Annotated in this window: 49 protein-coding genes (1 of these 49 running past the window's edge); 25 read left to right on the forward strand and 24 right to left on the reverse strand. The window is 65.5% G+C overall.

What is annotated here, in order from left to right; translation table 11 throughout:
• From AC4ELS_RS11805 to AC4ELS_RS11815, 3 genes are all read right to left on the reverse strand, one after another.
• Positions 1-1,366: condensation domain-containing protein (locus tag AC4ELS_RS11805; RefSeq protein ID WP_499047501.1), on the reverse strand; the 1,366-nt coding region annotated here is incomplete at its 3' end.
• 48 nt (positions 1,367-1,414) lie between these two features.
• Positions 1,415-1,630, reverse strand: a complete 216-nt coding sequence (locus AC4ELS_RS11810) for an MbtH family protein (RefSeq protein WP_004571464.1) — start codon at positions 1,628-1,630, stop codon at positions 1,415-1,417.
• Between the two features lie 1,167 nt (positions 1,631-2,797).
• Positions 2,798-4,900, reverse strand: a complete 2,103-nt coding sequence (locus tag AC4ELS_RS11815) for a RecQ family ATP-dependent DNA helicase (protein ID WP_448445639.1) — start codon at positions 4,898-4,900, stop codon at positions 2,798-2,800.
• A 379-nt stretch (positions 4,901-5,279) separates the two neighbouring features.
• Here AC4ELS_RS11815 and AC4ELS_RS11820 point away from each other — a divergent pair, with 379 nt between their 5' ends.
• A complete protein-coding gene (locus tag AC4ELS_RS11820; RefSeq protein WP_448445637.1) occupies positions 5,280-5,549 on the forward strand; it encodes an alpha/beta hydrolase family protein in 270 nt (89 codons plus the stop codon).
• Here the strand turns inward: AC4ELS_RS11820 and dmpG are convergent.
• Genes dmpG through AC4ELS_RS11835 form a run of 3 tightly spaced genes read right to left on the reverse strand, consistent with a single transcriptional unit; the run spans position 5,546 to position 8,324 of the window.
• On the reverse strand, positions 5,546-6,598 hold the full coding sequence (dmpG, locus tag AC4ELS_RS11825) for a 4-hydroxy-2-oxovalerate aldolase (protein ID WP_064958040.1): 1,053 nt from the start codon (positions 6,596-6,598) through the stop codon (positions 5,546-5,548). The two genes, AC4ELS_RS11820 and dmpG, sit on opposite strands and share 4 nt — an antisense overlap.
• Positions 6,595-7,515, reverse strand: coding sequence for an acetaldehyde dehydrogenase (acetylating) (locus tag AC4ELS_RS11830; protein ID WP_064883681.1), 921 nt, complete (start codon positions 7,513-7,515; stop codon positions 6,595-6,597). Before AC4ELS_RS11830 ends, dmpG begins: the two co-directional genes overlap by 4 nt.
• 23 nt (positions 7,516-7,538) lie before the next feature.
• Entirely contained in the window at positions 7,539-8,324 is a 786-nt protein-coding gene (locus AC4ELS_RS11835; protein WP_064883683.1) for a 2-keto-4-pentenoate hydratase, read from the reverse strand.
• A gap of 73 nt (positions 8,325-8,397) precedes the next feature.
• Between AC4ELS_RS11835 and kstD the strand changes: the two genes are divergently transcribed.
• The 3 genes from kstD (at position 8,398) to AC4ELS_RS11850 (ending at position 12,164) form a co-directional block, all read left to right on the forward strand.
• Positions 8,398-10,101 carry a 3-oxosteroid 1-dehydrogenase gene (gene kstD, locus AC4ELS_RS11840; protein ID WP_064884023.1) on the forward strand — a complete coding sequence of 568 codons (1,704 nt, stop codon included), beginning with the start codon at positions 8,398-8,400 and terminating at the stop codon, positions 10,099-10,101.
• A gap of 1 nt (position 10,102) precedes the next feature.
• Positions 10,103-10,963 carry an enoyl-CoA hydratase ChsH3 gene (gene chsH3, locus AC4ELS_RS11845; RefSeq protein WP_064883684.1) on the forward strand — a complete coding sequence of 287 codons (861 nt, stop codon included), beginning with the start codon at positions 10,103-10,105 and terminating at the stop codon, positions 10,961-10,963.
• 355 nt (positions 10,964-11,318) lie between these two features.
• Positions 11,319-12,164: a hypothetical protein gene (locus tag AC4ELS_RS11850; protein ID WP_448445633.1), complete on the forward strand. Its 846-nt coding sequence runs from the start codon at positions 11,319-11,321 to the stop codon at positions 12,162-12,164.
• Between the two features lie 207 nt (positions 12,165-12,371).
• On the opposite strand, the gene AC4ELS_RS11855 is transcribed toward AC4ELS_RS11850, so the two are convergent.
• The 8 genes from AC4ELS_RS11855 to AC4ELS_RS11890 all read right to left on the reverse strand — a co-directional run bounded on the left by AC4ELS_RS11855 (position 12,372) and on the right by AC4ELS_RS11890 (position 20,382).
• Positions 12,372-13,166, reverse strand: coding sequence for a hypothetical protein (locus tag AC4ELS_RS11855; RefSeq protein ID WP_448445631.1), 795 nt, complete (start codon positions 13,164-13,166; stop codon positions 12,372-12,374).
• A gap of 26 nt (positions 13,167-13,192) precedes the next feature.
• Entirely contained in the window at positions 13,193-14,302 is a 1,110-nt protein-coding gene (locus AC4ELS_RS11860; RefSeq protein ID WP_448445629.1) for a hypothetical protein, read from the reverse strand.
• Between the two features lie 75 nt (positions 14,303-14,377).
• The gene (gene ltp2 / locus AC4ELS_RS11865; protein ID WP_174554232.1) at positions 14,378-15,532 is read right to left on the reverse strand and encodes a 17-hydroxy-3-oxo-4-pregnene-20-carboxyl-CoA lyase; all 1,155 of its coding nucleotides are present in this window, start codon (positions 15,530-15,532) and stop codon (positions 14,378-14,380) included.
• Positions 15,533-15,534: 2 nt separating this feature from the next.
• Positions 15,535-15,945 (reverse strand): MaoC family dehydratase, encoded by a 411-nt coding sequence (locus AC4ELS_RS11870; protein ID WP_254358683.1) that lies wholly within the window; start codon positions 15,943-15,945, stop codon positions 15,535-15,537.
• The gene (locus AC4ELS_RS11875; protein WP_498888355.1) at positions 15,942-16,913 is read right to left on the reverse strand and encodes a bifunctional MaoC family dehydratase N-terminal/OB-fold nucleic acid binding domain-containing protein; all 972 of its coding nucleotides are present in this window, start codon (positions 16,911-16,913) and stop codon (positions 15,942-15,944) included. The genes AC4ELS_RS11870 and AC4ELS_RS11875 overlap by 4 nt, the downstream gene beginning before the upstream one ends.
• Positions 16,914-16,927: 14 nt before the next feature.
• Positions 16,928-18,091: an acyl-CoA dehydrogenase FadE29 gene (gene fadE29 / locus AC4ELS_RS11880; protein ID WP_064883698.1), complete on the reverse strand. Its 1,164-nt coding sequence runs from the start codon at positions 18,089-18,091 to the stop codon at positions 16,928-16,930.
• On the reverse strand, positions 18,091-19,095 hold the full coding sequence (locus tag AC4ELS_RS11885; RefSeq protein ID WP_064883700.1) for an acyl-CoA dehydrogenase family protein: 1,005 nt from the start codon (positions 19,093-19,095) through the stop codon (positions 18,091-18,093). Before AC4ELS_RS11885 ends, fadE29 begins: the two co-directional genes overlap by 1 nt.
• A 36-nt stretch (positions 19,096-19,131) precedes the next feature.
• Positions 19,132-20,382 carry a cytochrome P450 gene (locus tag AC4ELS_RS11890; protein ID WP_064958047.1) on the reverse strand — a complete coding sequence of 417 codons (1,251 nt, stop codon included), beginning with the start codon at positions 20,380-20,382 and terminating at the stop codon, positions 19,132-19,134.
• A 167-nt stretch (positions 20,383-20,549) separates the two neighbouring features.
• On the opposite strand from AC4ELS_RS11890, the gene AC4ELS_RS11895 reads away from it, so the two are divergent.
• The 6 genes from AC4ELS_RS11895 to AC4ELS_RS11920 all read left to right on the forward strand — a co-directional run bounded on the left by AC4ELS_RS11895 (position 20,550) and on the right by AC4ELS_RS11920 (position 27,384).
• Positions 20,550-21,701 (forward strand): steroid 3-ketoacyl-CoA thiolase, encoded by a 1,152-nt coding sequence (locus AC4ELS_RS11895; protein WP_064883704.1) that lies wholly within the window; start codon positions 20,550-20,552, stop codon positions 21,699-21,701.
• A 10-nt stretch (positions 21,702-21,711) separates the two neighbouring features.
• Positions 21,712-22,086: a DUF8021 domain-containing protein gene (locus tag AC4ELS_RS11900; RefSeq protein ID WP_448445623.1), complete on the forward strand. Its 375-nt coding sequence runs from the start codon at positions 21,712-21,714 to the stop codon at positions 22,084-22,086.
• Positions 22,087-22,096: 10 nt separating this feature from the next.
• Positions 22,097-22,576, forward strand: coding sequence for a nitroreductase family deazaflavin-dependent oxidoreductase (locus AC4ELS_RS11905; protein ID WP_064883707.1), 480 nt, complete (start codon positions 22,097-22,099; stop codon positions 22,574-22,576).
• Between the two features lie 198 nt (positions 22,577-22,774).
• Positions 22,775-24,241: a histidine phosphatase family protein gene (locus AC4ELS_RS11910; RefSeq protein ID WP_498888351.1), complete on the forward strand. Its 1,467-nt coding sequence runs from the start codon at positions 22,775-22,777 to the stop codon at positions 24,239-24,241.
• A gap of 235 nt (positions 24,242-24,476) precedes the next feature.
• Complete coding sequence (locus AC4ELS_RS11915) at positions 24,477-25,913, forward strand: histidine phosphatase family protein (RefSeq protein ID WP_499047503.1); 1,437 nt, start codon at positions 24,477-24,479, stop codon at positions 25,911-25,913.
• On the forward strand, positions 25,849-27,384 hold the full coding sequence (locus tag AC4ELS_RS11920; RefSeq protein WP_499047505.1) for a histidine phosphatase family protein: 1,536 nt from the start codon (positions 25,849-25,851) through the stop codon (positions 27,382-27,384). Before AC4ELS_RS11915 ends, AC4ELS_RS11920 begins: the two co-directional genes overlap by 65 nt.
• A gap of 71 nt (positions 27,385-27,455) precedes the next feature.
• On the opposite strand, the gene AC4ELS_RS11925 is transcribed toward AC4ELS_RS11920, so the two are convergent.
• Both AC4ELS_RS11925 and AC4ELS_RS11930 read right to left on the reverse strand, forming a co-directional pair.
• Positions 27,456-28,361, reverse strand: a complete 906-nt coding sequence (locus AC4ELS_RS11925) for an SDR family oxidoreductase (RefSeq protein ID WP_499047517.1) — start codon at positions 28,359-28,361, stop codon at positions 27,456-27,458.
• Between the two features lie 21 nt (positions 28,362-28,382).
• Positions 28,383-29,165: an SDR family oxidoreductase gene (locus AC4ELS_RS11930; protein ID WP_064883715.1), complete on the reverse strand. Its 783-nt coding sequence runs from the start codon at positions 29,163-29,165 to the stop codon at positions 28,383-28,385.
• Between the two features lie 59 nt (positions 29,166-29,224).
• Here AC4ELS_RS11930 and echA20 point away from each other — a divergent pair, with 59 nt between their 5' ends.
• The 9 genes from echA20 (at position 29,225) to narI (ending at position 40,579) form a co-directional block, all read left to right on the forward strand.
• Positions 29,225-29,980, forward strand: coding sequence for a (7aS)-7a-methyl-1,5-dioxo-2,3,5,6,7,7a-hexahydro-1H-indene-carboxyl-CoA hydrolase (echA20, locus tag AC4ELS_RS11935; RefSeq protein WP_463795250.1), 756 nt, complete (start codon positions 29,225-29,227; stop codon positions 29,978-29,980).
• The gene (ipdA, locus tag AC4ELS_RS11940) at positions 29,977-30,864 is read left to right on the forward strand and encodes a cholesterol ring-cleaving hydrolase subunit IpdA (RefSeq protein WP_499047507.1); all 888 of its coding nucleotides are present in this window, start codon (positions 29,977-29,979) and stop codon (positions 30,862-30,864) included. The genes echA20 and ipdA overlap by 4 nt, the downstream gene beginning before the upstream one ends.
• Complete coding sequence (gene ipdB / locus AC4ELS_RS11945) at positions 30,861-31,610, forward strand: cholesterol ring-cleaving hydrolase subunit IpdB (protein ID WP_463795247.1); 750 nt, start codon at positions 30,861-30,863, stop codon at positions 31,608-31,610. Before ipdA ends, ipdB begins: the two co-directional genes overlap by 4 nt.
• A gap of 3 nt (positions 31,611-31,613) precedes the next feature.
• On the forward strand, positions 31,614-32,684 hold the full coding sequence (gene ipdC / locus AC4ELS_RS11950) for a (3aS,4S,5R,7aS)-5-hydroxy-7a-methyl-1-oxo-octahydro-1H-indene-4-carboxyl-CoA dehydrogenase (protein WP_064958057.1): 1,071 nt from the start codon (positions 31,614-31,616) through the stop codon (positions 32,682-32,684).
• A gap of 118 nt (positions 32,685-32,802) precedes the next feature.
• Positions 32,803-33,474 carry a class I SAM-dependent methyltransferase gene (locus AC4ELS_RS11955; protein WP_498888181.1) on the forward strand — a complete coding sequence of 224 codons (672 nt, stop codon included), beginning with the start codon at positions 32,803-32,805 and terminating at the stop codon, positions 33,472-33,474.
• A gap of 328 nt (positions 33,475-33,802) precedes the next feature.
• Complete coding sequence (locus tag AC4ELS_RS11960; protein ID WP_499047510.1) at positions 33,803-37,477, forward strand: nitrate reductase subunit alpha; 3,675 nt, start codon at positions 33,803-33,805, stop codon at positions 37,475-37,477.
• A gap of 1 nt (position 37,478) precedes the next feature.
• Complete coding sequence (narH, locus tag AC4ELS_RS11965; RefSeq protein WP_064883727.1) at positions 37,479-39,083, forward strand: nitrate reductase subunit beta; 1,605 nt, start codon at positions 37,479-37,481, stop codon at positions 39,081-39,083.
• The gene (narJ, locus tag AC4ELS_RS11970; RefSeq protein WP_064958060.1) at positions 39,080-39,775 is read left to right on the forward strand and encodes a nitrate reductase molybdenum cofactor assembly chaperone; all 696 of its coding nucleotides are present in this window, start codon (positions 39,080-39,082) and stop codon (positions 39,773-39,775) included. Before narH ends, narJ begins: the two co-directional genes overlap by 4 nt.
• Positions 39,776-39,835: 60 nt before the next feature.
• Positions 39,836-40,579, forward strand: a complete 744-nt coding sequence (narI, locus tag AC4ELS_RS11975; protein ID WP_064883731.1) for a respiratory nitrate reductase subunit gamma — start codon at positions 39,836-39,838, stop codon at positions 40,577-40,579.
• A gap of 3 nt (positions 40,580-40,582) precedes the next feature.
• Here narI and AC4ELS_RS11980 read toward each other — a convergent pair whose 3' ends face one another.
• The 5 genes from AC4ELS_RS11980 to AC4ELS_RS12000 form a co-directional block, all read right to left on the reverse strand.
• Positions 40,583-41,218 (reverse strand): DUF1345 domain-containing protein, encoded by a 636-nt coding sequence (locus tag AC4ELS_RS11980; protein WP_055117862.1) that lies wholly within the window; start codon positions 41,216-41,218, stop codon positions 40,583-40,585.
• A complete protein-coding gene (locus AC4ELS_RS11985; RefSeq protein WP_498888186.1) occupies positions 41,218-43,515 on the reverse strand; it encodes an FdhF/YdeP family oxidoreductase in 2,298 nt (765 codons plus the stop codon). The genes AC4ELS_RS11980 and AC4ELS_RS11985 overlap by 1 nt, the downstream gene beginning before the upstream one ends.
• A 70-nt stretch (positions 43,516-43,585) precedes the next feature.
• Positions 43,586-44,560: a cation diffusion facilitator family transporter gene (locus AC4ELS_RS11990; RefSeq protein ID WP_498888188.1), complete on the reverse strand. Its 975-nt coding sequence runs from the start codon at positions 44,558-44,560 to the stop codon at positions 43,586-43,588.
• Between the two features lie 84 nt (positions 44,561-44,644).
• Positions 44,645-45,793 carry a steroid 3-ketoacyl-CoA thiolase FadA6 gene (fadA6, locus tag AC4ELS_RS11995; protein WP_498888190.1) on the reverse strand — a complete coding sequence of 383 codons (1,149 nt, stop codon included), beginning with the start codon at positions 45,791-45,793 and terminating at the stop codon, positions 44,645-44,647.
• A complete protein-coding gene (locus AC4ELS_RS12000; RefSeq protein WP_498888192.1) occupies positions 45,793-46,413 on the reverse strand; it encodes a TetR/AcrR family transcriptional regulator in 621 nt (206 codons plus the stop codon). The genes fadA6 and AC4ELS_RS12000 overlap by 1 nt, the downstream gene beginning before the upstream one ends.
• 98 nt (positions 46,414-46,511) lie before the next feature.
• Here AC4ELS_RS12000 and AC4ELS_RS12005 point away from each other — a divergent pair, with 98 nt between their 5' ends.
• A complete protein-coding gene (locus tag AC4ELS_RS12005) occupies positions 46,512-47,369 on the forward strand; it encodes a helix-turn-helix transcriptional regulator (RefSeq protein ID WP_499047512.1) in 858 nt (285 codons plus the stop codon).
• 325 nt (positions 47,370-47,694) lie between these two features.
• The gene (locus AC4ELS_RS12010) at positions 47,695-49,101 is read left to right on the forward strand and encodes a hypothetical protein (protein WP_499047513.1); all 1,407 of its coding nucleotides are present in this window, start codon (positions 47,695-47,697) and stop codon (positions 49,099-49,101) included.
• A gap of 95 nt (positions 49,102-49,196) precedes the next feature.
• Here AC4ELS_RS12010 and AC4ELS_RS12015 read toward each other — a convergent pair whose 3' ends face one another.
• Genes AC4ELS_RS12015 through AC4ELS_RS12025 form a run of 3 tightly spaced genes read right to left on the reverse strand, consistent with a single transcriptional unit; the run spans position 49,197 to position 52,442 of the window.
• Positions 49,197-50,723, reverse strand: coding sequence for a DUF4153 domain-containing protein (locus tag AC4ELS_RS12015; protein ID WP_498887343.1), 1,527 nt, complete (start codon positions 50,721-50,723; stop codon positions 49,197-49,199).
• Positions 50,720-51,739: a HAMP domain-containing sensor histidine kinase gene (locus tag AC4ELS_RS12020; protein ID WP_448445669.1), complete on the reverse strand. Its 1,020-nt coding sequence runs from the start codon at positions 51,737-51,739 to the stop codon at positions 50,720-50,722. The genes AC4ELS_RS12015 and AC4ELS_RS12020 overlap by 4 nt, the downstream gene beginning before the upstream one ends.
• A gap of 37 nt (positions 51,740-51,776) precedes the next feature.
• On the reverse strand, positions 51,777-52,442 hold the full coding sequence (locus AC4ELS_RS12025) for a response regulator transcription factor (RefSeq protein WP_448445590.1): 666 nt from the start codon (positions 52,440-52,442) through the stop codon (positions 51,777-51,779).
• A 123-nt stretch (positions 52,443-52,565) separates the two neighbouring features.
• Between AC4ELS_RS12025 and AC4ELS_RS12030 the strand changes: the two genes are divergently transcribed.
• The 4 genes in view from AC4ELS_RS12030 to AC4ELS_RS12045 are tightly spaced (each overlapping or abutting the next) and all read left to right on the forward strand, a layout consistent with a single transcriptional unit that may run on beyond the window.
• The gene (locus AC4ELS_RS12030; RefSeq protein WP_498887345.1) at positions 52,566-53,867 is read left to right on the forward strand and encodes an SWIM zinc finger family protein; all 1,302 of its coding nucleotides are present in this window, start codon (positions 52,566-52,568) and stop codon (positions 53,865-53,867) included.
• Positions 53,864-55,324, forward strand: coding sequence for a DUF5691 domain-containing protein (locus tag AC4ELS_RS12035; RefSeq protein WP_498887347.1), 1,461 nt, complete (start codon positions 53,864-53,866; stop codon positions 55,322-55,324). Before AC4ELS_RS12030 ends, AC4ELS_RS12035 begins: the two co-directional genes overlap by 4 nt.
• A complete protein-coding gene (locus AC4ELS_RS12040; RefSeq protein ID WP_498887349.1) occupies positions 55,321-56,412 on the forward strand; it encodes an ATP-binding protein in 1,092 nt (363 codons plus the stop codon). Before AC4ELS_RS12035 ends, AC4ELS_RS12040 begins: the two co-directional genes overlap by 4 nt.
• A protein-coding gene (locus AC4ELS_RS12045) for a DUF5682 family protein (protein ID WP_499047514.1) crosses the window boundary here: on the forward strand, positions 56,325-57,671 show its 5' portion. The gene runs 918 nt beyond the window's last position; the window shows 1,347 of its 2,265 coding nt (coding positions 1-1,347); it begins with the start codon at positions 56,325-56,327; its stop codon lies off the right edge, out of view. Before AC4ELS_RS12040 ends, AC4ELS_RS12045 begins: the two co-directional genes overlap by 88 nt.

Raw genomic sequence — 57,671 nt, forward strand, 5'->3', positions numbered from 1 at the left:
CCACCGGCCGCATCAACACCGCCCGATGACCAACCTCATCCAACCGAGCACAATCAGCAGCATCAAGCACACCCACAGCCGACAACCGCTGAGCCGAGTCGGAAACGAACGCAACCAGAATCCGCTGCAAACGCTCCGCCAGGTCCGTGACGGCGAAACTGGAGAACGGTTGACCCTCGCCCATCGTGCTGAGAATCAGTTCGTCTCCGGCACTGGAGAAGACGAGGCCGAAGCCACCGACAACACCGGCATTGGTCAGCGACGCCGAAGCCTCCGCACCGCCGAAGTCCAATGTGAACGTAGACGGAAGGAAGTTGACACTCACCCGATTCGCCATCTGGCCCGCCGAACGCGGGTTGAGCTTGCGCTCGAGCGCGTGTACCGGAAAGCGCTGATGCTGCAGGGCTTCCTGTATGTGGGCGTCGACATCGCCGATGAATTGGGAGATCGATGTTGCGGGCGAGGCCTTCACCACGAGCGGCACCACACCGGCCACCATGCCGGGCAGCGTCCGTGACTCAGGGCTTACGCGCCGGCTGACCGGGAAGTCGAGAACGACGTCCGAGCCCTCGGCACACCACCCACGCACGAGCAGGGCACAAGCCGCGGTGATGACCGTCGATCGTGCGACATTCTTCGACCGGGCCAGTACGTCGACTTGGCGTAGCAGATTCGAGTCGAACGGCACTGTGGCAGAGGGCCAATGCGCCTCCTCGGTGGCGAGGGACTCGGTCTCCCAGAAGTTCGGCCCAGCTTCCGGCGGAAGGTTCTCGGTCCAGTAGGCCCGGTCTTCGAGATACTCGCTGGAAGCCTCGTACTTCGACTCGTTGTCGATCAGATCCGCGAGCGACCCGAAGATGGGCGGAGGTATGGGGGCGCCGGAGAAAACTGCGGAGTACACCGACGCAAGCCGAGATCCGACAAGCGCAATCCCGGTCCCGTCGAGCACGATGTGGTGACAGCAGGCGATCAGGAAGTGCTCATCGTCGCGTGTCTGATATAGCGCAAATCTGAACAGCGGTTCGGTGAAAGACATTGGCGCGCGCTGAATTGCGGCCGCCATGTCACGGGCTTCTGCTACGGGGTCAGACGTGCTGCGCAGGTCATAGAAGGCCAGCTGCACGTACGGGTGATCGACCGCCTTCTGGTAAACCTGCCCGTCCACTTCGAAGAAGCGGGCGCGGAGCGGCTCAGCCTCTCGCACGACTCGGTTGATCGCCCACTCGAGGGCGTCGCGGTCGAGCGCGCCCGCGATTTTCACGAATAGACCGAGTAACCACTCGGTGCCGGATTCGGCTACATCGTGCGCAAGCCAAATATCGAGCTGTGCGCGCGTTACTGGCAGCGACTGTTCATCAAGCTGCATCGGACTCTCCCACCGCAAGTTTCGGGCCCCCGCGCCGGTGTCTATTTGTCAGAGTCCCGCCAACCTGTCGCGCAGACTCTTAGGGCGTATGTCAGGCCAGTGCTGTTCGATGTAGTCCAAACAAGAAGCTCGATCCGCCTCGCCGTACACGACCTTCCAGCCGGCAGGGACGTCAGCGAATGTTGGCCATAGACTGTGTTGCTCCTCGTCGTTGACCAAGACGCGAAAGCTGCCATTGTCGTCGTCGAACGGATTGATGCTCACTTGGTCCTCCCCATCGTCGAGTAGACCAGTGAAAATCGATCGACAACCCGGCGCAGGCACCCAGCCCCGCCGGTTGCTTCACGATGCCTGTTTCCTGTGGCCCACTCCAGCTATGACGTTCTCGTTGCAGGGCGCCAGCATATCCACTTATCTTGACGAGAGTGCAGAAATTAGAAATCAAAGGATTTCCGGTTGCTGCAGTTCCGCCATTCATGTACCAACTTGTCACGAGTTCTGGGATTCGGCAAATGTTTCTCAGGACCTGTCCAGACTCGCCGCCCACCGACCAGACGCGCGATGGCCTGCGGGTTGGGCAGCGTCGGCCCATGAGTCAGCGACCTCGGCCACCCACGGACCGCGATTACGGCGAAAAACCTGGGCCTGGCCTTCCACCACGGCCCGCTCCGCTGCGACGGTCCGGGCGCGCAAACGGCGGTGGGACGCTCCGCTCCGCGATTGCCGGTGGCCCTGGAAGCCGAGGATCAACCTGCTCGACGCGGTGCCTCCACGCCCCGCCGATGTGTTCCCCCTGGACCAACACGACATCGTTAACAGGGCTAAATGCCCAGCAGATACACAGTTTCCAGCAGCATCGCCCGACGGCATTGCCGAGCCGGCCGCACGCCGCCTGCGCAGGCACAACGCGCTCGTGACGTAGCGCTTCACGCGATACCTGGCGAGCCCGTCAGGGCTAACACTCGGACGTCGCCAATCGGACAGGACGACACGCCCGGCTGCGGCGACTCGCCCGGACGTCTCACCTATGAACACGACAACGACACGTCTGTAGTTCAATTCAGCGAAGCGAACAATCAGGGCCGAGAAACCCGCTGACCCGCCGAAGCGCGGAAGACGGCACCGTAGCCCGGGCCCCTCCGCCGGTCAGCAAATTCTGTCGATAGCGTAAGAGGCGTTCGATATAGGTTAATGGCGCCCAACGGCGAAGCAGTTTGAGTTAGCCACGCCTTCCTACCGCGATCTTGAATATGCAAAATCAAGATCGTTTGTATTAAATTTGCGATCGCAAATAGGGAACCACTCCACACAGGCACGGCGAAGCACTTAATACACCGGTTTTTGGCTAGTTTGGCAAACAACCGGCCGCCGAATAACGTTTGCAATTGGTCAGACGTTCCTATGAACTCTCTGAAGAACGTCGGAAAGGCCTCAGCTGACGGATGCCAAAACGAACGGCAAGACACCGGGCGCTCCGGCGTCGCGCAGCAGCCGCGCGGCCATGGTCAGCGTCCAGCCGGTGTCCGTCATATCGTCGATCAGAAGCACCGGGCCCTCCCAGTGTCCGCCTGTTTCCCCGTCGGCGACACCCAATTGCGGCTGTTCCCAGGCACCGTCCAGGGCCGCCACCCGATAAGCCGAATTCGCGGCAGTGACAGGGCGGTGCTGTGGTGCATAGGACAGGACGCCGAGGTTTGTCAGCCGCCCGATCTGCGCCAGCCGCTGCACCGTCGAAGAGATCAACAGCGGGTGTGTGTGAGAGTCCAGCCCGATGACTGCGGTCGGCCGTTGATCCCAATCCCATGCCTTGAGGATCTCGATCGCCGCGCCGATCACGTCGTCGGGTACGTCGCCGTCGGGTTCGGCGAGCAGCCGCCGGAGCCGCGCTCCCCAGCCGAGATCGGTGAGTCGGCCGATCGCCCGGCCCGGGGCGGCGCCCTCGGTGATTCGGCCGGACAGCGGCACACCCAGCGCGGCCAATCCGGACGGCCACTGCTTGCGCGGGGCAACCAGGACTCCGGGCCGGGACAACCGCTGGGCGGTATCGGCGAGGATGTCCCGCGCCACCGCGGCCTCGTATCGCCGGCCGGTGCAATTGTCACACCGCCCGCACTGGTCGCCGGGAATCAGCTCGGGATCGTCGAGCTGACCACGCAGGAAGACCATCCGGCAGCTGTCCGTGGCCTGATAGTCGAGCATCGCCTGTTGCTCACGGCGGCGTGCCTCGTCGAGTGCCCGGTAGCGGGGTTCGTCATAACTCCACGGCTCTCCGGTACCGACCCAGCCGCCCTTCACCCGGCGGACCGCACCGTCCACGTCGAGCACTTTGAGCACCATCTCGAGCCGCGACCGGTTTAGATCGACCAGTGGTTCCAGTGCCTGGGTCGACTGTGCGCGGTCGGTCTCCAGGGCACCGATGACGTGGCGCACCATCGATTCCGAGGGGAACGCCACCGACGCGAAGTACCTCCAGACGTCCTGATCTTCGGTGCCGGGAAGCAGGATCACCTCGGCGCTGTCGGTCGCCCGTCCGGCGCGGCCTACCTGCTGGTAGTAGGCGATCGGAGACGACGGCGCCCCCAGGTGCACGACGAAACCCAGGTCTGGCTTGTCGAAGCCCATCCCCAGCGCCGACGTCGCCACCAGCGCCTTGACCCGATTGCCGAGTAGGTCGGCTTCCAGTTGTTCGCGTTCGGTTGTGTCGGTGGACCCGGTATAGGCGGCCACCTTGTGGCCGCGCTCGGCCAAAAGCGCCGCCACGTCGTGTGCCTGGGCCACCGTCAGGGTGTAGATGATGCCGGAGCCGGGCAGAGAATCCAGTTGCGCCGCAATCCAGGCAGCACGCTGTGCGGGGGTGCCCGCCTGCACCACCGACAGGCGTAACGACTCGCGGTCCAGCCCGCCACGCAGCACCAAGGTATCCGATCCGCCCACCCCCAACTGGGCCGCGACGTCACTGACCACCCGGTCATTGGCAGTCGCAGTAGTCGCGAGAACCGGTACCTGGGAACCCAATTCGGCGATCAGGGTGCGGATCCGGCGGTAGTCCGGCCGGAAGTCGTGCCCCCAGTCGGAGACGCAGTGCGCCTCGTCGACCACCACCAGACCCGCATCGGCGGCCAGGGCCGGCAGGACGTTGTCACGGAAATCGGGATTGTTGAGCCGCTCGGGGCTGACCAGCAGCACGTCGAGTTCCCCATCGGCGACCTGCTGATGGATCGCATCCCACTCGGTGACATTGCCGGAGTTGATCGTGGCGGCCCGCACTCCGGCCCGCTCGGCAGCGGCCACCTGGTTGCGCATCAAGGCCAGCAGCGGAGAGACGATGACCGTCGGCCCGCGACCGGAGGCACGCAGCAGCTTGGCCGCGATGAAGTAGACCGCGGATTTGCCCCACCCCGTGCGTTGTACGACCAATGCCCGGCGCCGCTCGACCACCAGGGCCTCGATGGCAGCCCACTGGTCATCGCGTAGCACCGCGGCGGGTCCGGCCAGTTGTTCGAGGATCGACTGGGCCTGCTCGCGGGTTGCCATGGCTCAATCATGCCGGGAGCGGCTGACACCACTCACCGCGCCAAGGAACCGATCACCAAAACCCCTGCGACGCTACGCGTTCCGCTTAAACATGAACATTTGTCAAGTCTTTCTCAAACCACTTCGAAGACGATGTTGATCCGGTAGACGTGAACGAATGCATCCGGGGGGATATGTAGGGCACGTCGGCGCGTTGGCGGTGGCCCTCGGCGTGGGATCAGCGGTGGCATTGGGGTTGGGATGCGGGGTGGCCACGGCTGACCCCACGCACTCGTCCACGTCGTCGGCCTCGTCGAAGACGTCGGCCGAGACGCCTGATCGCGTGAAACCAAAACGGCAGCGCGCAGCGAAACCGCGCAATCCTGTCCCGGATACCGAGGTGACTTCGAGAACCGCGATGCCGCCGACCACGATCTACGTGGGTTCGCGCGAGCAGGCCGCGCCCGGCGCACTGCTTTACGCAAAGAGGATGGTCGACGCCGATCCGAATGCCGACGTCACCGTGGTGATCGGGATGGGCCACATCCACGACTGGGCCCAAGGCGGTCCCATCCCGATCAACTCACAGTCGGCGAACTACCGCGACGACGTATATCGCCAACTCGGCATCGTCGCTGACGACGACGCCGAGTCGGCGATCGAACTCTAGGCCTTGGCTTTCTCGGCTTCCTGCTCGCGCTTGATCTCCAGCGCGATGTCGATCAGCTGGTCTTCCTGACCACCGATCAGCTTGCGCTGGCCGACGCGCAGCAACAGCTCGTGGGCGGGCACCCCGTAGCGTTCGCCCTGGCGCACCGCGTGCTTCAAGAAGCTGGAGTACACCCCCGCGTAACCCATCACCAGCGCGTTGCGGTCCAGCAGGCACTCGGCCGGCATCGCCGGGGCGACAACCTCTTCGGCGGCATCGGCGATGTCGAAGAAGTCGATGCCGGTCTTGACGCCGATCTTGTCGAATACGCCGACCAGCGCCTCGACCGGTGCGTTACCCGCACCCGCGCCGAACCGACGGCACGAGCCGTCGATCTGCTTGGCACCGGCGCGCACGGCCTCGACCGAGTTGGCCACGCCCAGGCCGAGGTTCTCGTGGCCATGGAAACCGACCTGCGCGTCGTTACCGAGTTCGGCCACCAGAGCCGACACCCGGTCGGCGACACCTTCGAGCACCAGGGCGCCCGCGGAGTCGACGACGTAGACGCACTGGCAGCCGGCGTCGGCCATGATGCGGGCCTGCTTGGCCAGCTTCTCCGGCGCAATGGTGTGGCTCATCATCAGGAACCCGACGGTCTCCAGGCCCAGCTCACGAGCGAGCCCGAAGTGCTGGATCGAGACGTCGGCCTCGGTGCAGTGGGTCGCGATCCGGCAGATCGAGCCGCCGTTGCCCTGGGCTTCCTTGATGTCTTCCTTGGTGCCCACACCGGGCAGCATCAGGAAGGCGATCTTGGCTTCCTTGGCCGTCTCGGCGGCCAGCTTGATCAGCTCTTGCTCCGGCGTCTTGGAGAACCCGTAGTTGAAGCTCGATCCGCCCAGACCGTCCCCGTGGGTCACCTCGATGACCGGAACGCCCGCGGCGTCGAGGGCCGCAACGATCGCGCCGACCTCGTCCTTGGTGAACTGGTGCCGCTTGTGATGGGACCCGTCACGCAGTGACGTGTCGGTCATCCGGACGTCCCAGGCGGAATTGAAGAAAATGTCGCTCATGCTTGGCCTCCTCCGGCCGGGGCGGCCAGGCGCTCTTTGGCGATTTCCTCGCCGACCTTGGTCGCCGCCGCGGTCATGATGTCCAGATTTCCAGCGTAGGGCGGCAGGTAGTCACCGGCACCCTCCACTTCCACGAACACCGTGACCAGGTGGTTTCCACCGTTGACCACCGACGGTTCGTCGAACTGCGGTTCGTTGAGCAGTCGGTAGCCCGGTACATAGGTCTGCACCTCGGCGACGACGTCCTTGATCGACTGCGTGATCGCGGCGTGGTCGGCGTCCTCGGGGATCGCGCAGAAGATGGTGTCGCGCATGATCATCGGCGGCTCGGCCGGGTTCAGGATGATGATCGCCTTGCCGTTGCGGGCCCCACCGATATCGCGCACACCGGCGCTGGTGGTCTTGGTGAACTCGTCGATGTTGGCGCGGGTGCCCGGACCGGCCGAGGCCGACGACACCGACGCCACGATCTCGGCATACGGCACATCCACCACACGGCTCACCGCGTAGACCATCGGGATCGTCGCCTGGCCACCGCAGGTGACCATGTTGACGTTCGGTGCGTCCAGGTGCGCGCGCAGGTTCGCCGGCGGGATCACACCCGGGCCGACGGCCGCGGGGGTCAGGTCGATCGCGCGGATGCCGGCCTCTTCGTAGCGCGGCGCGGCGTCCCGGTGCACGTAGGCGCTGGTGGCCTCGAATACCAGGTCCGGCTTGTCGGCTTGGGCCAGCAGCCAGTCCACACCCTCGTGGCTGGTTTCCAGGCCCAGCTTGCGCGCCCGGGCCAGACCCTCGGATTCCGGGTCGATGCCGATCATCCAACGTGGCTCCAGCCACTCCGAACGCAGCAATTTGTACAGCAGGTCGGTACTGATATTGCCCGACCCGACGATGGCAACTGATGCCTTCTCAGCCATAGCGGCTCCCTATCCTCGAAACATCATTCGAAAGAAAGATGCACTGAACCTAACCCGGCGAAGTCAGCGACGAAATCGCTGCCCGGAGGTGCATCTATCGCACGCGTACAAGAGCCGGGCAACACGATGTCTCCCGCCTTCAGACGCACCCCGAAGCTCTCCACCTTGCGGGCCAACCAGGCCACCGCAGTGACCGGATTACCCAGCACCGCATCGCTACGTCCCTCGGCCACGACCTCGCCGTGATTGGTCAGGACCGCGTCGATATTTCGGATGTCGATGTCCTTGGGCGACACCCGCGCCTCACCGAGCACCCATCCGGCGCTGCTGGCGTTGTCCGCGATCGTGTCGCACAACTTGATCTGCCAGTTGGTGATGCGGGTGTCGATCAACTCGATCGCCGGCGCGAACGCAGCCGTCGCGGCCAGCACGTCCTCCTCGGTGCACCCCGCACCGGGCAGGTCTTCGGAAAGGATGAACCCGACCTCGACCTCGACCCGCGGGTACAGGAACTTCGACGAGGGCACCGGGACGTTCTCGAACACCTCCATCTCGTCGAGGAGATGGCCGTAGTCCGGCTCGTCGACACCCATCATGTCCTGCATCGCCTTGCTGGACAGTCCGACCTTGTGACCCACGATCCGGGCGCCCTCGGCAACCCGCTGCCGGATGTTGATCAGCTGGATCTCGTAGGCATCCACCACGTCGATTTCGCCGAACCGATCGGTCAGCGGCGTCATCGGGACCCGGCTGCGCTCGGCCTGGGCCAGATCGGCCGCCAGCTGGGCGCGTACCTCGTCGCTAAGCATTCTGGTGAATTCCCCTCACTTCTTTGACCGGGGCGGTTGTTGGATTGCCGGTCAATTCTATAACGTGTTCTACATGACTGGACAGGAGTACGACGTTGTCGTGGTCGGCAGCGGCGCTGCCGGCATGGTCGCCGCCCTCACCGCTGCCCATCAGGGCCTCTCGACAGTAGTCGTAGAGAAGGCGCCGCACTATGGAGGTTCCACTGCGCGGTCAGGTGGTGGGGTCTGGATCCCGAACAACGAGATTCTCAAACGCGACGGCGTGAAAGACACCCCCGAGGCCGCCCGCACCTACCTGCACAAAATCATCGGTGACGTGGTGCCCGCAGAGAAGATCGACACCTACCTCGACCGCTCGCCGGAGATGCTCTCGTTCGTCCTCAAGCACTCCCCGCTGAAGCTGTGCTGGGTGCCCGGATACTCCGACTACTACCCCGAGACGCCCGGCGGCAAGCCCACCGGCCGCTCGGTGGAACCCAAGCCGTTCAACGCCAAGAAGCTCGGCGTTGACGAGAAGGGCCTGGAGCCGCCGTACGGCAAGGTGCCGATGAACATGGTGGTGATGCAGCAGGACTATGTCCGGCTCAACCAGCTCAAGCGTCATCCCCGCGGCGTGCTGCGCAGCCTCAAGGTGGGCGTCCGCTCCGTGTGGGCCAACGCCACCGGCAAGAACCTGGTCGGCATGGGCCGTGCGCTCATCGCACCGCTGCGCATCGGCCTGCAGCAGGCCGGCGTGCCGGTCCAGCTGAACACCGCGCTGACCGATCTCTACGTCGAGGACGGCGTCGTCCGCGGCGTGTACGTCGTCGATCCCCGCGACACTTCCGCTGAGCCGCAACTGATCCGCGCGCGCCGCGCAGTGATCCTGGGCTCCGGCGGATTCGAGCACAACGAGCAGATGCGGGTGAAGTACCAGCGCGCCCCCATCACCACCGAGTGGACCGTGGGCGCGGTGGCCAACACCGGCGACGGCATCCTGGCTGCCGAAAAGCAGGGCGCTGCACTCGAATTCATGGAGGACTCGTGGTGGGGCCCGACGGTCCCACTGGTCGACTCCCCGTGGTTCGCCCTGTCCGAGCGCAACTCTCCCGGCTCGATCATCGTCAACATGGCCGGCAAGCGGTTCATGAACGAGTCGATGCCCTACGTCGAGGCCTGCCACCACATGTACGGCGGCGAATACGGCCAGGGCGCGGGCCCCGGCGAGAACATCCCGGCCTGGCTGATCTTCGACCAGCAGTACCGCGACCGCTTCATCTTCGCGGGTCTGCAGCCTGGACAACGCATTCCGAAGAAGTGGCTGGAGTCCGGCGTCATCGTCAAGGCCGACACCCTGGAGGAGTTGGCCGCCAAGACCGGTCTGCCCGCCGATGCGTTTGCCGCGACCATCGACCGGTTCAACGGCTTCGCCCGCTCCGGGGTGGACGAGGACTTCCACCGCGGCGAGAGCGCCTACGACCGCTACTACGGCGATCCCACCAACAAGCCCAATCCCAACCTCGGCGAGATCAAGCACGGCCCGTACTACGCGGCCAAGATGGTGCCGGGCGACCTGGGCACCAAGGGCGGTGTCCGCACCGACCTGGTCGGCCGGGTGCTACGCGACGACGACTCCGTGATCGAGGGCCTGTACGCCGCAGGTAACGTCAGCTCACCGGTGATGGGTCACACCTACCCCGGCCCCGGCGGCACCATTGGTCCCGCCATGACGTTCGGATACCTCGCGGCACTCGATATCGCCGCGGCGGTTCCCGCCACATCGACCACAAAGGGCTGACATGCCGATCGATCTCGACAAGGCGCTGGGCGCCGAGCTGGAACCCATCGAGTTCTCCTGGACCAGCAGCGACATCCAGCTGTACCACCTGGGCCTCGGCGCCGGTGCCGACCCGATGGACGCGCGCGAGCTGCGTTACCTCGTCGACGACACCCCGCAGGTGCTGCCGACGTTCGGCAACGTCGCGGCCAGCTTTCACATGACCGAGGCGCCCAAGGTGCAGTTCCCCGGCATCGACATCGAGCTGTCGAAGGTGCTGCACGCCAGCGAGGCTGTCAGCGTGCCCGGCCCGATCCCGACCAGCGGCACCGCGAAGTCGGTGCAGCGCTTCACCGAGATCTGGGACAAGGGCAAGGCTGCCGTCATCGTCAGCGAATCTACGGTGACCGATGAGTCCGGCAAGGTCCTGTGGACCACCAAGCGGTCGATCTTCGCCCGCGGTGAGGGCGGCTTCGGCGGCGAGCGCGGACCGGCCACCTCGGCCGAGCTGCCTGATCGCGCACCGGATATCGAGATCTCGCTGCCGACGCTGCCGCAGCAGGCGCTGCTGTATCGACTGTGCGGTGACCGTAATCCGCTGCACTCGGACCCGGCATTCGCTGCGGCGGCGGGATTCGAGCGACCGATCCTCCACGGACTGTGCACCTACGGCATCGGCTGCAAGGCCATCGTTGACAACCTGCTCGACGGCGACGTCTCTCAGGTGGCTTCCTACGGCGCCCGGTTCGCCGGCGTGGTGATCCCCGGCGAGACCCTGCAGGCCAACATCTGGAAGGAAGACGGCAAGTTCATCGGCGTGCTCACGGCACCGTCGCGGGACAACGCCGTCGTGCTGTCAGGTGTGGAGCTCGTTCCGGCGTAGTCCTTCGCCCGCCTTTCTTTCCCCGCTTTGTCACGCTTCGCCCCCGCTTTTCCCCGCTTTGTCACGCTGGAGTGGCTGTCGAACTCGACGGCCACTCCAGCGTTGCATTGGGCGACTAAATGCCGTCGGCAGCCATCCCTTTGTCACGCTGGAGTGGCTGTGGGCGCTGACAGCCACTCTGGCGTGACAATGCGAACGTCGCAGAGGGCCCGCCTTCGACCTGCCTTGGCCACTACCACAGCTGCAGGGCGCCGTCATCTGTCACCACAGAGCGGCTGTGGACAACGAGTGTCACTCCAGCGCTTGTGGATAACCGACGTGACGGATATGCCATTGCGCTGCACACTTTCTCGCCATGGGGGAACCATTCGTCGGCAGTAAGGCCGTTGCCAACGGCGAACTGCGCAAGAGCGCGCTACGCACCCAATACACCAGGGTGTTCCGGGATGTCTACGTGAGCCCAGGCACTGAACTGACACCACTCATTCGGGCGCAGGCCGCTTGGCTATGGTCCCGGCAGCGCGGCATCGTGGCCGGAATCTCGGCAGCAGCCGTGCACGGCGCAAAATGGGTCGATCCGAAGTCGCCACTCGAACTGATTCACTCCAACCGCAATCCGCTTGCGGGACTGCGGATTCGAACCGAAGCGATCGAAGAGGACGAGATAGTCCGGTTCGAGGGCGTCCCGGTGACCTCATTGGTGCGCACCGCACTCGACATCGGCTGCTGGTATCCGCGGGACGACGCGGTAGCGACGCTCGATGCGCTTGCCCACGCGACCGACCTCAAAGCCGCCGACGTCGACCTGTTGATACAGCGATACGCGCGGCGCCGGGACATTCAGCGCGCCCGCACCGCCTTGGACTTGATGGATGGCGGCGCACAGTCCCCAAAGGAAACTTGGCTGCGGCTGATCCTCGTCGACGGCGGCTTGCCTCGACCACAGACCCAGATCCCGGTTCTCGACGGCCCCGGCGACCCATTCGCGTATCTCGATATGGGTTGGGAGGACATCAAAGTCGCGGCCGAGTACGACGGTGAGGAACACCGATCCAGCAGCTGGCGGTACGGCTGGGATCTCCGAAGGGCCGAGCGGATACAACGGCAAGGATGGATCAACGTCCGCATCTCCGCCGGCGAACGTGAAGAAAATATCCTGCGTCGGGTTATCGCCGCTCGGGCACAACGAATGTCACGCTAGCGCAACCGTGGAAGCCCGCAGTCACGCTGGAGTGACAAAGTGGGCGCCGCGACAAGTCCGGTCTAGTCCATTGTCACGCCAGAGTGGCTGTCGATGTCGAGAGCCACTCCAGCGTGACAATTGGCGCGCGAGAGAGCGGGACAAACGAGCACGCTCAAACGCAGAACGCCCGCCGGGATCACCGACGGGCGTTCACACGCAACACAATTACATCCGCTTCCAGAGATCGTCTCCGCCGGAATGACGCGGGGCCTCGGGTGCTACCGGAACCGGGCCCGGAGCCGGCTGGCTCGGCGCGGCGGCAGGCGGAGCAGACGCGGCAGGCGGTGCGGAATGCGTGACCGGAGGCGCCGAGTGCGGAGCCGCCGACGCCGCCCCGCCTGACGGGGCGCTCATCTGCGTCTCCCGCGCATCCAGGCCGGCTTCGCGTCGGTCCTGAGCGACATCGCGGTCGTTCTGCGCCGTCTCGCGATCGTCCTGCTGCTTGTCCCGCTCGTCGAGCTTGGCCTCGCGTTCGTCCTGCTGCTGTTGCGGGTTCGGGCCACCAGGACCACCCGGGCCGCCGGGCTGGCCGGCACCTGGTGCACCGCCGTTCTCCCCGCCGCCCTTGGCGCCCTCCATGGCCTTCATCATCGGCTCCATCAACTGGCCGAACTGTCCACCCATCTGGCCCATGGCCTGCGAGGGTGCACTGGCCATCTGGCCCATCTGGCCCAGCTGCCCCATCATCTGGCTGAGCTGGCCGACGCCCTGCCCACCGGACTCGTCGGCCTTCTCGTAGGCGCCCTGGGCGTCCGAGAGCTTGGCGTTGAACATGTTTTCCTTGGCCGACAACGCCGTCACATTGGTGGTCAGCGAGGCCGCCAGGGTCGGCAGGATGCCGGAGATGGTCGCGCTCATCGCGTCTTCGCCGGCCTGAATCGGCGGCATGTCGGGCAGGTTCAACGACGCGGCGTCCCAGCCGAGCGTCCCGCTCATCTTCACCGGGCCAAGCTCACCCACGGTTGTCCCCTTCTCGTCGAGACAGATCACCAATCGTCATAGTCATCGTCACCATCCCCCGTGTCGTGTTCCAAAGGAGCCGGGACCGCCAGCCCGGTCGCGGTGCCCCCGCCGCCACCGCCACGCTGGCCGCCGCCCATCATGCCCATGCCACCACCCATGCCGCCGGCCGAGTTGGCCGCCGCCACCGGGGCGACACCGCCGATCACAGCGGCGCTGGCACCAGGGTCTACCGAGACTGGCGAAGTACTGCCACCGCCCACCATCTTGGCAAGCAAGGGAGTCTGAGGGCTGCCGCCACCCGAGCCCCCGGGCAGACCCGCGGCCTTGACCATGCCCGCACCACTGCTGGGTCCGGAGCCACCGGCCGCCGGATGGTTCGAGAACGACGAGAACGGGCTGACCCCGCCGCCCGTGCCCTTGCCGCCCGAACCCAACTGCGAGACCAGTTGCTGCAGCGGCTGCGCCATCTGCTGCAGCGGTTGAGAAAGCTGCTGCGGAATCTGGCCGGCCATCTGCGGGATCTGGCCCAGCATCTGCGGCAGCTGGCTGATCAGCTGCATCATCGAATCGGCACCCTTTTGGGCCGCCTGCTGCGCCTGCGCCGTCGGCGGGGTGCCGACCTGCGGCAGGTTGGCAATCGTGCTGAGGCTGTCCGCCATCTCAACAGAGGCAGCCGAGACCGTCGCGGTGTTCTGGGCCAAACCCGCCTTGATGCGGCTCTCGATCAGTGCCTGCACGTTGGGACCGGCAAGCGGCCCCAGATTCTGGATCTGCTCGACCTCATGCTGCACTTCCTGCGAGACCGCGTTCACGATCGTCTTGGTCTCCGCCACGGTCGCTGCCATTTTCATCAACGCCGTGGAGATGGCCTGTGCCTGTAGACCGTTGGCCTCGTGACCGCCGATCATCGTGGTCGCCTCACCCGAGGCAGCCAGCGATGCGGTGCCTTCCCAGCCACCCTGAAGCTTCGACAGCTGGCTAGTCTGTTGCGGGACGACGGTGCCGCTGATCTTGGCGGCGATCTTCTGATACGACGCCGCCGCCGCGGTCAGCTGTTCCTCGTCGACATTCGGCCAACCCGGCCCGAGCAACGTCTGCGACCCGTACGGGCTACTGTCGCGCTCCACCGCCATACCGCGGCCCCCTTCTACGCGTGATGCATAACCGGAGCAAACATTACCGTGCCCGGAGGGGGTGGCGATGCACCTTTATCCGAGGATCAGCCCGGAGGTCGGCACGCCGGTGCCCGCGGTGACCAGCACATGCTCGACGCCGTCGACCTGGTTCACCGAGGTACCCCGCAATTGCCGCACGCCCTCGGCGATGCCGTTCATGCCGTGGATGTAGGCCTCACCGAGCTGACCACCGTGGGTGTTGATCGGCAGCCGGCCGCCGAGTTCGATGGCGCCGCCGGCAATGAAGTCCTTGGCCTCGCCCTTACCGCAGAAGCCGAGCTCCTCGAGCTGGATCAAGGTGTACGGGGTGAAGTGGTCGTAGAGGATCGCCGTCTGGATGTCGTCGGGTGACAGGCCGCTCTGCTCCCACAGCTGACGGCCGACCAGACCCATCTCGGGCAGCCCCAGCTCGTCGCGGTAGTACGAGTACATCGTGAACTGGTCGGTGCCTGCCCCTTGGGCGGCGGCCTCGATGATCGCCGGCCGGTGCTTGAGATCCTTGGCTCGCTCGGGCGTGGTGACGACGATGGCCACCCCGCCGTCGCTTTCCTGGCAGCAGTCGAGCAGCCGCAGCGGTTCGGCGATCCACCGCGAGTTCTGATGGTCCTCGATGGTGATCGGCTTGCCGTAGAAGAACGCCTTCGGGTTGGTCGCGGCATGCTTGCGGTCCGCCACCGACACCGCGCCGAAATCCGCACTCGTGGCGCCGTATTCATGCATGTATCGCTGGGCGATCATCGCGACTGACGCGGCCGGGGTGCTCAGGCCGTGCGGGTACGACCAGCTGTACTCCACGCCACGCGAGTCGGCGTTCACGGTCAGACCGGTCATCACCTGGCCGAACCGGAACTCCGAGCGCTCGTTGAAGGCCCGGTAGGCCACAACGACTTCCGCGACACCGCTCGCGACGGCCAGAGCCGCCTGCTGGACGGTCGCCGCTGCGGCGCCGCCGCCATAGCCGATCTGGCTGAAGAACTTCAGGTCCCCGATCCCGGTGGAGCGGGCCACGGCGGTCTCCAGGTTGGAGTCCATCGTGAACGTCACCAGGCCGTCTACGTCCGACGGCTTGAGGCCGGCGTCATCGAGGGCGTCGAGCACAGCCTCGGCGGCCAGACGCAGCTCGCTGCGGCCGGAGTTCTTGGAGAAGTCGGTGGCGCCGATACCGGCGATGGCGGCTTTACCAGACAGGCTCACTTGGCGCCTCCGAGCGTAAGGGTGGACGTGGCGATGACATGGTTGCCAAGGCTGTTGCTGCCCACCACTTTCAGGCTCACCAGGTCGCCCTCGATCTCGGTGACCTCACCGGTGAAGGTGATCGTGTCGTAGGCGTACCACGGCACTCCGAGACGGAGCTTGATCGATTTGATGACGGCGTTCGGCCCGGCCCAGTCGGTCACGTACCGGCCGACCAGTCCGGTGTCGGTCAGGATGTTGACGAAGATGTCCTTGGAACCCTTGGCTTGCGCCTTGTCCCGGTCGTGGTGCACATCCTGGTAGTCGCGTGTCGCGATGGCGGTGGAGACGATGAACGTCGGGTCGCCGTAGATCTTGAGTTCGGGGAGTGCTGTGCCCACTCGGACGTCGGAAACAGTCAGGCTCATGCTTGGGGCTCCCATGCGTACAACGTCCAGGCCGGGCTGATCTCACTGTCCGGGAAGTCGATATAGGTTGCGGTGACGGGCATTCCGATCTTCACCTGATCGGCGTCAATCCCGCGCAGCTCACCCAGCATGCGCACACCCTCTTCGAGTTCGACGAGAGCGATCACGAACGGCAAGCTGCGTCCGGGCACCTTCGGGGCATGGTGCACGACGTAGCTGAACACCGTTCCCTTGCCGGACGCCACGACGTAGTCGGCCGGAGCATCTTTGTCGGCCCACACGGCGGGCACCGGCGGGTGCTGCAGCGCACCATCCGGCCGCTTCTGGATCCGCAGTTCGTGGGCGTTGATGCCGTCCCAGAAAAACTTGGTGTCCCGCGAGGAGGACGGACGCATCAATTTGTCGGGGTCGAGATCTTCTGGGATCTCATAGGTTTCGGCGGCTTCATCGGCGGCCTGCTTGCCGGCCGGCAGAAACTTCATGATCCGCCAGTCCATGTCGGCGACTTCCTCGTCCCCGACGTGCCAACGGATCTTCTGGTTGATGAAGTAACCCTCACCCAGCGCGGTCTGCTTCGGGCCGACGATGCCGACGATCTCGGCGCTCATCACCACCTGTTCACCGGGCTCGAGGTAACGGTGATACGTCTGATCGCAGTTGGTCGCCACGACGCCGACATACCCGGCGTCGTCGAACAGCTTCATCGCACGGCCCAGCGGATCGTCGTCGGAGCGGGTGCGACCCAGGCCCATCATGGTCCAGACCTGGATCATCGCTGGCGGCGCGACGATGCCGGGATGCCCGGCAGCTCGTGCTGCCTCTGCGTCGACGTAGATCGGGTTCTTGTCGCCGATCGCGTCAGTCCAGTGGTGAATCATCGGCTGATTCACCAGATCCCGGGCCACCGTCGGTTTGCTTTGCCCAGCCGCGATGATCTCGTCGATGCCGGCCTGCAGATTCGCGCTCATCTCAACCCTTCGCTCTACCGGGTCACCCGCGGCACCCGCAGGCCCGACGCCGCGATCATCTCGCGCATGACCTCGTTGACGCCACCGCCAAAGGTGATCACCAGGTTGCGCTTGGTCATCTTGTCCAGCCAGACCAGCAGCTCAGCCGTTTCCGGATCAGCGGGATTGCCGTAACCACCGACGATCTCTTCCGCCAGCCGGCCGACTTCCTGCAGCCGTTCGGTGGAGAACACCTTGGTGGCGGCAGCATCGGCCACGGCGATGGTCTCGCCCGAGGCCGCCACCTGCCAGTTGAGCAGCTCATTGATCCGCCAGATCGACTTGATCTGTCCCAGAAGCCGTTTCACGGCGTCCAGCTCGATCGGCGTGACGCCGTCCGAACCCGGCTTCGATGCCCAGGTGTGCACCTGGTCGTAGATGCCGGCGATCCGGCCGGCCGGCCCGAGGCCGACCCGCTCGTGGTTGAGCTGGGTGGTGATGAGCTTCCAGCCGCCGTTCTCCTCGCCGACGAGCATGTCGGCGGGCACCCGCACATCGTTGTAGTACGTCGCATTGGTGTGGTGCGCGCCGTCCGACAGGATGATCGGGGTCCAGGAGTAGCCGGGATCCTTGGTGTCGACGATCAGGATCGAGATGCCCTTGTGCTTGGCCGCAGTCGGATCGGTGCGGCACGCCAGCCAGATGTAGTCGGCGTCATGCGCGCCGGTGGTCCACATCTTCTGGCCGTTGACGATGTACTCGTCACCATGGCGCACCGCGGTGGTGCGCAGCGACGCCAGGTCGGTACCGGCATCGGGCTCGGAGTAACCGATGGCGAAATGCACTTCACCGGCCAGGATTCCGGGCAGGAACTTCTTCTTCTGCTCCTCGGTGCCGAGGGCCTGCAGGGTGGGGCCTACCGTCTGCAGCGTGACCATCGGCAGCGGGATGTCGGCCCGGTTGGCCTCGTTGATGAAGATCTGCTGCTCGACCGGGCCGAAGCCCAGGCCGCCGTACTCCTTGGGCCAACCGACGCCGAGCTTGCCGTCGCTGCCCATGCGCTTGATCACGGCACGGTAGGCCTCGTTGTGCCGGTCGGACTCCATCGCCTCGGCCTCTTCGGGCGTGATGAGAGTCGAGAAGTATTCCCGCAGTTCGGCTTGCAGCGCACGCTGCTCCGGGGTCAGATCGATGAACATTACGCTCCCACCAAATCGAGGCGATGCGCTTGCCCGCCCAACAGTCGGGTCAGATCCTTGATCGAGGAGTAGTAGCGGTCCATGGGGTAGGTGATGTCCATACCCATACCGCCGTGCAGGTGATGGCACAGCCGCATGGCCGGCGCGGCCTGAGAGGTGAACCAGTAGCCCAGGATGGCCAGGTCCTCGTCGGCGTCAAGGCCTTCGGACAACCGCCACAGGACCGAGGTGGACAACAGAGAGATCGTCCGCGAGGCGATGTAGACCTCGGACAGCTGTGCGGCCACGGTCTGGAACGTCGACAGCGGACGACCGAACTGCTCACGCGTTGCCACGTAGTCGGCGGTCAGGCGCAACGCGCCGGCCACCAGCCCGGCAGCGAACGCGCCGGTGGCGGCGAGCGCCAGCTGGTTGACCCGGTGCGCGCTCGCGCCGTCGAGCACGTCGTCGGCGTCGATCGCGACGTCAGCGAAGGTGACCACGTATTCGTCGGAAGCGTTGGCGGTCGGGGTCTTGGTGACCGTCACACCGTCAGCCGTGGGCGAGACCACCACCACCGCGTTGTCTGCGGTGACCAGCAGCCACTTCGCCGTCTCGGCATAGGGCACACCGACTTTGGTGCCGTTGAGCTTGCCGTCCGCGAAGTTCACCGCGGGCCGCTCCGGCAGCGACTGCCCCGGCTCGTTCAGCGCCGCAGAAAGCACAGCACCCGCGGCAACCTCGGCCAGATACCGATCCTGCTGGGCGTCCGAGGCCAGGTCGAGCAGCGGCACGAGACCCAGGCCGATGGTGGCCAGCGCCGGGCCGGTGGTGCCGTGGCGACCGATCTCGGTCAAGGCGGTGGACAGCTCGGGCAGACCCAGACCGTCACCGCCGAGTCGTTCCGGCACTCCCAGCGCCGCGACTCCACCGGAAGCCAGTGCATCCCAAGAGTTGTCGCGTTCCAGAACGGACGTCACCACGTCGGCGACGGCCTGCTGTTCCGGGTTCGGTGTGAAATCCACCCGAATCCTCCTTGATCCGTTAGGCGGTCAGTGTGCTCAATGCGCGACCGGGCACGCGCCCGTGAAGTCCACCGGCCAGTGCTTGATGCCGTTGAGCCAACCCGACTTCAGCCGCTCGGGATCCCCGACCGGCTTGAGGTCGGGCATGTGGTCGGCCACCGCGTTGAAGATCAGGTTGATTGTCAGGCGGGCCAGGTTGGCGCCGATGCAATAGTGCGCCCCGGTGCCACCGAAGCCAACGTGCGGGTTCGGGTCGCGAAGGATGTTGAAGGTGAACGGGTCGTCGAACACGGTCTCGTCGAAGTTGGCCGAGCGGTACGACATGACCACGCGCTCGCCGGCCTTGATCTTGACGCCGGAAATCTCGGTGTCCTCGCTGGCGGTGCGCTGGAAGGCCGACACCGGGGTCGCCCACCGGATGATCTCGTCGACGGCGGTCTTGGGACGTTCCTTCTTGAACAGCTCCCACTGATCGGGGTTCTGCGAGAACGCGATCATGCCGTGGGTGATCGAGTTACGGCTGGTCTCGTTGCCTGCGACGGCCAGCATGATGACGAAGAAGCCGAACTCGTCGTCGCTGAGCTTCTCACCGTCGATGTCGGCCTGGATCAGCTTGGTGACGATGTCATCGGTGGGGTTCTTGCCCCGCTCCTCGGCCATCTTCATGGCGTAGGTGATGACCTCGAACGAGGACATGGCCGGGTCGACGTCGGCGTACTCGGGGTCGTCGCCGGCGGTCATCTCGTTGGACCAGCGGAACAGCTTGTCGCGATCGTCCTGGGGCACACCGAGCAGTTCGGCGATGGCCTGCAGCGGCAGCTCGCAGGACACCTGCTCGACGAAGTCGCCGGAGTTGGAGGCCGCCGCGTTCTTGGCGATCTGCTGCGCGCGGTTGTTCAGCTCGTCCTCGAGCCGCGAGAGCGCGCGAGGGGTGAAGCCACGGGAGATGATCTTGCGCAGGCGCGTGTGGTGCGGGGCGTCCATGTTCAGCAGGACGGCGCGCTGCAGGTCGACCGCTTCGCGGGTCATCTCCTGGGGCCAGACCGGGATCGCGCCGTTCATCGCGCTGGAGAACACGTCACTGCGCAGCGAGACGTCCTTGACGTCTTCGTGCCGGGTCACCAACCAGTAGCCCTTGTCGCCGAAGCCTCCGGTGCCGCCGGGCACATCGACCCAGCGAACCGGCTCGGCCTTACGAAGCTCGGCGAGTTCGGCGACCGGCAGGCCCTTGAGGTTGAGCTCGGAATCGAGGAAGTCGAAATCCTTGGGGATGTTGGGGCAGCCCATGTGTCTTACTCCTAGTGTCTGTAGCAAGCCGTGCGCGTAGCCAGCAATGCTTGAAACAACGTGGTCTAGTACCAATTGAGACCATTGAAACATGCCTTGACCGCAGATCAAAGGTAGTGATGCATCCGCGCTTGTCAGAGTAATGAAACGTGTTCTAGCCTGGCTCCATGGGTAACCCTGTCATCGTCGAAGCCACCCGCAGCCCCATCGGCAAGCGCAACGGCTGGTTGTCCGGCCTGCACGCCACCGAGCTGCTGGGAGCCGTCCAGAAAGCCCTCATCGAGAAGGCCGGCATTGATGCCGGCAGCGTCGAGCAGCTCATCGGCGGCTGCGTCACGCAGTACGGCGAGCAGGGCAACAACGTCACCCGACAGTCCTGGCTGGTCGCCGGGCTTCCCGAGCACGTCGGTGCCACCACCGTCGACTGCCAGTGTGGCAGCGCGCAGCAGGCCAATCACCTGATCGCGGGCCTGATCGCCACCGGCGCCATCGACATCGGTATCGCCTGCGGCATCGAGGCGATGAGCCGGGTCGGTCTCGGCGCCAACGGCGGCGGTGCCCGCGCCGCGTCGTGGGACATCGACCTGCCCAACCAGTTCGAGGCCGCCGAACGGATCGCCAAGCGCCGCGGCATCACCCGCGCCGATGTGGATGCGCTCGGCCTGGCGTCTCAGCTCAAGGCCAAGCAGGCCTGGGCCGAGGGGCGTTTCGACCGGGAGATCTCCCCGATCGAGGCACCGGTCATCGACGAGAACAAGCAGCCGACGGCCGAACTCAACACGGTCAGCCGCGACCAGGGCCTGCGCGACACCACCGCCGAGGGCCTGGCCGGGCTGAAGCCCGTGATGGAGGGCGGCATCCACACCGCGGGTACCTCGTCGCAGATCTCCGACGGTGCCGCCGCGGTGCTGTGGATGGACGAGGACAAGGCGAAGGCCCTGGGCCTGAAGCCGCGCGCCCGCATCATCAGCCAAGCCAACGTCGGCGCCGAGACCTACTACCACCTCGACGGCCCGGTGCAGTCCACCGCCAAGGTGCTCGAGAAGGCCGGGATGAAGATCGGCGACATCGACCTGGTCGAGATCAACGAGGCGTTTGCGTCCGTGGTCCTGTCCTGGGCGCAGGTGCACGGCGCCGACATGGACAGGGTCAACGTCAACGGCGGCGCCATCGCACTCGGCCACCCGGTCGGCTCGACCGGCGCCCGCCTCATCACCACGGCGCTGCACGAGTTGGAGCGCTCCGACAAGAGCACCGCGCTGATCACCATGTGTGCCGGCGGTGCGCTGTCCACGGGCACGATCATCGAAAGAATCTGAGGCCTTCCCCGTGCCATTCTCAGACGCCGAGCGCATCGCGGCCGCACAGGCCTACATCGATGCGCTGGTGAGCCACCAGGCGGATGCGGTCCCGTTCACACCGGACTGCATCCGCATCGAGATGGGTCTTAAGACGGGCCGTTCCGGAGATCACTTGCGCCGCAGCCTGAACAACGGTCCGCAGTTCAAGTTGATCGAGAAGACCACGGCGCCCGAATACAGCGTCGACGGCGACAACATCCGCGCCAAGTTCGACGTGCTGACCAAGCCGCGACTGTTCGGATGGCGGGTCTGCTCACACGTCGACGAGACGTTCCTGATCCCGGCATCCGACGGGCAGATCCATCACATCCGCGCGTCCCTGACCCCGTTCCTCAGCCGCTAAGGTCCACCGCATGGCCAACACCCCTCGCCCGCTGAGCCCCAAACAGGTCGAACGTCTCAACGCGAAATCGACCGGCACCGCCATCAAGTGGATGTCGCGCGCCCAGACCTGGATCTTCAAGAAGACGGGCGGGCGGTTCGGCGACAAGTTCCTGCGTGGCGCCGAAGTCGGCATCCTGACCACGATCGGGCGCAAGTCGGGCGAGGAACGTGACAGCCCGCTGCTGTTCCTGCAGGAGGGCAAGCGCATCGTGCTGGTCGCCTCGCAGGGCGGCCGGGCCACCAACCCGATGTGGTACCTGAACCTGGTGGCCAACCCGAAGGTGAAGTTCCAGACCAAGCACGAGACCCTGGAACTCACCGCGCGCGACGCCACCGATGCCGAGCGCGACGCGTACTGGCCCAAGCTCGACGCCATGTACGCCGACTTCGTGAACTACCGCTCCTACACGGACCGCAAGATCCCGATCGTGATCTGCGACCCGGCCTGACCACCGACAACGTGCAGCGCCCCCGGACTTTGTCCGGGGGCGTTTTTTGTTCGCCAGGTGTCCGGGAGCTGGACAATTACGCAACTCTGCGTAGCTGAATTGACGGGTAAACAGTTCTTTGATTATGTTCTGTGAGCGCGCACACAGTGAACGTCAAGTGAGCGGCAGGCCACATTTTCGTGAACCGATGGAGACCCTATGCAACGACCCACTCGACGCCGGGCTGCCGGTGCCGCCGCAACCACCCTGACTGCATGTGCTCTGTTCGCGGCGGCAACCCTGCCCGCCGCGGCGATGACCGTGACGTTCATCCGGCATGCCGAGTCCCAGGGCAACGCCTCCGGGTACATCGACACCAGCACGCCGGGCCCGCACCTGACCAACGGTCAGGTGAACCAGAACGGCGGCCCGAACGGTGAGCAGCAGGCCATCGACTGGGCCAATGCCCAGTGCCCCACCGCCGAGTGCACCAAGTACGACGGGCTCTACGCCTCGACCATGATCCGTACCCAGGAGACGGCAGCACCGTTCGCCGCCAAGCGCGGGTTGCCGGTCACGGTTCTGGGTGCCTACGACCCGGACCACCCGCAGCAGAACTCCGGCGTGCAGGAAATCAGTGCCGGCATCTTCGAGGGCCTGCCCGAAAGTGAAGGCATCGGCCGTATCGGCTACATCCTCGCGCCGTTGGCCTGGACCATGGGCCTGCAGTTCATCCCGATCCCCGGCGGCGAGAACGGCCTTGAGTTCAACGAGCGGGTGACGAATGCACTCACCCAGGTCGAGGAGGACACCGACGACACCAATGGTGACGGCGAGATCGACGCCGCGGTGTTCTCACACGGCGCCACCATCATGATGTGGACGATGATGAACGTCGACAACCCGAATCTTCTTCTGATCGTGCAGCATCCGCTGAACAACACCGACACGGTGGTGGTGGAGAAGAACGACGACGGCAGCTGGACGCTGAAGGAATGGGCCGGCCAGCAAGTCGGACCCGCGGATTACCCGACGCAGATGTTCGTCAATGTGCGCGACCTGATCGTGGCACCGCAGAAGGCGGTCTACAACATGCGCATCCCAGTTCTCTCGCTGGATGCGCAGGGCATCGTGACCACCGGTGCGCAGGGCCTCCAGGACGTCGCAGAGGCCGGGGTCAAGTTCGTCAAGGACTCGGTGACCGACACCGTCAACGCGATCACCGGCATCCCGGGCTCGCTGGGCCAGTCGACGACGCAGGTGTCGAAGCTCAGCACCCCGAAGGCTGTCAAGGCTGTCACCGAGAGCAGCACTCCGGCCGTGAGCGAACTCACCGAGAACACGACGACCCCCGTCGAGAATGTCAGCGAGAGCACCACATCGACGGTCGACAAGGTCATCGATACCGACAAGACCGCTGATTCGGTCAAGGCCAAGATCACCACGGCTCGTACGGCCAACGGCGCCACCAAGCTGACCGATGGCAACAAGGCGGAGCCGGGCAAGCCCGCCGCCGCGGTTCGAGAGCGGATCAACCGGGCCGCCGACGACGTGCGCAGCGGCATCGAAACCTCGGCCCAGCAGGCTCGTGAGACGGTCAAGAAGCTCACCGGGGCCGACAAGACCACCAAGGCAGACAAGTCCGACAACAGCACAGCCAAGCCGAAAGCTAAGGACGCCGCCTGAATTAGGCGGTAGCTCAACGTAATACGAACGGCCGGTCCCCCTCCTCGACCGAGGAGGGGGTTCAGTCGTATTCGCGGCAGGGCGTCAGCGCACGCAAGAATCTGTCAAATATCTTCCCACGCAATGGGATAACAGCTCGTCTTCACAGCAGACGGTCAGACAATCTATCTGGCCGGCCAGCGAACCGTCACCGGCAGGTCACGTGAAATCCACACAGCCGCAACGGAGGAACCACATGAACCGCCGCAGAGGTGACGCGCCGGCGTCACGGTATCGAAGTCTACTTGGGGGTGTCGGCCTGGCATTCCTCGCGTTCTTCCTGGCGATGCCCGTCGCCAACGCCGCCGAGGTCATGCGTGTGACGTTCGTGCGCCACGGCGAGTCGGCGGGCAACGCGTCGGGGTTGATCGACACGTCGACGCCCGGTCCCGTGCTAACCCCGAAGGGACAGCAGCAGGCACAGGACGTCGCCAAACTGCTGGGGGACAACAACTACGACGCCATCTACGCATCAACCATGGTGCGGACCCAGCTGACCGCGGCACCGATGTCGCAGTATCTGGGGCTGCCGATTCAGGTGCTCCCCGGTCTGCAGGAGATCGACGCCGGCGTCTTTGAAGGGACGCCGGAGGCCGACGCCCAGGGCGGGTACGGCCTGTATCCGATCGGATGGACGTTCCCCGGAGTCATTCCCCAGATCCCGGAGTCGATATTCAACAAGGGCACGTTCATGCCCGGCACCGACGAAAATGGGTACACGTTCGACGCCAGGGTCAAGGGTGCGCTTCAGACCATGTATGACAACGGTGATCGCAACGCCGTCGTCTTCTCGCACGGCGGGACCATCATGTTCTGGACGATGATGAACGTCAAGAACCTCACCGTGATGGAGAAGCTCCAGCTGCTGCAGACAGCTCAGTTGGACAACACAGACTATGTGGTCATCGAGGGCAACAACGAGGACGGCTGGACCCTGGTGAACTGGAACGGCAAGCAGTTCAGCCCGGAACCGACCTTCGACCACGAGGTGGGCCTTCAGCTTCGGACCTTGTCCCGTCAGCTCACCGCCGCCGCCGACCAGGTCAAGGAGGCCTTCAAGACCGGCGACTTCGTGACCATCGCGACTGCGATCAACCGCGGCGTCGCCGACGCGTCCTTCTCGGTCACCAAGTTCAGCCGGGCGATCAACGCGGAGATCATCAAGCGGACCACCAAGGCGATCCCGACGAACACCGAGAATCTGCAGGACAAGGTGTCCACCGGGGTCGAGAACATCAAGACCTCACTGAACGCGACCGCGGACAGCATCGAGCAGAAGGTTCAGTCCGCTCCGGAGAGCGTCTCGGACTCCACGAAACCCGCTGATTCTGCACCCATCTCGCGGGCGAAGTCGAAGCTGAAGACTGCTGTCGACGGCCTCGTCAAGCCGCGGGCGACCGACCTGTCCGACGGCAACAAGGCGCTGCCCGGCGTCACGAAGCCGGTCAACCGTACCGGCGAGCAGGTTCAGACCGCCGTCAAGGACGCGCAGGACAGGGTGTCGTCGTCGATCAAGAAGTTCGGCGACGCCGTCAAGAAGGCCACCGACCAGCCCGGCAAGACCGCCGGTGCCGACGCCGGTGCCGACGCCGGTGCCGACAACGACACCTCCGGCGAGAAGGACGCCGCCTAACCGGCCGGCATTTTCAATAGGCGCCCCAGATCAATTGATCTGGGGCGCCTCTTTATTCACATCAACAACCGCAACAGCCGGTCTCGAACACCGGGACATCTGCACAATTCCAAACAATTCGGTCATACGTTCATCTCGCTCCACCTGTACACAACGATTGGAGGAACACAGCAAGATGAGTCATTTTCCGAGATCGAGTATACGAGCGACAATTGCCTGCATAGGAATGATGTTCCTGGCATTTCTCCTGGCCATTCCCGCCGCCCACGCGGCGGAGGTCATGCGAATCACGTTCATCCGCCACGGAGAGTCGACAGCGAATGCCGCGAACGTTGCCGACTCGTCGGTACCGGGCCCCGTTCTCACCGAGAAGGGTCAGCAACAAGCCCGTGACATCGTCAAAGTACTGGGCGACAACAACTACGATGCAATCTACGCCTCGACGATGGTCCGGACCCAACTGACCGCCGCACCGATGGCGGAGTATCTGGGCCTTCCGATCCAGGTCCTCCCCGGCCTACAGGAGATCGAGGCGGGGATCTACGAGGGCACCCCCGAATCCGATGCCGTCAAGGGCTATCTTCAAGCGCCGTTGAAATGGTTGCAGGGCGACCTGGATGCCCGGATCCCGGGCTCGATCAATGGCCGGGAATTCGATGCCCGCATGGATGGCGCAATTCAGACGATGTACGACAACGGGGATCGAAATGTCGCCGCATTCTCGCACGGCGGCGCGATCATGTTCTGGGTTTTCCTGAATGCAGAAAATGCGGACCCGATGTGGCTGATGACCAATCCGCTGCGAAATACCGGTTACGTGGTGGTCGAGGGCAATCCCGAGGACGGCTGGCGCGTCGTCAACTGGAACGGCACCGAAATCGGCCCGGAAACCCCGTTCCGGGTCGAGGCCTTCCGACAGCTGCGCACGCTGTCGAGGCAACTGCAGCAGGCCGCGGACGGTGTCGTGCAGTCTTTCGAAACCCGTGATCCGGCCGCTATCGCCACCGCGATCAACCGTGGACTGGCCGATTCCAGCTTCTCCGTGACCAAGTTCAATCGCGCGATCACCGCGGAGATCGTCAAACGCATCGACAAGGCAATCCCGAAGAACGAGAACGAATTACCCGAGAAGGTGTCGTCGGGAATCGAGAGCGTCAAGGCGGCCACAGAGGACACCGTGGACAGCGCCGAGGCCGCATCGAGGACCATAACCCAACAGGTCGCCTCGCCCGCGAAACCTGTCGTGACCGAGATGAAGTCCAAGCTCAAGGCACGTTCTGGTGCAACGGATCTCAGCGACGGCAACAAGGCTGGGCCCGGTGTCGCGAAGGCACTCAAGCGCTCCCACGACAAGTTGAAGGCTGTCGCCGAGGACACTCGCGAGCAGGTCTCTTCGTCGGCCCGCAAGATCGGTGAGGCCGTCAAGAAGGCCACGACCGCAGCCAAAGCCGGAGAGAAGGACGCCGCCTAACCCGCGAGCAGACGCAAAGCTGCCCCAAATCAAGCGATTTGGGGCAGCTTTGTGTCTGTTCGGCGAGAGAACTATGCGCCGTAGACGGGAACCGCGGGGCGGGCCTTGGCCAGCAGGTCGTTGACGACGGGGCCCAGCTCGGCCGGATCCCACTTCGCGCCCTTGTCGATCTGCGGTCCGTGAGCCCAGCCCTCGGCGACGCGGACCTTGCCGCCCTCGATCTCGAACACCTTGCCGGTGACGTTCTTCGACTCGACGCTGCCCAGCCACACCACCAGCGGCGAGATGTTCTCCGCAGCCATGGCATCGAACGCGTCGTCCTGGGTGGCCATCATGTCGGCGAACACGGTCTCGGTCATCCGGGTCCGGGCCGAAGGCGCAATGGCGTTCGCGGTGACGCCATAGCGGCCCATCTCGGCTGCGGCAACCAACGTCAGCGCGGCGATGCCGGCCTTGGACGCGCTGTAGGTGGCCTGCCCGACGCTGCCCTGCAGACCGGCACCGGAACTGGTGTTGATGATGCGCGCGTCAACGGTCTCGCCCGCCTTGGATTTGGCCCGCCAGTACGCGGCGGCGTGCTTCATGGTGGCGAAGTGCCCCTTGAGGTGCACGGCGGTGACGGCGTCGAACTCTTCCTCGGTGGCGTTGGCGAACATCCGGTCGCGCACGATGCCGGCGTTGTTCACCAGGACGTCGAGCGTGCCGTAGGTGTCGACAGCCTGCTGGATCAAGGCCTCGGCCTGGCCCCAGTCGGCGACGTTGGAACCGTTGGCAACGGCTTCGCCTCCGGCGGCGACGATCTCGTCGACCACGTTCTGCGCGGCGCTGCCACCACCTGCCGGCGAACCATCCAGGCCGACCCCGATGTCGTTGACCACGACACGGGCACCTTCTGCGGCGAACGCGAGCGCGTGCTCACGCCCGATACCGCCACCGGCGCCCGTAACGATGACCACGCGGCCGTCGAGCAATCCCATTGTCATGTCTCCTTTTTCGAGTTACTTGATGTCGGCGGTCGTGGTGGAAAGGTAGTGCGGTGGCTCGCCACCACCGTGCACCTCCAACGACGCACCGCTGATGTAAGAGGCGGCCGCGGACGACAAAAATGCGGCGGCCCAGCCGATATCGGCCGGCTTGGCGAGACGCCCCAGTGGCACATTCCGCGAAATGGCAGCGATCGAATCGGCGTCGCCATAGAACAATTCGGACTGCTCGGTCTCGACCATCCCGACCACCACCGAGTTCATCCGGACCTTGGGCGCCCACTCGACGGCCAACGTGGAGGTGAGGTTGTCGATGCCGGCTTTTGCCGCTCCGTACGCGGCCGTCCCCGGGGTGGGCCGGTGGCCGCTGACGCTGGAGATGTTGACGATGGTGCCGCCCGAGTCCTGCTTCTGCATCACAGCGTTGGCATGGGTGGACACCGAGAGCGCGCCGATCAGGTTGAGCTCGATGATCTTGGTGCTGAACTTCGCCGACGCATCGGCGGCCAGCACGTAGGGCGAGCCACCGGCGTTGTTGACGACGGCATCCAAACGACCGTGCTTCTCGACGATCGCGTCGATGAGCGACTTCACCGAGTCGTCATCCCGGATGTCGCAGCTGTGGAATTCGTAGGGCAGTCCCTCGACCGGGCGGCGTGCGCAGGTCACCACAGTGGCGCCCTGACCGGCAAAAACCGCGCTGATTCCAGCGCCAACCCCTCGCACTCCGCCGGTCACCAGGACCACCTTGCCGGTCAAACCCAAATTGATGGCACCAGCTTCTGGCGTATCGGTCACTGTGCTAGCGTACCAAGCAAGTGCTTGCTTAGGTAGCGACCCCTCCAGGAAGTGGATTGATGACGATCACCACCAAGACAGTCGAGCCGGGCATCGTCTCGGTCACCGTCAACTACCCGCCCGTCAACGCCATCCCGTCGGCCGGCTGGTTCGAACTCGGCGACGCGATCACCGCGGCGGGCCGCGACCGCAGCACCCACGTGGTGATCCTGCGGGCCGAGGGCCGTGGCTTCAACGCCGGCGTGGACATCAAGGAAATGCAGAACACCGACGGCTTCACTGCGCTCATCGACGCCAACCGCGGCTGCTACCACGCGTTCAAGTCCGTGTACGAGTGCGAGGTCCCCGTCGTCGCGGCGGTCAACGGATTCTGTGTGGGCGGCGGAATCGGCCTGGTCGGCAACGCCGACGTGATCGTGGCCTCCGACGACGCCAAGTTCGGCCTCCCCGAGGTGGAGCGCGGCGCGCTCGGTGCCGCCACTCATCTGTCCCGCCTGGTCCCGCAGCACCTGATGCGCCGGCTGTTCTTCACCGCCGCCACGGTCCCCGCCGAGACGCTGCACCACTTCGGTTCCGTCCACGAGGTCGTGCCCCGCGAGGAACTCGACGAAGCGGCCCTGCGCGTCGCCCGCGACATCGCCAGCAAGGACACCCGGGTGATCCGGGCGGCCAAGGAAGCTCTGAACTTCATCGACGTGCAGCCCGTGAACGCGCGCTACCGGATGGAGCAGGGCTTCACCTTCGAACTCAACCTGTCCGGTGTGTCCGACGAGCACCGTGACGCCTTCGCCGGAACTGACAAGGGGTCGAAATGAGCGATAAGCGAACAACTCTCGACGAGGCGGTCGCTTCGATCGAAAGCGGGATGACCATCGGCATCGGCGGCTGGGGATCCCGGCGCAAGCCGATGGCCTTCGTCCGCGCCCTGCTGCGCACCGACGTCAAGGACCTGACCGTCGTGACCTACGGCGGACCGGATCTGGGCCTGCTGTGCTCGGCCGGCAAGGTCAAGCGCGTCTACTACGGCTTCGTGTCGCTGGACTCGCCGCCGTTCTACGACCCGTGGTTCGCCAAGGCCCGCACCACCGGCGCGATCGAGGCCCGCGAGATGGACGAGGGCATGCTGCGCTGCGGCCTGCAGGCTGCCGCCCAGCGGCTGCCGTTCCTGCCGATTCGCGCCGGACTCGGCAGCGACGTCCGCACCTTCTGGGGTGACGAGCTCAAGACCGTGAAGTCGCCGTATGAGACCGACGGCGCCTACGAGGAACTGATCGCGATGCCCGCGCTGAACCTCGACGCGGCCTTCGTGCACATGAATCTCGGTGATGCCCAGGGCAATGCGGCCTACACCGGCATCGACCCGTACTTCGACGATCTCTTCCTCATGTCGGCCCAGCGCCGCTTCCTGTCGGTCGAGCGCGTGGTGTCCACCGAGGAACTGGTCAAGGCGGTTCCGACGCAGGCACTGCTGATCAACCGGATGATGGTCGATTCCGTGGTGGAGGCACCGGGCGGCGCCCACTTCACCACCAACGAACCCGATTACCGGCGCGACGAGAAGTTCCAGCGCCATTACGCAGAGGCTGCAGGCTCCGACGAGACCTGGGCCGAGTTCGTCAAGACGTACCTGTCCGGTAGCGAGGCCGATTACCAGGCTGCCGTTCGGAAGTTCAAGGAAGATCAGGAGGCCAGCAAGTGATTGCCGTGACCCGTGCCGAGGTGTGCGCCGTCGCCTGCGCCGAGCTGTTCCGCGACGCCGGCGAGATCATGGCCAGCCCGATGACCACCGTCGTCCAGATCGGCGCCCGACTGGCCCGGCTGACCTTCTCCCCCGACATCGTGCTCACCGACGGAGAGGCCCGGATCCTGGCCGACACCCCGGCGATCGGCGCCCCCTTCGCCGTCGAAGGCTGGATGCCGTTCAACCGGGTCTTCGAGACCCTGGCCTGGGGCAAGCGCCACGTGGTGATGGGCGCCAACCAGATCGACCGCTACGGCAACCAGAACCTGTCGGCCTTCGGCCCGATCCAGCACCCGACCCGGCAGATGTTTGGAGTCCGCGGCGCACCCGGCAACAGCATCAACCACGCCACGAGCTACTTCGTCGGCAACCACTCCAAGCGCGTGTTCTGCGACTCGGTGGACATCGTCTCCGGAATCGGCTGGGACAAGGTCGATCCGGAGAACCCCGCGTACCGGTTCGCCAACATCTACCGCGTGGTGTCCAACCTGGGCGTGTTCGACTTCAACGGCCCCGACCATCAGATGCGCGCGGTGTCGCTGCACCCCGGGGTCGATGCCCAGCAGGTGGCCGACAACACCTCGTTCGAGGTGCACGGTCTGGAGGAAGCCGAGACCAGCCGGCTGGCCACCGAAGAGGAGCTCACGCTGCTGCGTGAGGTCATCGATCCGAAGTCGCTGCGCGACAAAGAGGTCAAGGTCTAAAGAATGGGCAAGCTCAAGACTCCGCTGACCGAACTGGTCGGCATCGAGCATCCCGTCGTACAGACGGGAATGGGCTGGGTGGCCGGTGCACGTCTGGTCGCTGCAACCTCCAATGCCGGCGGGCTGGGCATCCTGGCGTCAGCAACGATGACGCTCGAAGAGCTCCAGACCGCCGTCACCAAGGTCAAGGCCGCCACCGACAAACCCTTCGGCATCAACATGCGGGCCGACGCGGGCGATGCCGGTGCGCGCGTCGACCTCCTGATCCGCGAAGGAGTCAAAGTCGCCTCCTTCGCTCTAGCTCCGAAGCCCGAGCTGATCGCCAAGCTGAAAGACGCCGGCGTCGTGGTGATCCCATCGGTCGGTGCGGCCAAGCACGCCAAGAAGGTGGCCGGTTGGGGGGCCGACGCGGTGATCGTGCAGGGCGGGGAGGGCGGTGGCCACACCGGTCCCGTCGCGACGACGCTGCTGCTGCCCTCGGTGCTCGATGCGGTCAAGGACACCGGTATGCCGGTCATCGCGGCCGGCGGTTTCTTCGACGGCCGCGGCCTGGCTGCCGCGCTGTCCTATGGTGCGGCCGGAGTGGCGATGGGTACCCGGTTCCTGTTGACCTCGGATTCCACTGTTCCCGACGCCGTCAAGGAGCGTTACCTGCAGGCCGCGCTGGATGGCACCGTGGTGTCCACCCGTGTGGACGGCATGCCGCACCGGGTGCTACGCACGGGCCTGGTCGAGAAGCTGGAGAGCGGTTCGCGAGCACGCGGTTTCGCCGCTGCGATCGGTAACGCCCAGAAGTTCAAGAAGCTCTCCGGGATGACGTGGCTGTCGATGGTGAAGGACGGCCTGGCCATGCGGCACGGCAAGGAACTCACCTGGTCGCAGGTCGTGATGGCGGCGAACACTCCGATGCTGCTCAAAGCCGGCCTGGTGGAGGGCAATACCGGCGCCGGTGTGCTGGCCTCGGGACAGGTGGCGGGCATCATCAACGACCTGCCGTCGTGCGCCGAGCTGGTCGAGAAGATCGTGGACGACGCCGTCGCGCACCTGCAGTCCGCGTCGGGCTACATCCAGTAACTCACCTGCCGAGCACACACAAAACTGCCCTTTCTCGCACGAGAAGGGGCAGTTTTGGTGGGGGCCCCTCCCGCTTGCGGGGGACTGCTCACGGGAGAGCGCGGGGCACAGTGGATGAATGGACATCCGTCGCGTCGAGCACCCGCTGGTGAGGCACGCCGCCGAAGCACTACACGCCTTCAACAGCAGGCACCCGTGGAGTCACAACGACCATTTCCACGGTTGGATCCTGTCGAACCTGCCCCGACATCGCGACATGGCGATCGATGTCGGGTGCGGACAGGGCGGCCTGGTTGCTCAACTGGCCGATCGATTCACCCACGTTCGCGGTACGGATCGCGACGCGGGGATGCGTGCCGAAGCGGCCCGTCGTTGTGCCGCGCTGAGCAACGTCACGATCGACGACAGCCAACTGGACCAGCTCGACGGGCCGGTCGATCTGGTCACCATGGTGGCGGTGCTGCACCACCTCGACATCGAGCAGGCGCTGACGCAGATCAAACGCTTGCTCGCCCCCGGCGGGCGGTTCCTGGTTGTCGGATTGGCCGCCCCGGTCTCGATTCGTGACACGGCATGGGATCTGGCGTCCGCGGTGACGAACCCGCTCATCGGACTGGTCAAACATCCGCGGCCGGTGCCCGGGGGTACCCAACCCCCGACGTTCCCGGTCCGGGATCCCGAGCTCAGCTTCGATGAACTTCGATCAATCGTCGTGCGGGTCATGCCCGGCGCGACGATGCGTCGTCGGCTGGCCTTCCGGCACACGATCTGCTGGACGAAGCCGGGTTGAGCCGCCCCAACACTGTCCGCCGCGCAGGAACCGAATGGGCCCCGACGGATTGTTACCGCGGTGATAAATCATCGGGCCCGGCAGGCGGTGTGAACCGCCGTCGTCCAATGCGCCAACATGCCGTACTTTGGCCGCCGATCCGCCGATCACCGCAGGTGAAAGCGCAGTTCAAGACATCATCGCCGGCTGCTGATATGACTACCGCGTTCCCGTGAAATAACTTGCGCGTTAACGCGGTTTCACAGCGCCGGCGACCCCTCGGTGCGTTCTTTTGACGGCCTCCGCAACCCTCCTACGCTCATGAATCAACAGCGTCCAGGGAGGTTTCGTGGTCGATTCACGTGCAGGCGGCACACCACCCGGTGATGCTTTGCTGCGACTGGGCAAGTACTTTCACCGCGGCGAGATTTCCGACGATCAGCGAACCCTGCACAAGGTCGGCGGCCGCTCGGCTGACGACTTCTACCGGGACCGTTGGGCGCACGACAAAGTGGTGCGGTCGACCCACGGCGTCAACTGCACCGGATCCTGCTCGTGGAAGATCTACGTCAAGGACGGCGTGATCACGTGGGAGTCACAGCAGACCGACTACCCGTCGGTGGGCGCCGACAAGCCCGAGTACGAGCCGCGGGGATGCCCGCGCGGTGCGTCGTTCTCGTGGTACACGTATTCGCCTGCGCGCGTTCGCTATCCGTACGTTCGCGGCGTGCTGCTGGAGTACTACCGGGAGGCCAAGGAGCGCCTGAAGGACCCCGTGCTGGCTTGGGCCGACATCGTCGAGGATCCGGAAAAGTCGAAGCGGTACAAGACCGCCCGCGGCAAGGGTGGATTCGTCCGCGCCGAGTGGTGGGAGGCCGCCGAGATCGCCGCCGCGGCCCACGTCCACACCGTCAAGAAGTACGGACCCGACCGCGTGGCCGGGTTCTCGCCGATCCCGGCGATGTCGATGGTGAGCCACGCGGTCGGTGCCCGGTTCATCTCGCTGCTCGGCGGGTCGATGCTGTCGTTCTATGACTGGTACGCCGACCTGCCGGTGGCCTCGCCGCAGGTGTTCGGGGACCAGACCGACGTGCCCGAATCGGCGGACTGGTTCGACGCGGGCTACCTGATCATGTGGGGCTCCAACGTCCCCGTCACCCGAACTCCTGACGCGCACTACATGACCGAGGCCCGGTACCGGGGCCAAAAAGTGGTCGTGGTGTCTCCGGACTACGCCGACAACACCAAGTTCGCCGACGAATGGCTACCCGCCCGCCCCGGTACCGATGCGGCACTCGCCATGGCGATGGGTCACGTCATCCTCAAGGAGTTCTTCGTCGAGAGGCAGACGCCCTACTTCACCGACTACGTCAAGAAGTACACCGACCTGCCGTTCCTGGTCACTCTCACCGAGCGCGACGGACGGGTGCTCCCCGGAAAGTTCCTCACCGCAGCCGATCTCGGCGGCGAGTATGCGGACACCGAAGCCGCCGAATCCAAAACCGTCCTCCTGGACCAGGCCGGGCGGCCCGTGGTGCCCAACGGCTCGCTCGGGCACCGGTTCACCGCGTCCGGCGAGGGCCACTGGAACCTCGACCTCCAGGGTGTCCACCCGATGCTGACGCTGCTCGGCAACCATGACGACACAGTTACCGTGGCCCTGCCCCGGTTCGACTGCGACAAGCCCGGAGTCCTGGAACGCGGCGTTCCCACGAGAACCGTTGCCGGACAGCGCGTGACGACAGTCTTCGACCTGATGCTGGCGCAGTACGGGGTGGCCCGCGACGGCCTTGACGGGCAGTGGCCGTCGGGCTACGACGACGCCTCCGAGCCCTACACCCCCGCGTGGCAGGAAGAGATCACCGGCGTTCCCGCCCAGGCCGCCGAGCGTATCGCCCGCGAATTCGCCGACAACGCCGAACGTTCCAAGGGCCGCTCGATGATCCTGATGGGCGCGGGCACCAACCACTGGTTCCATTCCGACCAGATCTACCGGTCGTTTCTCACGCTGGTCATGCTCACCGGCTGCCAGGGGGTCAACGGCGGCGGCTGGGCACATTACGTCGGCCAGGAGAAGTGTCGGCCGGTCACCGGTTGGTCCACACTGGCTTTCGGCGCAGACTGGCAGCGTCCGGCCCGTCAGATGCAGGGCACCGTGTTCTGGTATCTGGCGACCGACCAGTGGCGGTATGACCCGTTCACCTCGGAGGTGATGGCCTCGCCGCTGGCCGAAGGCCAGTTCGCGGGCCGCACGGTGGCGGACAGTATCGCCCTGGCCAGCCGCCTCGGCTGGATGCCGAGCTACCCGACCTTCAGCCGCAACCCGCTGGATCTCGCCGACGAGGCCACCCGGATGGGCAAGGATGCGGCGGAATACGTTGTGGACGGACTGAAGTCGGGTCATCTGCAGTTCGCCTGTGAAGATCCCGACGCCCCGGAGAACTTCCCGCGCTGCCTGACGGTGTGGCGGTCGAATCTGCTGGGGTCGTCGGCCAAGGGCAACGAGTACTTCCTCAAGCACCTGCTCGGGACCGACTCCGCGGTCGCCGCGCGCGACGAGGACGGTATCCGCCCGCAAGAGGTGCGCTGGCGCGACGAGGCGCCGGTGGGCAAGCTGGATCTGCTGCTGTCCCTCGATTTCCGCAATACCAGTACGACGCTGTTCTCCGACATCGTGCTGCCCGCCGCCACCTGGTACGAGAAGCACGACCTGTCCAGTACCGACATGCACCCGTTCGTCCACGCGTTCTCGCCGGCCATCTCACCGCCGTGGGAGACCAAGACCGATTTCGATGCGTTCCACCGCATCGCCCGCGGCTTCTCCTGGCTGGCCGAGAAGCACCTCGGCAAGCGCAAGGACATCGTGGCCATGCCGTTGCAGCACGACAGCGCGGACGCCACCGCGCAGCCCGGCGGTCGCGTGCTGGACTGGAAAGCCGGTGAGTGCGAACCGATTCCCGGTAGGACCATGCCCCGGCTGGTCATGGTGGACCGCGACTACCCGGCCATCGCCGAGAAGATGGCGGCCCTGGGGCCGATGGTGGAAACCGTCGGCCTCACCACCAAGGGAGTGACCACCCACCCCGACGCCGAGGTCGAGTACCTGCGCGGTGTCAACGGCGCGGTGGTCAGCGGTGTCGCGATCGGACGCCCGTCGTTGGCCAAGGACACCCACGCCGCCGAGGCCATCCTGGCGCTGTCGGGCACCACGAACGGACGCCTGGCGGTCGAGGGTTTCGAGGCGCTGGAACGCCGCACGGGAACCGAACTGGTGGACCTGGCCAAGGAGAGCGAGGGCAAGCGGATCACGTTCGCGGACACCCAGGCCCGGCCGGTGCCCGTCAACACCTCGCCGGAATGGTCCGGCTCGGAGACCGGCGGGCGACGCTACTCCCCCTTCACCATCAACACCGAACGGCTCAAGCCATGGCACACGCTGACCGGCCGGCAGCACTTCTATCTGGACCACGACTGGATGAGTGAGCTCGGCGAGCAACTGCCCACGTTCCGGCCGCCGCTGGACATGACGGCGCTCTTCAACGAACCCAAGGTGGGCGATACGAGCGGCGGCATCACGGTGCGCTACCTGACCCCGCACTCCAAGTGGTCGATTCACTCTGCATACCAGGACAACCTGTACATGCTGACCCTGTCCCGCGGCGGTCAGTGCATCTGGATGTCGGACGTGGACGCGGCCAAGATCGGGGTCAAGGACAACGACTGGATCGAGTGCACCAACCGCAACGGCGTGGTCAATGCGCGGGCCATCGTCAGCCACCGCATGCCAGAGGGTCTGGTGTTCATGTACCACGCTCAGGACAAGGCCGTCGACGTGCCGCGCACCGAGAAGAACGGCAAACGAGGCGGTATCCACAACGCGCTGACCCGGATCATGATCAAACCCACCCACCTGATCGGCGGGTACGCGCAGCAGTCCTTCGCCCTGAACTACCACGGGCCTACCGGAAATCAACGCGATGAGGTCACCACGATTCGTCGCCGCTCGCAGGATGTGGAGTACTGACATGAGAGTCATGGCGCAGCTCGCGATGGTGATGAACCTCGACAAGTGCATCGGCTGCCACACCTGCAGCGTCACCTGCAAGCAGGCGTGGACGAACCGTAGCGGTGTCGAGTACGTCTGGTTCAACAATGTGGAAACTCGCCCAGGACAAGGCTATCCGCGCCAGTACCAGGACCAGGAGCGCTGGAAGGGCGGCTGGACGCTGAACAAGCGTGGCAAGCTCACCCTGAAGTCCGGCTCCCGGTTCAAGCGGTTGCTGAACATCTTCGCCAACCCGGACCTGCCCACGGTGTCCGACTACTACGACCCGTGGACATACGACTACGAGAACCTGCTGTCGGCGCCGGCCATGGACACCACGCCCGTGGCGCGGCCCAAATCTCTGATCACCGGACGCGACACCAAGGTCACCTGGGGCGCCAACTGGGACGACGACCTGGGCGGCGGTCCGGAACAGGTGGGCCGGGACCCGTTGCTGGCCAAGGTCGCCGAGATATCCGACAAGGTCAAGCTCGAGTTCGAGCAGACCTTCATGTTCTACCTGCCGCGGATCTGTGAGCACTGCCTCAACCCGGCCTGCGCTGCAGCGTGTCCCTCCGGCGCCATCTACAAGCGCTCCGAAGACGGCATCGTGCTGGTGGATCAGGACAAGTGCCGAGGCTGGCGCCAGTGCGTCACCGGGTGTCCGTACAAGAAGATCTACTTCAACCACAAGACCGGCAAGGCCGAGAAGTGCACGTTCTGCTATCCGCGCGTCGAGGTCGGTATCCCCACCGTGTGCTCGGAGACCTGTGTGGGGCGACTCCGCTACATCGGCGTGATGCTCTACGACGCGGACGCGGTGCTGGAGGCCGCTTCGGTCACCGACGACAAGGACCTCTACCCGTCACAGCTCGGTGTGTTCCTCAATCCGCATGACCCTCGGGTGGTGGCCGAAGCCGAGCGGGCCGGTATCTCCCCCGAATGGATTGAAGCGGCGCAGAACTCACCTGTTTACCGGCTGATCGTCGACTATCAGGTGGCGCTGCCCCTGCATCCGGAATACCGGACCATGCCGATGGTCTGGTACGTGCCGCCGCTGTCGCCGGTGGTAGACATCCTGAAGGAGACGGGCCACGACGGCGAGAACAAGAACAACCTGTTCGGCGCCATCGACACGCTGCGCATCCCGGTCGAGTACCTCGCGGAGTTGTTCACCGCGGGCGAGGTCGGCCCGGTTCGGGCTTCCCTGCAACGACTGGCGGCCATGCGCGCCTACATGCGGGCGGCCAATCTCGGCGAGGAGTTCGACGAGACCATCCCGGACTCGGTGCGATTGAGCGGCGATGAGATCGAGGCGATGTACCGGCTGCTGGCCATCGCCAAGTATCAGGACCGTTATGTCATCCCGACCGGCGCCGGGTCGGACGCCCACCGCCTCGACGCCCTGGCGACCGGTTGCAGCCTCGACGGAGACGGTGGTCCGGGAATGACCGCTTACGACACCATGGTGGACAAGTTCCACCTGACCCACACCAATGATGCTGTTCCACAGGGTGATCCAACGCGGGTCAACCTGCTCAACTGGGACGGCCGGAGCACAGACGGGTTGTTGCCGACCACATGAAGCTACTCACCCTCGGCCGCAGAACCGGTACAGGTTCGGCCCTGTCCGAGCGCCAGCAGCGACTGGTGTGGCGCATCGCCGCACTGTTGCTCGACTACCCCACGGCCGAGACGGCCGATCTCGTCGACCAGCTTGCGACTGCCGCAGCGGAACTGCCGGACCCGGCTCGGGTGCCGCTGACGGAGTTCCTGCATCAGTTCGACGGAACAGATCCGATGCGGCGGGCGTCGAACTATGTCGAGACGTTCGACATGCAGCGGCGCAGCAGCCTGCATCTGACCTACTACGCCTACGGCGACACCCGGAAACGCGGCATGGCCCTGCTGCGGTTCAAACACGCCTACCGCCAGGCGGGCCTGGAGGTCGGTGACCTGGAGAATTCCGAGCTCCCCGACTACCTGCCCATGGTGCTCGAGTTCGCCGCGACGGTCGATCAGATCCAAGGTGAGCGGCTGCTGGCCGAACACGTCCCGGTACTCGAACTGTTGCGGCTGTCCTTGCAGGACAACGGGTCCTACTACGCCGGCCTGCTGGCCGCCGTCCTTTCCACACTGCCGCCGGTGAACAGCGCCGATCGCCGCCGTATCGCGCAGCTCGCCGCCGAAGGACCGCCCGATGAGGATGTCGGTCTGGACCCGTTTGCGATGGACCCGATGACGATGGATGTGAGTGGACCCGGGGCGCGCCGATGAGCGCTTGCGCGAAGAGGAGAACACACCGATGAGCGCTTGCGCGAAGAGAGAAAGACTGCAATGAGCAACGTGTTGTGGATGACCCTGCCCTACATCGCCTTCACCTCGTTCGCACTCGGGCACATCTGGCGTTACAAGGCCGACCAATTCGGTTGGACCACCAGGTCTTCGCAGATCTACGAGAGCAGGCTGCTGCGACTGGGCAGCCCGCTGTTCCACTTCGGCATCCTCGGCGTGCTCGCCGGGCACGTTGTCGGCCTGCTGATCCCGCAGTCGTGGACTTCAGCGGTCGGTGTCTCCGAGCACGTCTACCACCTGATGTCGGTGAGCATGGGGTCGGTGGCCGGGGTGGCCGTCGTCGCCGGAGTGGCGATCCTGCTCTACCGCCGGGTCACCGTCCCGGAGGTGCGTACCGCGACCACCCTCAACGACAAGGTGATGTATCTGCTGCTGGTCGGGGCGCTGGCGACCGGGATGCTGAACACCCTGACCAACGTGTTCTCGACGTACAACTACCGCGAGACGGTGTCGCCGTGGTTCCGCAGCTTGTTCACGCTTCATCCGGCGCCGCAGTTGATGGCGGAAACGCCGTGGACGTTCCAGGCCCATGTGCTGATAGTGCTTGCCCTGCTCGGGTTGTGGCCCTACACCCGGTTGGTGCACATGTTCAGCGCACCGATCGGCTATCTGGTCCGACCGTTTGTGATCTACCGCAGCCGCGACCCGCAGCGGGCCGGGAAGAACCGCTACGCCAAGGCCTGGGTGACGCCACAGGCACCGCCCCCGCGCAGCCGTTGGGTGTGAACCTCAGCTGGACACGATTCCGACGACCAGGTTGATCGTCGTCGCGAGGATGACGGTGCCGAACAGATACGACAGCAGGCAATGCCGCAGCGCCACGCCACGAATCGTGGTGTCGGTGACGCTGGTGTCAGACACCTGGTATGTCATCCCGAGGTTGTAGCTGAAGTAGAAGAAGTCCCGGAATGCCGGTGGGTCGTCGGAGTTGAAGTCGATACCGCCCACCGCCGGCGTGTAGTAGAGCTTCGCGTAGCGCGCCGCGTACATCAGGTGCATGCCGGCCCATGCCATGAAAACGCCGGCCAGGGCGGCCGTTGCCGCCGTCGGATCGCTGTGCGAACCGCCGTGTACGAGCATGAAGACAATGCTGACCAGGGCACCGACCGCGGCCGCCACGATCACGAGTTCCTCGACCACCGGGTTGAAGGCCTCCTGATGTGCGTGATGATGCGTGGCCTCGGCGTCCATGGGCCACAGCAGTATCCAGCCTGCGAGCACGAAAACTGCTCCTGTTGAGGCGATCCCGACCAGCAGGCCGAGCGGAGTGTCGGTCAACGCACCGGTGAGGGTTCCAGCGCCGATTCCGATGATCACCGAACCGCCGAGCCGCCCGGGCGCCGACAGCAACCTGGACGCGCGCATCAGGCGGAGCGTTCCACAGTCACCTTGACATTCTTCATGATGGGCTGATTGCTCTGCGTGCTGAAATCGCCGATGGCACACAGGACATTCATCTCGGGCATGTACCCGGCCGCGTTACCACGGGGAATGCTGTACGGGATGGCCTTGTAGCGCCGCAACGATCGGGTGCTGCCGTCGCGCGCGGTGGCGACGATGTCGACGTCGTCGAATTCGTGGATCCCGCGGTCGGCCATGTCCTGTTCATTCATGAAGACCAGCGTGCGCAGGTTCTTGACGCCGCGATAGCGGTCGTCGTCGGAGTAGATGGTGGTGTTCCACTGATCGTGCGATCGCACGGTGGCCAGGATCAAGGTGCCGGGCGTGGTGCTGTCGTCGGGCAGTGTGGCCGCCGAGAATTCGGCCCGACCGGACGGGGTCAGGAAGATCAGTTCCCGCGCGGGCTGCTTGATGCGGAAGCCCAGTGGGAGTCGCACCCGGCGGTTGAAATCCTCGAAACCGTTGAGCACCTTGGCCATCGTGTCTCGGATCCGGTCGTAGTCCTCTACGTACCAGCTCCACGGCGTGCTGCTGGAGGGCAGCGCGGCCCGCGCGATCCCGGCGATGATCGCCGGTTCCGACATCAGGTGCGGTGAGGCGGGTTTCTTCATCCCGACCGAGAGATGCACCATGCTCATCGAATCCTCGACCGAGGTGGACTGCACCCCGGCCTTCTGGTGATCCTTTTCGGTACGGCCCAGGCACGGCAGGATCAGTGCCCGGCGACCGTGGATCACATGACTACGGTTGAGTTTGGTGCTGACCTGCACCGTGAGATCGCATTTCTGCAGGCCCGCGTAGGTGTACGTGGTGTCCGGGGCGGCACTGGCGAAGTTGCCGCCCATGCCGACGAACACCTTGACCTCGTCGCGGTGCATGGCCTCGATGGTGCGCACGGTGTCCATCCCATGCTCGCGCGGCGGCTCGATTCCGCACACCTCGGCGAGCCGGTCGAGGAAGGCTGCACTCGGTCGGTGGTCGATCCCGCAGGTGCGGTTGCCCTGCACGTTGCTGTGTCCGCGCACCGGGGACGGGCCGGCGCCTTCGCGGCCCAGATTGCCGCGCAGCAGAAGCAAATTGACGATCTCCCGCACACTGTCCACACCGTGTTCGTGCTGGGTGACGCCGAGGCACCAGCTGATGATGCTGCGGTCGGCGTCGCTGTAGATCTTGGCCGCCTTGCGGATATCGGCTTGGCGCACACCGGACTTGTATTCGATCTCGTCCCATGAGGTGGCGTCGCACACTGCGCGGTAGTTCTCGAACCCCGCGGTGTAGCGGGCGATGAACTCCGCGTCCAGTGCCTTGGCATCGGTTTCCGCTTGTTCCAGAACCGCTTTCGCGATTCCGCGGATGAGCGCCATGTCCCCGCCGATCCGGGGTTGCAGGTTCAGCGTGCTGGTCCTGGTGGACTTGAAGGTGGCCATCCGCAGAAAGTCGTGCGGGATGATGGTCTTGGTGGCGCCGGCCTCGACCAGCGGGTTGATGTGGATGACCTGCGCACCCCGGCGATAGGCCTCGGCCAGCGCGGTGAGCATGCGTGGCGCATTGGACGCGGCGTTGACACCGATGATGAACAACGCGTCCGCAGTCTCCCAGTCCTGCAGGTCGACGGTGCCCTTGCCGGTACCGAGCGACGCCGTGAGGGCTCTGCCACTGGCCTCGTGGCACATGTTGGAACAGTCCGGGAGATTGTTGGTGCCGAGCTCGCGGGCCATCAGCTGGTACAGGAACGTGGCCTCGTTGCCCAGCCGGCCCGAGGTGTAGAACGCGGCTCGGTTCGGGTCGTCCAGATCCGCCAGGGCCTTGCCCACCAGGTCGAACGCGGCACGCCAGCTGATCGGTTCGTAGTGATCGGTCTCGGAGTTGTACACCATCGGTTCGGTCAGCCGGCCCTGGTCTTCGAGGGCGAAATCGCTCCACGCCGCCAGTTCGGAGACGGTGTGCCGGGCGAAGAAATCCGGACCGCAGCGTTTATGGGTCATCTCCCACGTGACGTGTTTGATGCCGTTCTCGCAGATGTCGAGTTTGAGGCCCTTGATGTCGTCGGGCCAGGCGCAGCCCGGACAGTCGAACCCGCCGTCCTCGTGGTTCATCTTCATGATCGCGCGGGGGCCGTCGATCGGCTCACGCTCGCGGATCAGGAACTCGGTGACGCTCTTCGCCGCACCCCATCCGGCCGCCGGGTGATGGTAGGGGTGGAACTCCGGTTGCTCATGCCACTCGGCATCTGTGCGCTGCTCGGTGCCCCGGTCAGTCATGGGTAAAGTCTGCGCGCAGGCAAACGCCCGCGTCCACGGTTTGGCCGCGTTTCGACGGCTCCGAGCTAACTCACAGGTACCAGTCGGGGAGTGGTTCTGGCCGCAACTCGGTCGTGTCGCCCGGGCGCGTGAGAGTCAGGACAGCGCGCACGATCTCCGGCCGGCTCTGCAGGGTGTCGGCGACCGCGTTGAGCCGCGCGGCGACATCGGATTCTGCCGCGTCACCGGTCAGGTCGACGGCTGCCACCAGGTAGATCCGGGCCGCCCCAACCCATTCCATGTGCAGGTAGCTGATCCGCTCGATGTCGGCGTGGTCGAGCAGGGCCCGCAACACGTTGTTCCGGGCGAGCGGGGTGGCCGCCTCCCCCGTCAGGAAGTCCATGTTGCGCCCGATGAGGAAGAGTGCGACGCACCCCAGCAGCACTCCCACCAGGATCGAGCCGATCGCATCCCAGACCACGTTTCCGGTGAGCTGGTGCGCGAGGATGCCGGCCGTCGCTATCGCGAGGCCGATCAATGCCGACAGATCCTCGGCGAACACCGCGCGCAACATCGGATTCGACGTGACCCTGATATACCGCAGCGGGTGGATCCGTCGCTGCACCGCACCGGTTTTCGTCTGGCGCAACGCCTGAGCGAACGAAGTGCCCTCCAACACGAATGCGATCCCGAGTACCGCGTAGGCCCATCCGTAGGACGTCGCCTCCCCCTCCCCACCGAGCGAGGTGACGCCGTGCCAGATCGACACCACCGAGCCTACGGTGAACAGCCCGAAAGCCGCGAACATCGACCAGATGTAGCTCGCCCGGCCGTAGCCCAACCGGTGTTGCGCATCGGCCGGCTTCATCGACTTGCGGGTTCCGATCAACAGGAACACCTCGTTGCCGGTGTCCGCCCAGGAGTGGGCGGCCTCGGCCAGCATCGAGGCGCTTCCGGTGACGACGGCAGCCACCGTCTTGGCAATCGCGATGAGCACGTTGGCACCGAGCGCGACGGCGACGGTCAGAGCACTCTCGTTGTCGGAGGTTGAACCGTCGGTGCTCATGACCCCACACCTACCCCTTGGTGGGCAGATACAAAAGCACCCCGAAACAATGTTGTTTCGGGGTGCCTTCGTTCAGCGGGAAATCTAGAGGCGCTCGATGATCGTGACGTTGGCGGTGCCGCCGCCCTCGCACATGGTCTGCAGGCCGTAGCGGCCACCGGTGCGCTCGAGGGTGTTGAGCATGGTCGTGAACAGCTTGGCACCGGTGGCGCCCAGCGGGTGGCCCAGCGCGATGGCGCCGCCGCTCGGGTTGACCTTCGCCGGATCGGCCTTGGTCTCCTTGAGCCAGGCCAGCACGACCGGCGCGAAGGCCTCGTTGATCTCGACGGTGTCGATGTCGTCGATCGACAGGCCGGTTTTCTCCAGCGCGTACTGGGTGGCCGGGATCGGGCCGGTCAGCATCATCACCGGGTCGTCGCCGCGGGCGCTGATGTGGTGGATGCGCGCGCGGGGCTTCAGGTTGTACTTGTTGATCGCCTCTTCCGATGCCAGCAGCACCGCGGCCGCACCGTCGGAGATCTGGCTGGCCAGCGCGGCGGTCAGCCGGCCACCCTCGACCAGCGGTTTGAGCGAGGCCAGCTTCTCCAGCGTCGACTCGCGCGGTCCCTCGTCGACACCGAAGTCACCGACCGGGACGATCTCGTTGTCGAAGTGCCCGGCCCGGATCGCGGCGAACGCCCGCTGGTGGCTGTTGTAGGCGAACTCCTCCATCTCCTCGCGGGAGATGTCCCACTTCTCGGCGATAATCTCCGAGCCGCGGAACTGCGAGATTTCCTGATCGCCGTAGCGGTGCAGCCAGCTCTTGGATTCGTTTGTGGGCGAGGTGAATCCGAACTCCTTGCCGACCACCATGGCCGAGGAGATCGGGATCCAGCTCATGTTCTGCATGCCGCCGGCGAGGATCAGGTCGGCCGTGCCGGACATGATGGCCTGGGCGCCGAACGAGATGGCCTGCTGGCTGGAGCCGCACTGCCGGTCGACGGTGACGCCGGGGACGGCCTCGGGGTATCCGGCGGCCAGCCAGGTCAGTCGGCCGATGTTGCCGGCCTGCCCGCCGATGGCGTCGACGCAGCCGACGATGACGTCGTCAACCGCACCCGGGTCGACGTCGTTGCGGTCGAAGATGGCGCGGAACGCGTGCACGCCGAGGTCGATCGGGTGCACCTGCGCCAGCGACCCGTTCTTCTTTCCGACCGGCGTACGCACCGCGTCGACGATGTATGCCTCAGGCATTACTTGTCTCCTTTGACAGTCGCGTTCTCCGCGGTGATTCCGCCGAGGACGATGGCGAGGTATTGCCGGCCGACCTCTTCGGCCGAAAGCGGTCCGCCCGGCTGGTACCAGCGGACCGAAACCCAGGTGGTGTCGCGAATGAACCGGTACACCAGGTCGACGTCGATGTCCTGACGGAACGAGCCGTCGGCGATGCCCTGCTGCAGGATGTCCACCCACATCTTGCGCTGTTCCCGGTTGCGCTCGTCGACGAAACCGAACTGCGGGATGTCGGAAAGCCGCTTGGCCTCGTCCTGGTAGATGACCACCTGCGCATGCCGGTGCTCGATCGCCTCGAACGAGGCCATGAACAGACCGGTGAGCCGACCCAACGGGCTGGTCTCCTGGTCGAGGATCTCCAGGTACCGGGCGAACAGCCAGTCGAGAAAATCCCGGAGGACCTCCTCGACCATCTGTTCTTTGGACTTGAAGTGGTGGTAGAGACTGCCTGACAGGATTCCTGCGGAGTCGGCGATATCGCGAACCGTCGTCGCCTTCAGTCCGCGTTCGGCAAACATCGTCGCGGCAAGGTCCAGCAGCTCGTCGCGTCTGCTCGCCGGTTGGGCGGGAGTGTCCCCCATCGCCCCAGCATAGCAACCAAGCGCTTGCTAGGTCACGTTCGGCCTGAATGCGACCAAATCGCCCTGAGCCGAAGATCGAGATGAATACAATCCCGCGCATGGCGTTGAAGCCGTGGGACGGCGATCGACCCATGACCCCGCGCACAATCCTGAAGCAAGACGTCGTCGCGGCCCGGGGCTTGTCCTTCACTTTCACCACCGAGCGGATATCCGCACCCACGGATTGGTGTGGCGCTGACGACGCCAACCACTGGTTGTACGTGTACCGGCACGGAACCATTCGCTCCGCGGAGATGCTGCTCGATTGGGGCCCCTCGGGCCGCCTTCCTCCCAGTCCCGGCGACATCTGGTGGAGGCCTGCGGGCGTCGCGTCGTCAGTGTTGATGCAAGGGGACACCGCGGGATACTGCGAGATCGCCATACCTGGTCGCGCGATCGGCGATCCGGTGCTGATCCCTCGAGTCAGGTACCGAAACCCCTTGATTCATCACTTGGTCGAAGAAATCGGGAGCGTTTCGGGCCGCGACGACACGGTGGCGCGGTTACTCACAGAGTCGGCCGCGGAGACGCTGCGACTACTGGTTGTCGACAGCCTCACAGTCGATCGTCCGCGCAAGCGGGCCGAGCGCGACACGTTGGATGCCAGGACCCAGTCGATGATCACCGAATACCTCAATGACAGTTTGGATTCTGAGATCAATTTGGACGCGCTGGCGCGGCTGGCCGCGATGCCGGTGGGCACATTCATCAAGGCATTCCGCCAGGCCTTCCACACGACGCCCTACCAATTCCTGTTGGATCGCCGGATCGATCAGGCCAAGACTCTGCTGTTGACAACCTCACTGTCGATCACGGAAATCTCGTCGGCGGTGGGTTTTTCGACTCCTAGTCACTTTGCCACCGCGTTCGGTCGTCGGGTGGGTGCCACGCCTCGCAAGTACCGACTAGGTCGGTGACTCAGCAAGCCACGCCGTCGGTACTCGCGATTGGCAGCCGACTCAGGCCAGCGCGATATGGCGGCGCAGCATGCGGATTATGAGACCCAGCGTTTGCGAAGACGCAAACTAGAACGTGTTTCTACAAGAATCCGAAGGTTGCGCAGAATGTGAAAGTTTTCACAGCTGACTCCCAGATACCTTCGCCCGGTCGCCGAAACCTAGCGCCCACGAAGGGGTTCCTATGCACACAGCTCTCCGCCCATTCTCATCTGCAGCCATAGCGCTGACCGGAGCGAGCGTCATCGCGATAGCTCCCGTCCCAGCACCACTACCCGATGTCCAAGTGCCTGCAATCTCGTCGGCCTCGGTGCAACTTGCCGCTTCCACTTTCGTCGACCCATTTACGCGGTGGATGCAGGTCTTCGAGGCAACCTCCACGAATCTCACCGAGATCGGTGACTACATCGAGGCGCAGCCAGAACGGTCACTTCCTGGGATGCTGGAGTTGTTTCAGGCCAAGCTTGACGGATACGGGCACGAACTGTTCGGCGATCTCCCGCTAGTTGCCGAGGGCATGCAGCATTGGGCAACCGTCACTTTCCCAGCGGGGATGCAGACAGCTTTAGAACTGGCCGCATCGGGACAGCCTCAGGCAGCCATCCAGACTGTCCAGAACACGGTGATGTCGTTGCTGGGAATCTCATCCCCTCTAATGGGGCTGAAGGGCTTCCTCACGGTGCCACCCATGGTCCTGCAGGACATCAGAGACATCACGTATGCGATCACTGCGCCAATACAGCTGCTCTCTTCACTCGTTAACCCGGCCCTGAACCTGGCGTGGTCCCCACTAGTTTCCGCGGGCATCACCGCCCAGAAGATCGTCGACGCCATGGAGGCCGGCGATGCGCTGGGAGCGCTCGGGGCGGTGATCAACGCTCCCGCCGATGCCGTCGACCACTTCCTGAACTCGACCGGGGGCCTGGTCGAGGTCCGCAGAACCGGCAGTACAGGTCAATTTATCAACGGAGGCCTACTGACACAGCTGCTCATCAAGGTTCCGCAGTCCATAGTGGGAGCCCTCGAGCCGCCACTCCCTGCCGCCGCTGCCACCTCGGTTGCGGACCCCAGTATCGCGGCCGGAACGATGGTTTCGCTTGATGCCGGCACGCCAGTCGACCCTTCCGCGGGCGTCAGTCGCCCGTTCGAGTCCGAACAAACACCGGCCGAATCCCCGGCCGCAGACCCGGCTCCCACTGAACCCGCCTCGGCGACGCAGTCCACGGTGACCCAAGCCACGCCAGCGGCCGAACCCAGCGAATCCGCGTCCACCCCTGCCGTAACCGACACCGTTGCGCAGGAGACGACCGAGGCGACCACGGCCGAGGATGCCCCTTCCGCCGCGACGAAGGTCAATTCAACAGGCGCGACCGATCTTTCGGCCGGCAACAAGGCAGCCCCCGGCAAGACCGCCACTACCTCCTTGCGGCCCGGTCAGCGGTTGCGCACGTCGATGGAGGATGCGACCGACCAAGTCAACAAGAGTGTCAACGGCATTCGCGACGGAGTCCAGAAGTCGGTCTCTGGACTCAAGGACCGAATCAGCAAGGCAGCTCCCGGCGAGTCAGGCACTGACAAGGCCGGCAAGGGCCCTGTCAGCAAGGCTGGCAAGGAGTCTGCAGGGAAGGCCGGCAAGAGTACGGGTAAGACCGGATCCGGATCCGGAAACAACAAGTCCGGCAGCGACAGCTGACAACCCGGCTGTGTTCTCTGTCGAGCCCACTGGACAGAGGACACAGCCGGCGTTACGCGCTACGGGGCTCGCTCTCGCCTGGCGTATCCAGCCCGCTACCGGTACTGCGGATCGGACCAGTACGCCGAGCAGTGCTCGGGAAGGTCCTCGCTCGTCGGCCGATCGGCCCGGGCGCGCGACAGGTTGAAGGTGTACCAGGGCTCGGGCTCGTGGACCCGGGCGGTCACGCACTCGCGCACCGATGCAGGCAAGCGGTGTAGTGCCGGATCGATGTCAGAGGACAGCCCGGACAAATACTCGGCGTCGAGCGCGCCCGTCTGCTCGAAGCGGTCGATGTTGCGGTCGGCGATCAACCGTTCCGGGTTCAACGTGGCCAGGCCGAGCAGGGCCAGGACACCGGCCACCAGCACGGCCCGCGGCAGCCACCTGCCCGTCATCCGGATGCCGGCCACCGCGACAAGCACGAACACCGCACCCAGCCACACCTCGGTGGTGATGACGAGCAGCCTCTCGGTGCTGAAGCCGTACGCCTGCTGGTACAGCCACATCCGGTGGATCGCCGATATCACCACGACAACCGATGTCGCACACAGGGTTCCGACCAAGATCCGCAACATGCGGCGGTCCGAAGCGCTGGCCCGGCCCGCCACTCTGATCACCACGCTGAGCACCAGCAGCGTCAGCGCAGACACCCACAGCAGCTGCCAGAATCCCTGGCGGGCGTACTCGGCGTAGGTCAGTCCCTCGGTCTCCAGCACATGGGTGTGCCCACCGAACAACACGGTGGCCTGTACCGCGACGAACGCAATGAACAGTGTGTCGAGCACCCCCAACGGCAGCGCCCACTCCCACCGCGGCACCGGCTGCATCGGTGCCGGGGCCATCGCATCCAGACGCGGCGGGAACCGCACCAGGTAAGCACCGCCCAGCACGAACGTCACCACGATGCCGAATACGGCTGTCCGCGAGAAGAAATCGACGCCGACGACCGAGGGCACCAGGTTGCCGGCCAGATGCGCGAAGGCGGGGTCCGCGGCGGCGAACAGCGCACCGAACACCACCACCAGTCCGACGGTGACTCCGGCCACCGCCGCGACGCGTCCGGGGCCGGGCAGACCCGAGCGCGCCGGTAGCGCGGTCCTCACCGCCTGGTACACCCAACTCCGCAACCTGCCGAACAGCACCCACGGCAGGAAAGGCCCGGTGAACACCGCCGACCAGGTCCGGCCGCCGACCAGCGTGCACCAGCCGATGATCCAGGCCGCCGCCAGACACAGCGCGCCCATCCACCCCGCGGCCAGGAACGCCGGCACGGCCAGCAGCGCCAACGTCAAACCGATGCCGAACTGCTCGGACCGACTCGGGCGGCGCGGCGCGGTGCCGTAGACGAGGCCGAAGACCAGCAGTCCGACCACCAGGTAGCCGACGCTGAGCACGGACAGCCGCCACACCGCGGTACCGATCAGCCCGGCAACCAGCGCGGATACCAGCACCCGGCGCGGCGCCGACGCCAGCGGGTCGATGGGCCACACCCGACGGGACCACACCGTCCAGCCCGGTTCGCCCTGGCGTGGCAATGCGGGCCCCGGAAGGACCGGCAATCCTGAAACTGTTGTCGTCATCTCGACCTCTCCCCCATCGCAGAGTCAGGGATGTTGACCCTGATCCGACATCCCGGCTCGGTGTCCATCACTTCGATGACCCCGCCGTGCAATTCGACTGCCCACCGGGCGATCGCCAGCCCCAGGCCAGTTCCGCCGTCCGAGGTGGCGCCCCGGGTGAACCGCTCGAAGACCCGCTCCCGTTCGGCGGACGCGATCCCCGGGCCCTGATCGGTCACCTCGAGCCGCAGGCCAGACAGCCTGCGGGTCGCCAGCACCGTCACCTGCCCACCGGCCGGGCTGTGCCGAATCGCGTTGTCCACCAGATTGACCACGACCTGCCGCAGCCGCGCCGGGTCTGCCACGGCCTTCAGGCCCGGTGGGGACACCCGCACGGACACCGGTACGCCCGTAGCCGATATGGAAGCGTGTTCGACGGCCTCGTGCAGGAACTCGTCGACGTCGAACCGGCCGATCTGCAACGGAATTGCCCCGCCTTCGACCCGCGAGAGGTCGAGCAGGTTGGTCACCAGCTCGCCGAGGCGCTCGGTCTGGGACAGCGCCATCCGCATGGTCTCGGCGTCGGGTTCGACGACGCCGTCGACCACGTTCTCCAAGACCGCCTGCAACGCGGTGATGGGCGTGCGCAGCTCGTGGGAAACGTTGCCGATCAGCCCTCTGCGGTACTCGTCGGCAGCCCCGAGATCGGCTGCCATCTGGTTGAATGCCGTTGCCAGTTGCCCGATTTCATCACGCGAGGTCGCACGTACCCGGATGCTGTAGTCACCCTGCGCCATGGCGCGCGCCGCCGCCGTCATCTGGCGCAGCGGCGAGGTCATGCCGTGGGCGAGGAACTGCGTCAGGATCAGCGAGGTGGCGAGCGCGGCGAGCAATGCGTACCGGAACTGCCAGCTGGCGCCGATCCAGAAGGTGAACGAGGCCAGCAGGATGGCCCCTCCGACCAGCAGACCGGTCTTGACCTTGAACGACGCGAACGGATCCAGTGGTCTCGGTAGCCGGTCCCAGAGCTCCGCGATGACGCTCATCTGAATCCTCGGCTCTTCGCGCAAGCGCTCATCGCGGAACCTCCAGGGCGTAGCCGACACCGTGCACGGTCCGGATCAGCTCCGACCCCAGCTTTCGCCGCAATGCCTTGACGTGACTGTCCACGGTCCGGGTTTCCACCTCTGAAGCCCAGCCCCAGACGTGTTCCAGCAGTGTCTCGCGAGGGACCGCAGCGCGGGGCCGACCAGCCAGGAAGGCCAGCAGGTCGAATTCGGTTCGGGTCAGGTGGATCTCCTGGTCGCCCTGATGTACCCGGCGCTCGGTCAGGTCGATGCGGTAGTCGCCGACCGACAGCGGTTGGTCACCAATTGCGCGCTCCACGCGTCGCAACAGCACCCTCACTCTGGCCACCAGTTCGCGCATGCTGAACGGCTTGGTCAGGTAGTCGTCGGCACCAATGCCCAAACCGATCAGCATGTCGGTCTCGTCGCTGCGGGCGGTCAGCATGAGCACCGGCACCACGCGCTCGGCCTGGATGCGCCGGCACACCTCCAGCCCGTCGAATCCGGGCAACATGACGTCGAGCACCACGAGATCGGGTTGGGTCGCCGCTGCGGTTGCCACCGCCGACGGTCCGTCGACCGCCGTGTCGACCTCGAACGCCTCGGCGCGCAGCCGGGTGGCCACCGCGGACAGGATCGTCGGCTCGTCGTCGACCACCAGGATTCGCTTCACGAATTCGACTCTAAGTGCAGGTTGTGGTGGTCACGGGCAGCGTTTGTGAAGATCTTGTGGAGACGCTGTCCGCCCCGCTGGCTACGCTGGCTCAGGGTCAGTACGCATCTGGAGGGGCGGCGGTTGGATCAGCAGACGGTGTGGTCCACCGATGATGCGCGCCAGTTTGCCGGGAAGGCCTACGCCGCAGGCCAGAAACTCGCGGGCGCTGCGGGCTGGTCCAACACCGGAGCCACCCAGACCATGTTGTGGGGAGACTTCCAGGGCAGCGGCCGCACCCCGTACCGCGTGCAGGTCAACCTGGTGGGCCCGACTTACAAGTGCTCGTGCCCGTCGCGGCAGTTTCCCTGCAAGCATGTGGTGGGTCTGGTGCTGCGCTGGTGCGGCGGCAACGTCGACACCGCGGCGGAAGCCCCGGCGAACGCCATCGTCTCGCCGGCACCCCCGAAGGCTCCGCGTGAGGTCAGCGAGAAGGCCGTCGCGGCGCGGGAACGCAGCGTCGCCGAGGGCCTGGAGCAACTCCGGCGGTGGATCGACGACCAGGTCCGCAACGGCATTGCCGGGATCAGCGTGGATCCGTATGCGGGGTGGAGCGAGCCGATCGCCAAACGCATGGTCGATGCCAAGGCACCCGGCCTGGCGGGCTGGCTGCGCAGACTGCCCGGCCACCTCACGCACGACGAATGGCCGCGGAAGATCATCGAGGACCTCGGGTTGATGCGGCTGCTGACCGATGCCTACCGCACCATCGACACGCTGCCCGTCCCGACCGCCGCAGCGGTGCGCCGCCACATCGGGTTCACGGTGGCACGGGCCGAGGTGCTGGCCACCGATCCGGTGAGCGACACCTGGCAGGTGCTCGGGTACGCAGAAACCCTAGAAGAGCGCTACACCACCCGACGGATGTGGTTGAGCGGCACGGACACCGGGCTGTTGGTCAACGTGCAGTCCACCGCGCCGAGCGGGGCCAGTTTCGACAACCGGCTCACCCCGGGCCGCGAGTTCACCGGCGGCGTCCACCTGTATCCCGGTGGGCCGTCGAGCTTCCGCGTCGCGCTCCCCGACGGCGATGTGCCGACGGTCGCCATCGAGCATCTCAACGTGACCGGCACCGCTATCGACGACGCACTCGCGGCCCGGGCCCGCGCCCTGGCGGTCGATCCGTGGCTGCTGCGGTTTCCGGCCGTCGTCAACGCGCGCGCCGTACAACACAGCAGGCCCAAACGCCGCCATCTGGTCGACGCGGACGGTAACGCCCTTCCGGCGATCTGCGACGACGACCGCTGGGCACGTCTGCAGGCCGGAAGCGGCGGGCAGTCACGGCCGCTGCTGGTCGAGATCACCACCGATGGTGTCGATCCGCTGTCGATGCTGAGCGACGCCCCACCGTCGCGCCTGACCGGGCCGGCGGTGACCGCGCTGTGAGCGACTATCAGCGGATGATCTCCGCCGCCACCGTGGGTTTCGGCTCGAAACCCTTCCCCGACGGCATCTTCGACGCTCCGGTGGACGGCAGCGTTGCCGCCGTACACGACGCGGCCGATCCGGTCGGGTCGGTACTGCGGGTGGCGGGCCTCTACGCGCTGGCACGGCGCGCCGGCCAACGTCCCGAACACGTCGAACCGAAGACGCCCGCAGCCCCACCGGAAACCCGGCCGCTGATCACCGCCACGCACGGCTTTCTCATCGAACGCGCCCTGTCCGTGCGCCCCATCCTCGATGGTGCGCTCGCCGACCTCGCCGCCGCCGGCCTGCGCCTGCCCCCACGGCTGATCCCCGGGCTGTTACGGCTGCAGCAGAGTGACGTTGTGACGCATGCACTCTGGGACGCCATCGGCAGCGGCGGTCAGTGGTACGCGGTGGAACACTACGGCCGCAGCCACCGCGCGCTTCGCGATGTGGTGCGCACCGCGTCCGCGGAATGGCCGAAGGAAGCCGACTACACCCACGGTGACACCGCCAAGCGCCTGACCTGGCTGGCGACCGCGCGCGAGCTCGACCCCGATCGGGCGCGCGAACTGGTGGCACAGCACTGGGCCAGCGAGGACGCCGAGTCCCGGGCGGCCCTGTTGGCGGCGTTCGCGGCACCCGAACATGAGACCGACGAGCCGTTCCTGGAGGCCGCGCTCGACGACCGGGCGGTCACGGTGCGCAGTGCCGCCATCGCGGTGCTGAGCGGCCGGTCCCGCAGCCGCTATCTCGATCGCATGAAAGACCGTGCCGCTCAAATCTTCTCGGTCAAGAAGACATTGCTGGGCGTGAAAGTTGCCGTCCACCACCTACCCGGGCCCGACGCCGCGGCAGTCCGCGACGGGCTGAGCACCACCAAGCCGGAAGCCGTCGTCGCCCGTACCCCGATCGCCTTCTGGGCCGAAGTGCTCGGCGCGGTGGCACCGGAGAAGGTGGCCCGCGCACTCTCGGACGCCGACCACCAATCCGTACTGGCCGCGCTGACCGGCAGTGCATTGCGCGGCAACGATCCCACCTGGGCAGTGCCACTGTTGCAGCAGTGTCTGCCCGGCGATTACGCCACGTACTTCGACCCCGCCGCCGCACACCCGGCGATCTCGGCGGAGATGATCCGCGCGCTCACCGACACCGCTGAGTCCGCGCCCCTGCTCCGCATCGTGGCGGGCCTGCCGCGACCGTTCGCCCCTGATGTTGCCGCAGCCCTGTTCGGATCCCTGGCCGGGGCCGGCTGGGGCACGGCCCGCCAACGCCGCGAGGCCGCGGCGCATCTCGCCGCCGGGTACCCACTGGACTGGTTGCCGCGCTTCGCGAGGCTCACCGACCTCACCGGGGACGAGGAACTGCACAATTTCTACGCCACGATCTTCGAGCTGCTCACCCTGCGATCCGACCTTGCGAAGGAACTCTCATGACTGAAGCGACCCTGCTGCGTCCGCATGCCGAGCAACTGTTCGCCGCCGAACTCACGGCCCTGCGCGCCGCTGACGACAAGCCCGCGCCGCCCAACTGGTCGATGTCACCGCACGCGGTGGTCCGCTACCTGCTGGGCGGGGAAACCGTTGCGGGAACCGAGATCACCCCGAAGTACATCGGCCCCCGACGGATCATCGAGGTGGCCGTGGCGACGCTGGCCACCGACCGGGCGCTGCTGCTGCTCGGGGTGCCGGGCACGGCCAAGACGTGGGTGTCGGAGCATCTGGCCGCAGCCGTGACCGGGGATTCGACGCTGCTGGTTCAGGGCACCGCGGGCACCGTCGAGGAAGCCGTGCGATACGGCTGGAACTACGCCCGGTTGATCGCCGAAGGGCCCTCGGAGCAGGCGCTGGTCCCCTCGCCGATCATGACCGCGATGCGCGACGGCAAGATCGCGCGGCTTGAGGAGCTCACCCGCATCCCGTCGGAGGTGCAGGATGCCCTGATCACCGTCCTCTCTGAAAAGACCCTGCCCATCCCCGAACTCGGCTCCGAGGTGCAGGCCACGCAAGGGTTCAACGTGATCGCGACGGCCAACGACCGCGACCGCGGTGTCAACGACTTGTCCTCGGCACTGCGCCGCCGGTTCAACACCGTGGTCCTTCCGTTGCCCGCGAGCCTCGACGACGAGGTGGAGATCGTGACGCGCCGGGTGGCCGACATCAGCGGGTCACTGCAGCTGCCGAAGGTACCGACATCCGCCGACGAGATCCGTCGGGTGGTCACGGTTTTCCGCGAACTGCGCTCCGGATTGACCGCCGACGGCCGCAACAAGCTCAAGCAGCCGTCGGGCACGCTGTCCACCGCCGAGGCGATCTCCGTGGTGACCCAGGGCATCGCGATGTCAGCGCACTTCGGCGACGGCGTGCTGCGGCCCGCCGACACCGCGGCGGGCATCGTCGGTGCGGTGGTGAAGGATCCGGTCAACGATGCGGTGGTATGGCTGGAGTACCTGGAGGCCGTGGTGCGCGAGCGCGACGGCTGGGCCGACTTCTACCGGGCATCGCGGGACGTGCTGAACTCGTGACCACCCACGTCCTGGGCATTCGGCACCACGGTCCCGGGTCTGCCCGTGCCGTGCTGTCCGAGCTGGACCGGATCCAGCCGGACATCGTGGTGATCGAAGGCCCGGCCGACGCGGACCGGCTCACCACCGACGTCGACCACACGGACATGGTGCCGCCCGTGGCGATCATGGCCTACGCGGTCGACGATCCCGCGGTGTCGGCATTCTGGCCGTTCGGCTCCTTCTCCCCCGAGTGGCAGGCCATGTTGTGGGCAGCGCGACACCAGGTGCCGGTGCGGTTCTGCGACCTGCCCGCGGCCACCGTGCTGGCCCAGCGCGACCAACGGTACGAGAACACGTCACACGTCCGGGTCGATCCGATCGCGGCGCTCGCCGACGCCGCGGGCTACGACGATCCCGAACGCTGGTGGGATGATGTTGTCGAATCACGCACGGAAGGCAGCGGATTCGAGGCGATCACCGAGGCCATGCACACCGCGCGGGAACTGGAACCCGACGAAGATGACCCGATCGAACACCAGCGCGAAGCACACATGCGCCAGGTGCTCCGCAAGGCCGCGAAGGAATTCGCGACGGTCGTCGTGGTGTGCGGAGCCTGGCACGCACCGGCGCTGACCGGAAAACTGCCTGCCGCGAGCGCCGACGCGGCACTGCTGCGCGGGCTGCCCAAGGTCAAGTCCGCGACGGTGTGGGTGCCGTGGACGCATTCACGGCTGGCCGCAGCCTCGGGTTACGGCGCAGGCGTCCGGTCACCCGGCTGGTACCAGCACGCCTTCCTCGAACGGGACCGACCAGTGGAAACCTGGCTCACCTTGGCAGCCAGGGCATTACGCGACCACGACATCTTCGTCTCCTCGGCCCACGTCATCGAAGGAGTGCGGCTGGCCAACGCGCTGGCCGCCATGCGGGGTCGCGCCCATCCCGGTCTCAGCGAGGTCAACGAGGCCACCGAGGCCGTACTGTGCGAGGGCTCCGACACCCGGTTCGGGCTGATCGTGCGGGAGCTGGTCGTCGGCGAACGGCTAGGCAGCATTCCCGAACACCTGCCGATGGTGCCGCTGCTCGCCGACATCACCAAGCAGCAGAAATCGCTGCGGCTCAAACCCGACGCCAGTGCCAAACAGGTCACCCTCGACCTGCGCAAACCCAACGACCTGGCCAAATCCCATCTGCTGCACCGGCTTACCGTGCTCGACATTCCGTGGGGCGAGCCCGAGATCGCCACCGGTCAGGGCACGTTCAAAGAACCCTGGACGCTG

It is taken from the genome of Mycobacterium shunyiense (assembly GCF_058270035.1).

What these genes read in the sequence shown, in the direction of transcription:
- dmpG (WP_064958040.1), bottom strand. Translation starts at nt 6,598, where the DNA reads ATGAGCGACATTTTCTTCAATTCCGCCTGGGACGTCCGGATGACCGAC.
- ipdA (WP_499047507.1), top strand. Translation starts at nt 29,977, where the DNA reads ATGAGCGATAAGCGAACAACTCTCGACGAGGCGGTCGCTTCGATCGAA.
- echA20 (WP_463795250.1), top strand. Translation starts at nt 29,225, where the DNA reads ATGACGATCACCACCAAGACAGTCGAGCCGGGCATCGTCTCGGTCACC.
- AC4ELS_RS11955 (WP_498888181.1), top strand. Translation starts at nt 32,803, where the DNA reads ATGGACATCCGTCGCGTCGAGCACCCGCTGGTGAGGCACGCCGCCGAA.
- AC4ELS_RS11890 (WP_064958047.1), bottom strand. Translation starts at nt 20,382, where the DNA reads ATGGGCTGCCCCAACATCCCCAAGGATTTCGACTTCCTCGATTCCGAG.
- ipdC (WP_064958057.1), top strand. Translation starts at nt 31,614, where the DNA reads ATGGGCAAGCTCAAGACTCCGCTGACCGAACTGGTCGGCATCGAGCAT.
- AC4ELS_RS11895 (WP_064883704.1), top strand. Translation starts at nt 20,550, where the DNA reads ATGGGTAACCCTGTCATCGTCGAAGCCACCCGCAGCCCCATCGGCAAG.
- AC4ELS_RS12000 (WP_498888192.1), bottom strand. Translation starts at nt 46,413, where the DNA reads ATGGGGGACACTCCCGCCCAACCGGCGAGCAGACGCGACGAGCTGCTG.
- AC4ELS_RS11860 (WP_448445629.1), bottom strand. Translation starts at nt 14,302, where the DNA reads ATGGCGGTGGAGCGCGACAGTAGCCCGTACGGGTCGCAGACGTTGCTC.
- fadA6 (WP_498888190.1), bottom strand. Translation starts at nt 45,793, where the DNA reads ATGCCTGAGGCATACATCGTCGACGCGGTGCGTACGCCGGTCGGAAAG.
- narH (WP_064883727.1), top strand. Translation starts at nt 37,479, where the DNA reads ATGAGAGTCATGGCGCAGCTCGCGATGGTGATGAACCTCGACAAGTGC.
- AC4ELS_RS11850 (WP_448445633.1), top strand. Translation starts at nt 11,319, where the DNA reads ATGGGGGAACCATTCGTCGGCAGTAAGGCCGTTGCCAACGGCGAACTG.
- narJ (WP_064958060.1), top strand. Translation starts at nt 39,080, where the DNA reads ATGAAGCTACTCACCCTCGGCCGCAGAACCGGTACAGGTTCGGCCCTG.
- kstD (WP_064884023.1), top strand. Translation starts at nt 8,398, where the DNA reads ATGACTGGACAGGAGTACGACGTTGTCGTGGTCGGCAGCGGCGCTGCC.
- AC4ELS_RS12015 (WP_498887343.1), bottom strand. Translation starts at nt 50,723, where the DNA reads ATGACGACAACAGTTTCAGGATTGCCGGTCCTTCCGGGGCCCGCATTG.
- AC4ELS_RS12005 (WP_499047512.1), top strand. Translation starts at nt 46,512, where the DNA reads ATGGCGTTGAAGCCGTGGGACGGCGATCGACCCATGACCCCGCGCACA.
- AC4ELS_RS11990 (WP_498888188.1), bottom strand. Translation starts at nt 44,560, where the DNA reads ATGAGCACCGACGGTTCAACCTCCGACAACGAGAGTGCTCTGACCGTC.
- AC4ELS_RS11985 (WP_498888186.1), bottom strand. Translation starts at nt 43,515, where the DNA reads ATGACTGACCGGGGCACCGAGCAGCGCACAGATGCCGAGTGGCATGAG.
- AC4ELS_RS11835 (WP_064883683.1), bottom strand. Translation starts at nt 8,324, where the DNA reads ATGCTTAGCGACGAGGTACGCGCCCAGCTGGCGGCCGATCTGGCCCAG.
- chsH3 (WP_064883684.1), top strand. Translation starts at nt 10,103, where the DNA reads ATGCCGATCGATCTCGACAAGGCGCTGGGCGCCGAGCTGGAACCCATC.
- AC4ELS_RS11910 (WP_498888351.1), top strand. Translation starts at nt 22,775, where the DNA reads ATGCAACGACCCACTCGACGCCGGGCTGCCGGTGCCGCCGCAACCACC.
- fadE29 (WP_064883698.1), bottom strand. Translation starts at nt 18,091, where the DNA reads ATGTTCATCGATCTGACCCCGGAGCAGCGTGCGCTGCAAGCCGAACTG.
- AC4ELS_RS11870 (WP_254358683.1), bottom strand. Translation starts at nt 15,945, where the DNA reads ATGAGCCTGACTGTTTCCGACGTCCGAGTGGGCACAGCACTCCCCGAA.
- AC4ELS_RS11980 (WP_055117862.1), bottom strand. Translation starts at nt 41,218, where the DNA reads ATGCGCGCGTCCAGGTTGCTGTCGGCGCCCGGGCGGCTCGGCGGTTCG.
- AC4ELS_RS11875 (WP_498888355.1), bottom strand. Translation starts at nt 16,913, where the DNA reads ATGAGCGCGAATCTGCAGGCCGGCATCGACGAGATCATCGCGGCTGGG.
- narI (WP_064883731.1), top strand. Translation starts at nt 39,836, where the DNA reads ATGAGCAACGTGTTGTGGATGACCCTGCCCTACATCGCCTTCACCTCG.
- AC4ELS_RS11915 (WP_499047503.1), top strand. Translation starts at nt 24,477, where the DNA reads ATGAACCGCCGCAGAGGTGACGCGCCGGCGTCACGGTATCGAAGTCTA.
- AC4ELS_RS11905 (WP_064883707.1), top strand. Translation starts at nt 22,097, where the DNA reads ATGGCCAACACCCCTCGCCCGCTGAGCCCCAAACAGGTCGAACGTCTC.
- AC4ELS_RS11830 (WP_064883681.1), bottom strand. Translation starts at nt 7,515, where the DNA reads ATGGCTGAGAAGGCATCAGTTGCCATCGTCGGGTCGGGCAATATCAGT.
- AC4ELS_RS11925 (WP_499047517.1), bottom strand. Translation starts at nt 28,361, where the DNA reads ATGGGATTGCTCGACGGCCGCGTGGTCATCGTTACGGGCGCCGGTGGC.
- AC4ELS_RS12040 (WP_498887349.1), top strand. Translation starts at nt 55,321, where the DNA reads ATGACTGAAGCGACCCTGCTGCGTCCGCATGCCGAGCAACTGTTCGCC.
- AC4ELS_RS11815 (WP_448445639.1), bottom strand. Translation starts at nt 4,900, where the DNA reads ATGGCAACCCGCGAGCAGGCCCAGTCGATCCTCGAACAACTGGCCGGA.